We start from the raw sequence: 54,984 nt of genomic DNA on the forward strand, positions 1-54,984 counted from the left end.
GCATGATGCGCAGGGGGCGGGCTTTTGGCCCCGGCGGGGGGATCCTCATCCCCGGTACATTCGCCTGTGCCGTGCTCCTGGTGATCCCGGGAGGCCTGACGCTGGCAACCCTGGGTCGGGGCGGCGTTGTCGCAGCAGTGGCTGTCGTGCTGGTGCTCGTGGGGGGCGGCCTTGACGATGCCCTTGATGGGGGCGGCATGGGAATGGCCGCAGCAGGATTTGCTCATGATGAGTCCCTCTTGAGTGGATCCCGCCCCTGCGGGATCCCCGATGTGCGGGCCCAGTGTAAACCTTGGTCTTTAGTCCAAGGTCAAGCCCGGTTTGTGGTCTTTGTCCGGGTGACTGATCCCAAGTCCCGTGGCTGGAAAGCGTGGGGGACGGGAGCAGGGCGCAAATCCCTCTTGTTAGCGGGTGTTTGTCCCCGCCCGGCAGGCCTATACTGTGGACCCTGGATCCCACATCAATCATCAAGGACCTAACATGAGCAATACCGTCACCCTGCAAGGCAACCCTGTCTCCGTTTCCGGTCACTTCCCCGTCGCCGGCGAGCAGGCCAAGCCCTTCTCCCTGGTTGCCAAGGATCTGTCCGATGTGACCCTGGCGAACTTCGCCGGTCAGCGCAAGATCCTGAACATCTTCCCGAGCGTCGACACCCCGACCTGCGCCACCTCGGTGCGCAAGTTCAACGAGCAGGCCAGCGCCCTGAACAACGCCGTGGTGCTGTGCATCTCCGCCGACCTGCCGTTCGCCCAGGCCCGTTTCTGCGGCGCCGAGGGGCTGGACAAGGTGGTGAACCTCTCCACCCTGCGCGGCGTCTCCTTCCTGCAGGACTATGGCGTGGCCTTCTCCTCCGGTCCGCTGGTGGGTCTGGCTGCCCGTGCCATCGTCGTGCTGGACGAGCACGACAAGGTGCTGCACAGCGAGCTGGTGGCCGAAGTCGCCGACGAGCCGAACTACGCCGCCGCCCTGGCTGCCCTGTAATTCGCGCCCTCTCCTGATTGCCTGACGGCCTGCCCCGTGCACACGGGGCAGGCCGTTTTCATTGCATATCCCGATCCTTTTACTTATGGGACGGCTCTGGCTAGACTTCGCCCCCACATCCTCGTTCAGCCTCTATCTGCGTAGCCCCATGACCTTTGACGAACTCTCCCTCGCTCCCCCCCTGCTGGCCGCCCTGCCCGCGACCCTGCACACGCCCACCCCCGTCCAGCGCCTGGCCATACCGGCGGCGCTGGCCGGCCGGGATCTGCTGGCCCTGGCCCGCACCGGCAGCGGCAAGACCCTGGCATTCGGCCTGCCGCTGCTGCAGCGGCTGGACGCGGCCTCCGATCGGGTGCAGGGACTGGTGCTGGTGCCGACCCGCGAGCTGGCCAGCCAGGTGAGCGCCGCCCTGCAAGGGGTGGCCGAAGGATTGGGGCTGCGGGTCCTGACCCTGTGCGGTGGCGTGGCGCAGGAGCTGCAACAGGCCGAGCTGGCCCTGGGGCCGCAACTGCTGGTGGCGACGCCGGGGCGGCTGCGGGACTTGCTGGCCCAGCAGGTGCTGGGGCTGGGCGCGCTGCGCTGCCTGGTGCTGGACGAGGCGGACCGCCTGCTGGAGATGGGCTTCTGGCCCGACATCCAGTGGCTGATAAAGGCGATGCCCGCCGAGCGTCAGACCCTGCTGTTCTCGGCCACCCTGCCCGCCGAGCTGGAGAGCTTGGCCACCGGCCTGTTGCGGGATCCGGCGCGTATCGAGGCCGAGCCCCTCCACAGCCTGGTGAGCGAGATCGAGGAGCGGCTCTATCTGGTCAACAGGAGCAGCAAGGTGCCGGCGCTGATCGCCCTGCTCAAGGCGCACGACTGGCCCCAGGTGCTGGTCTTCATCAGCGCCAGGGACGACGCGGACGGAGTGGCGAAGAAGCTCGCCAGGGCGGGCATTGCGGTGGCGGCCCTGCACGGGGACAAGGAGCAGGCGGTGCGGGAGCAGGCGCTGGCCGACTTCAGGACGGGCAGGGTGCGGGTGCTTGTGGCCACGGATCTGATGGCGCGGGGCATTCACGTGGAGGCGCTGCCCCTGGTGATCAACCTGGATCTGCCTGCCCATGCCCCCGTGTATGTGCACCGCATCGGCCGTACCGCCCGGGCCGGGCGCAGCGGGCTCGCCATCTCCCTCACCTGCCACGGCGACGGCGGGGCGCTCGAGGCGATACGGGCCCTGACCGGGCGGGCCCTGCCGCTGGCGGCGCTCGACGGCTTCCCGGTGACCGATCAGCCGGCGAGCGGGGAGGGCAAGCGGGCCCCCAGGGACAAGCAGGCCAACCGGCGCACCCAGGGCAAGCGCAGCATCAGGCAGTTCAAGGGCAAGGCCTAGGCGCGACGCTGCCCGGTTGGGCAGTATCAAAGGAGGCCTGTTTCGGTATGCTCCATGGACTGGACCATGGAGGATAGCGGATGACGACCCTGGTAATGGGGCCCCTGCTGGGGCTCGAATCTGAGACACAATACAGCATCTGTTTCCTGGCGGTGGCGGGCTTCAAGGGGGCCAGCGTCAGGATCAATGGCAGGCTGCTGACCGCCAGCAAGCAGGCGGATACCACCAGAGGGGCGTTCTGGCGCGCCGTCTGGTCGGCGACCCCGGAGGCCCGGGCCAGCACGGTCGATTACGAGATCCTGCTGGACGGTGTGGCCGCCCGGGATCTGGCCGGGATCAGCCAGTGGCAGTTTCATCTGCCGGGGCGGGAGGAGCGGGTGCGCATCGGGTATGCCTCCTGCAACGGTTTCTCCGACTTCAAGCTGCTCACCTCCACCCCCCAGCCCTATGTGATGTGGGACAAGCTGGCCGCCGAGCACAGGGAGCATCCCTTGTCCCTTCTGCTGATGGGCGGTGATCAGGTCTATGCCGACTCCCTCTGGACCTCGGTACCCAGCCTCAAGGCCTGGAACGAGCTGGATCGGGTGGAGAAGGTCAAACGCAAGGCGACCCGGACCATGGTGGAGCAGCTCGATCGCTTCTATTGCGAACTCTACTGCCGGCAGTGGAGCCGCCCCGAGGTGGCCGCCATGCTGGCCAGGGTGCCGAGCGTCATGATGTGGGACGATCACGACATCTTCGATGGCTGGGGCAGCTATCCCGCCGACTTGCAGGGCTGCGAGGTCTATCAGGCCATCTATGCCGCCGCCGCCAAGTATTTCCGGCTGTTCCAGCTGCGCTCCGCTGCCAATGCCTCCCTGCTGGATCCTGCGAACCTGGCCCATCACTCCTGGCGACTGCGTTTTCGGGACTACCAGATCCTGGCCCTGGACAACAGGGCGACTCGCACCCAGAGCCAGGTGATGAGCCGGGAGCAGTGGGATCAGATCAACGACGCGCTGGCCGATTGCGGCGAGGGGCACCTGCTGGTCATGACCGGGGTGCCCGTGGTCTATCGCGACTTCTCCTTCACCGAGGCGGCGTTCGATGCGACCCCCTGGGAGGAGGAGCTGACCGACGATCTCAAGGATCACTGGCGCGCCAAGTCACACGAGGGGGAGCGGGCCCGCCTCATCATGCGGCTGCTGGACAACGCCAAGAGCCGGCGCCAGCGGGATCCTGGTTGCAAGACCCTGATCCTCTCCGGCGACGTGCACGTGGGCTGCCTCGGGGTGATCCAGGACAAGCGGGAGGGGGTGATGAATGTGCACCAACTGGTCTCCTCCGGCATAGTGCATCCCTGCCCCACCCAGTTCCAATGGACGGGGATCCTCGCCATGACCAACGACGATCCCGAATACCTCGACGAGAGCCGGCTGATCCGCGCCGAGCTGATCAAGCCGTTCGGCGCCCCCGTCTATCTGCGCACCCGCAACTTCGCCACCCTGCAGATGGGCAGCGACAGCAAGCTGTGGGCCAACTGGCACTGCGAGAACGGGCTGGCGGCCAGCTATCCGCTGGCCTGATGACCCGGCAAACATCAAGGGCCCTGACGGGCCCTTTCTCTTGTGGCGATCAGACTCCCCAGGCCGTCGCCGGTTCAGGGCCGGCCCTGCTCCTGTGCGAAGAAGTCGCGCCTAAACTGCCCGAGCACCACCTCCCTGTGCTGTTGCCAGCTGGCCTCGTCCATGTTGCCCCGGCTGGCCGCCAGTTGCTGCTCCAGCTCGGTCAGCTGCTGCTGATAGTGGCTGCGCTGCGCCAGCTGCTGTTGCCGGCTGGCGGCAAACTGCACGGTCGCCTCGGCCTGCCCGGCCGGCAGGAAGTGGCGGGCCAGGGTCGCCAGCTCCTCGTCCCCCCACAACTGGCGCGCCTGCTGCAAGCGGGCATCCGGGTTGAACAGATCCGCCGCCAGATCCGGATGATCCGCCGCCCACTCATCCTGCAGCCGGCTGAGGGCCGTCAGCCGCTCGGTCAGGGTTAGCTGCTCGCTCTCCTGCGCCAGCTGCTCGAGTGCCAGGGCGTAGCGCCCCTGCAGTCGAAACAGGCTCTCCCCCTCGCTCAGCCATTGGGCCTCTATCGCCTCCAGATTGGCGAGCCGCTCGGCCAGCGGCTGCTCGCTGTCGCTGACCTCGCTGGCGAGCTGCCGATTCATCTCGTCCGGCAGATCGCGCCAGCTGGCAGGGGCCTGTGCTGGGCCGGCTGGCACGGAGGTAGCGACAATCGGGCCGGTGACGGGGGCCAGTGGCGGCTGTGTCTGCGGTGACTCGGCGGCTGGCTGAGCGCTCTGGCTGGTGAGCGCCGGCCGCTCGGGCGCCTCCTGCCAGCCGAGGTGGAGCAGCAACACCGCCAGCACCGCCAGGGCCAGGAACCCGTAACGGCGCTTCATCGGCTGATCTCTCCCTTGACCGGGAAGTGATCGGAGAGGTTGCTGGCGGGCCAGAGGCTGCCATCGCTGCTGCGCGGGATCCAGACGCTGTTGAGGTTGTGGCTGACGGCCCCGTACTCCCGGCTCACCATCAGATAGTCCAGATACTCGACGTTGGCACCGCCGGAGAGCGGACCGCCGGCGTAGGGGTTGATCCTGGGATCGAAGGTGGCCTCGGTGTAGCCGCCATAGGCGGGCTCATGGGCGTTGAGGTTGGCCAGCATGCCGGCGTAGTCGTCGGCGAACTTGCGCTTGTTGACGTTGAAGTCGCCACCGTAGATGACGGTGTCGCTGGCCGGGATCTTCAGGCTGGCGGCCAGGGTGCGGATCTGGCCGAACTGGAGCTGGCGCAGCCGGCGCGCCTCGTCGGTATCGAAGCTGGCGGTGTGGGTGGCAAACAGGTGCCAGGCCTTGCCCCCCTTGATCACCTCGGCGTACATCACCCCCTTGTCGGCGAAGCAGTCGGTGCCGGTGCACTGGGGATAGACCAGCTGGGCCTCGCGCACTATGGGGTAGCGGCTGACGATCACCACGCCGCCGTCGTGGATGTTGACCCCGGGCTTGTCGAGCACCTTGGTCTGGTAGGTGTACTCCCTGGCCAGTGCCTGCAGGAAGCCCTCGCGCCGGCCGTCGAACACCTCCTGCAACAGCAGGGCGTCATAGCCCTTGAGATGATCGGGCAGCAGCGCCAGCCGCTCGCCTATGCTGGCGGCGATCACCGGCAGGGCCCAGACGTTGTAGCTGGCGACCTTGAGCTTGTCTTCTGCCGGTTCCGGCTGCTCCCGCTGTTGTGGTGGGGTGAGCATGTAGTGCAGATCGTCGTAACGGCCGGTGAACTTGGCGGCGAAGGCCAGCTCCTGCGGTCCCCGGGTGCGATGCAGGGCGCGATCGTTCTGCCAGCCGGAGCTGGCGGTCGGCGTCTCGCCGCCGTGCTGCAGGGTGCTGTTCCACCAGGTGCCCTCCATCCGCTGGTTGAGGCGATAGGTGTCGCCGCCGGCGGTGGTGACACGGGTTTCGAACAGATAGTGCTTGCCCGCCTGTACTCCCTCGTAGCGATTGAAGCTGAGCACCATGGCGCTTTCCCAGGGGCCCAGCTCCGTCCTGTGCTGAATCCACTGGCTGCCTGCCTGCAGCTGGCCGCTGCCGCTTTGGCTGACCGTCAGTTGCAGGGGGGCCGGGCTGTTGTTGGTGAGGTAGACATCGGTGTCGGCCAGCGCCTGCAGCGGCAGGGCGCCGGCGAGCAGCAGGGCGGCATAGCTCAGAGCGTTGTGCATCATGAAGTCCTTTTGGTCGAGGCACGATGGAAAGTGACTGTTATGGCGGGCGTTGGAGCAATCTCATTTACATTTTTGTTACAAATGTATGAAAGGCCCCATATGGGGAGGAGAAGCGGAGGAGGGGAGCACAACCGGGTAGGGCCGGTGTCTGGCATCAAGGGGTGGTGGCGGAGAAATCGCAGCGCGTCCGGAGACGCGCCTGGCTACACGGAGGGCAATCTCAGTCGTGGAACTGGGTGATCAGGCGGGAGAGGTTTTGCAGCCGCTCCACCAGCAGGGTGATGCCATCCAGCGCCTGTCGGCTGTTGTCCGCAGTGTGGCTCGCCAGCTGATGGATCTGCTGTATCCCCTGATCCAGGGTGCTGGTGACATCCGCCTGCTGGCTGACCGCCTGGGCTATCTCGTCGCTGGTGTGGGTCACCCGAGTCAGCATCTGGTTGATCTGGTCGAGCACCTCGGCGGTGGCCCCCATGTGCTGCTGGCAGCGTTCCGAGGTCTGCGCCCCCTGGGCCATGCCATCTGACAACTGCCGGGTGCTCTGCTGCAACGCCCCTATCATCTCGCTGATCTCGCCGGTGGAGCTGCGGGTCTTCTGGGCCAGGGCCCGGATCTCGTCGGCCACCACCGCAAAGCCGCGCCCCTGCTCGCCGGCCCGGGCCGCCTCGATGGCCGCATTGAGGGAGAGCAGATTGGTCTGATCCGCGATCTGCCCGATGACCTCCAGGATGCCGCTGATCTTCTGGCTGTCCTGGTTCAGGCGGGCCAGCACCGCCTGACTGGCATCCAGCTCCTGATGCAGCTGGTTCACCGAGGCGCGAGTGGTCGCGAGCGCCTGCCGGCCGCTTTCAGACACCTGCTGCACCTCGCTCACCAGGGCGTTGGCCTGGTGGGCGTTGTCGGCCACGTCGCGAATGGAGTGGCTCATCTCGGTGATGGCCGCCGCCAGCTGCTCGCTCTGGGCCCGCTGCTGTTGCAGGTGGGTGTCTATGGTCTGGATATGGCCCCTGTCATCCTCCGCCGCCTGCAGGATCTGCTGGTTGGTGTCGGCGCTGCGCCCCACCACGGCCCTGAGCTCGGCCTTCTTCATGCGCAGCAGCAGCTCGAGGGCCCCCAGACCGTCCTGCCGCCGGGCGTAGAGAACCTGGCACAGGGGCGTGCCCAGCTCCTCGCCGGCCATGGCCAGCAGCCGGGCCAGCCGCCGCTGCTGGTGGCAACCATGTCCCATCTGGGCCAGCAGGCAGAGCAGGGTGATGGCGCCCCATCCGGCCTGGCCCGTCACCAGGGCGGCCCCCATGCCCGCCAGGGCCAGCCCGCACAGCAGCAGGGTGAGCTGTCCCGGCTCCAGGGTGAGGCGGCTGAGCCAGGGCAGCGCCCTGCCGGCGCGGATCCGGGCATAGAGCTGCTCCGCCCAGGCGATGTCGTGATCCTGCGGACGGGTGCGGACCGACTGGTATTCGATGATCTGCCGCCGTTCGTTGAGGATGGGGGTGACATAGGCATTGACCCAGTAGAACTGGCCGCTCTTGGTGCGGTTCTTCACCAGTCCCATCCAGCTCTTGCCCTGCTGCAGCCGGCGCCACATGTCGGCGAAGGCGGCCTTGGGCATGTCGGGGTGGCGCACCAGGTTGTGGGGCACCCCCTCCATCTCGGCGGCGCTGTAGCCGGCCACGTCGCAGAAATGCTGGTTGGCGTAGGTGATGTGACTGCTGGGATCCGTGGTCGAAATCAGCGAGATGTAATCGGGGAAACGGATCTCCCCCTCTTGTGGGTTTGTGGTCATGTGCGCATCCTGAATGAGCCAAGTAACTGATAAATTTGTTTTTATTTTTTGTGACTGTTACGGCGTCATTGTAGATGCGGGGTGTGACACCACCTTGGCTTGGGTCAACAAATCCACGGGATGAAGACTGAAAAAAGTCGTAGACGGCGGGCCTGCGCGGCGGGATCAGCTTCGGGGGGTGAAGTCGTGGATCTCCCCCGTTCTCGGCTTGAAGCGGGGATCCCGGCCCGAATCCCCGTCGACCCAGGCCATGGCCTGGCAGAAACTCTCCTGTTTGGCGAAGGCCTCGCGAGCCCGATCGATGGCTCGCTCGGCGTTGCGCCGCTCCATCTTGCTGGCCTTGCGATCGCTGAACTGCTTCTGCTGGTCCAGCATCCATTCGAGGAAGGCCTGGCGGCACTCGGTTTCACTGGCGGCCTGGGCGGGGAGGGCGATCAACAGGGCAATCAGGGGCAGACAACGCATAGGGCGATCGAATCAACGGGCTGATGGACGAAGAGAAGCGGCATTCTATGCCGGGAACTTGAACGGGAACAGTGCCAGGAGGGGGCCAGACAGGCTGGCCCCTCGATTGCTCAGTGCTTGACGAGGTAGAGCTGGCGGCTGTAGGCCACGTCTTCCGGGTTGTTGATGGGATAGCCCTTGAGCCAGGGCTTGATGAGCCGGGCATTGGTGTACTGGTAGATGGGGGCGATGGGGGCCTCCTCCTGCAGTATGGCTTCGGCCTCGTCGAACAGGCGGCCGCGCTCGGCGGGATCCTGGCTGGCGGCCGCCCTGGTCAGCAGGGTGTCGTAATGGGGGTTCGCGAAACGGGCCATATTGCCGCTGTGGCCGGATCCCCAGAGGCCGAGGAAGGCGGACGGGTCGTTGTAATCGGCCACCCAGGAGGAGCGGATCACCTCGAACTGGCCGCTCTGGCGGCTGTCGAGGTAGCTCTTCCACTCCTGGTTGGTGAGCTCGACCCTGGCCCCCAGCTTCTGCTTCCACAGGTTGGCGATGGCCAGCGCCATCTTCTTGTGGATCTCCGCCGTGTTGTACAGCAGGGTCAGCTGGAGGGGCTTGTCCGGGCCGTAACCGGCCTCCTTGAGCAGCGCCCTGGCCTGCTCGTCGAGCGCCTGCTGGCTGCGGGTGGAGATCAGGTTGGGCTTGGGCGCGAAGCCGGCGGTCACGTCCGGGGTGAAGTGGTAGGCGGGCTTCTCACCTGTCCCCAGCACCTTGTCGGCAATCAGGCCCCGATCGATGGTGTAGGAGAGCGCCTTGCGCACCCGCACATCGTCAAGAGGCGGGCGTTGGGTGTTGAAGGCGTAGTAGTAGGTGCCGAGCTGATCCGGGGTATGGACCTCGCCCGGGATCTGCTGCATCAGCTTGTGATACTGCTCCTTGGGGAAGGACTCGGTGATGTGCAGATCCCCGGCCAGGTAGCGGAGGGTGGCCGCGCTCTCCTGGTTGATGGGGACGAAGGTAACCTTGGTCAACACGGTATGGGCGCGATCCCAGTAGTAGGGGTTCGGGGTCAGCTCCAGCTTCTCGTTCACCACCCGGTGACTCAGCACGAAGGCGCCGTTGCCCACCAGCTTGCCGGGCTGGGTCCACTGGCTGCCGTATTGTTCCATGCTGGCCTTGTGCAGCGGCGACAGGCTGGGGTGGGTCAGCAGGCTCAGGAAGTAGGGCACCGGCTGGGAGAGGGTCACCTGCAGGGTATGCTCGTCGAGGGCCTTCACCCCTAGCGCCTCGGGGGCCAGCTTGCCGGCTACGATGTCGTCCACCTTGTCGAAGCGGGCAAGCTGGGCGAACCAGGCGAAGGTGGCGGCTTCTTTCGGATCGACCAGTTTGCGCCAGCCGTAGACGAAGTCGGCGGCGCGCACGGGATCCCCGTTGGACCAGCGGGCATCGGGCCTCAGGTGGAATGTGAACTGCCGGTTGCCCCTGTTCTCCCAGCGGGCGGCCACCCCGGGCAGCACCTTGCCGTCCGGCCCCTGGGTCAGCAACCCCTCGTAGAGATCCCTGAGCACCTGCAGCTCCGGCAGGCCGACCAGCTTGAGGGGGCTCAGGCTGGCCGGCTCATCCTTGAGATGACGCACGACCGCCTGTTCGGCGGCGAGTTCAGTGCCGGGCGGTACATCGGCGGCCTGGACACTGACGCAACCCAGCAGGGCCAGCAGGGGGCTCCATCCTTTCATGGCGAATCCTTCAAATTGTGTGAAGCGGGGAGAAAAGTCGGCGAGAATGCATCGCCGGCAGACGGGAAATCATGATATCCCCTTTGCTGGTCAGACCGCCAGAGTGAGTCCCATGATATCCGGGGCGGCTGTCAACGTGGGCCCGTCTGGAGCGCGAGGAGGAGAGAGTGATGAGAGCATGGATCTTGTTGGCCTGTGTGCTGAGCCAGGGGGCCTGGGCGCTGGCCCCGTGCGAGAAGGAGAGCCCGGTGGGGAGCTGGTGCGAGGTGCGCATCGACCAGCTTCATCCGACCCAGGGCGGGGTGGGCCAGCTCCAGGTGGACGCCACGGCGCAGGAGCTGGCGGACAAGAGCGAGAAGCAGCTCGACAAGTTGATGAAAAAGAAAGAGATCCCCATAGTGATTGCCCCCGATGGCGGCTACTGGCTGGTGGACAGGCACCACCTGACCAAGGCGCTGTGGCAACAGGGGGTGAAGCAGGCCAGGGTCAAGGTGATCGCCCGGCTGCAGGACAGGGCCAACTTCTGGAGCCAGATGCAGAACAACCACTGGGCCTGGCTCAAGGATGAACGGGGCCGGCCCCTGACCCCGGAGCAGCTGCCCCGGCACATCGGGGATCTGCCGGACTACCCCTACCGCACCCTGGCGGGGCTGCTGCAGGATGCGGGCTACTTCAGCAAGGGGGAGCAGGTCTATTTCGTCGAGTTCGCCTGGGCCAGCTGGCTCGGCCAGCAGATGGGCTGGCAGCCGGTCAACGAGGCCAACCTCGCGGAGCGCCTCGCCGAGGCCAAGCGCCTGGCCTGCGGCGCCAAGGCCGGCACCCTGCCCGGTTATCCCGGCAAACAGTGTCGCGTCAACCAGCCAAGAGCGGCGGGCTGAGGGATCCTGCACAAAGGCTCGGGTTGATATTTATTCTCGATTGGCCATGATACAGGTTCCACTCGTGTCGGCAGAGGAGAGGAAGATGGCGAATCAACACTGGCAACGTTACATGCTGGAGGCGGAAAACGCCCTGGACATGGGGGCACTTGGCACGGCCATCTGCCTCTATCAGCAGGCCCTGGGCGAGGTGTATGAACTGACGTCCGGGGATCTGGACGAGCTGGCCAGCATGCGGGTCGCCACCTGTCACCGCATGGCCGACTTCTGGCGCGCCATGGACGAACCCGCCTATGAGCTGCGCTACCTCAAGCTCGCCTCCGAACTGGTCACCGCCCTGGTGCCCCAGTGCCCCAACCGGGCGTGCGAATCCCTCATCAGCGAGCTGGGCTGCTGCCGCGCGGCCCTGCTCGCCTTCCTGAAGCGCCACCCCAACCCCGAGATCGCCCGACTGATCCAGGTGCAGGACAAGGTGCAGGGCTGCGAGCTGATCGGGCGTTTTCGCCTGAACTAGCGATTGGCCTCAGCGCCTGAGCCGGTGGGCGATGCGGCGCTGGGCCTCCTCCCCCTGCAGGGCCTGGGAGAAGGCGCGCGCCTCCAGATCGATGACGAAGTGCACCGCCTGCTTGAGCTCCTGCCTGAGCAGCGCCTTGCTCTTTTGCAGCGCCTTCGGCGGCTTGGCCGCCAGCCTCACCCCCTGCTCCCGGGCGAAGGGGAGCAGTTCGGACGCTGGCAGCACCCGGTTGGCGAGTCCCAGGCGCAGCGCCTCGGAGGCATCCATGGGGTCGGCCAGCAACAGCAGCTCCGCCGCCTTCAGATGGCCCACGGCGCGGGGCAGCAGCAGGCTGGAGGCAAACTCCGGCACCAGCCCCAGCTCCACGAAGGGCAGTTGCAGGCGGGCGTTGTCCGCCAGATAGACCAGATCGCAATGCAGCAGCAGGGTGGTGCCTATCCCCACCGCCGGGCCCGCGACGGCGGCGATCACCGGCTTGGGAAAATCGGCCAGGGTGTGGAGGAACTGCAGTATGGGGTCGTCGGCCTCCAGGGTCTCCTTCCCCACGAAGTCCGCGAGATCGTTGCCGGCGGTGAAGCAGTCGGGCTGTCCCTGCAGCAGCAGGGCATGCACGTGCTCGTCCCGGGTCGCCTGGCGCAGCGCGTCGGCAAGGGCCTGATACATCCCGGTGTTGAGGGCATTGCGCTTGTCCGGCCGGTTGAGGGTCAGGATGAGCAGGCCATCCTGCTGTTCGGTCAGAATTGTGAGGGGCATGTCTGAATCCTTGTTGTCGGGGCTGCCAAAAGCTTGCCATAGGGGGTAAGCTTCGCTTCGTTTAACAACATCATAAAAGGATTTCAACCATGTTCAAACGTGCGTTTTACTCCAGCCTGGCCCTGCTCCTGGCCGCACCGGCCCTGGCCAAGGTCGAGGCCGTCGACGGCTATGTGCGCCTGCTGCCCCCGGGCTCGCCGAACACGGCGGCCTTCATGGTGCTCAAGAACGATGGGGACAAGCCGGTGGCGCTGGTGGCGGCGGCTTCCCCGGAGGCGGGTCGTGCCGAGCTGCACACCCACCTGCACGAGAACGGGGTGATGAAGATGCGCCAGGTGGAGCGCATCGAGATCCCCGCCAGGGGGGAGGCCGTCCTCAAGCCCGGCAGCCTGCACATCATGCTGTTCGAGGTGCGCGAGCTCTCCCAGGGGACCCCCTTCCCGCTGACCCTGACCCTGGACGATGGCCAGAGCCTGGGCCTGAGCCTGCCGGTGAAGCCCGTCGAGCCGATGAAAGGCATGCAGCACTGACATTTCTGGACGCTTGTTCAGCTTTTTACTCTAGGTATTCCGTGCACTCCGGGTAAAATGATGGCCTTTCCCGTCCATGATGGAGCCTTATGATGAAGAAGACCTTGATTGCCGGTTGTGTACTGGCCCTGTTCAGCCACGCTGCCACCGCCGCCGATGACTGGCGGTTTGCCGCGGGTGCCGATCTGTGGAATGCCCAGGGCAGCGGCCAGGTCAGCGGTGTGAGTGCTGGCAGCTATGACGAGAACTACAACTGGAGCGGCTACCTGCAACTGGAGCACGGCATTCTGCTGCTGCCCAACGCCAAGTTCGAGATGTCCGACTTCAGCAGCAGCGGCGGCGCCTTCAACAACGATCTGCTGGCCTATGATCTGAGCCTCTACTATCGCCTGTTCAACAACGACCTGTTCCAGATCGATCTGGGTCTGACCGGTCGTCGTTACGACGGCGATTTCAACACCCAGCACTACTCCTATGACAAGGACGTGCTGATGGCCTACACCGGCGGTGAAGTGCGCATCCCGGGGACGGGCTTTGCGGCCTTCGGCGACATGCGCGTGCAGGATGCCGACAACTACGACTACCGTCTGGGCGGTTCCTACAAGTTCTCCACCGTGCCGCTCAAGATCCGTGCCGGCTGGCGTGAGGCCGAGATGGACTTCGACCGTGTCGACCAGACCATCGACGGCTGGTTCATCGGTGGCGAGTTCACCTTCTGATCTGACGCCCCGGGCGGCGCATCACGGCTAAGTGATGGCTGGCTCTGATGAGGAGAGAAGATGGGCCATATCATAGTGACTGGCGCGGGCTCCGGGCTCGGGCGTGCACTGACCATAGGGCTGGTTGAGCGCGGCCATCGCGTCTCCATGATGGGTCGCCGCTACCAGAAACTGCAGGAGCAGGAGCTGCGCCTCGGCAGCGCCGTGGTCGGCATCGCCGCCGATCTCGCGCACCACGAAGAGGTGGACGTCGCCTTTGCCGCCGCGGTGGAGTGGGGCGGCCTGCCCGATCTGGTGCTGCACTGCGCCGGTGTCGGCGAGTTCGGCCCGGTGGGCGTCTATACCGCCGAGCAGATCCGCCGGGTGGTGGAGAGCAACCTCGTCTCCACCATACTGGTGGCCCAGCAGACCGTGCGTCTCATCGGCGAAAAGGGCGGCGTGCTGGCCAATGTGCTCTCCTCGGCGGCCCAGGCCGGCAAGGCCAACGAGAGCCTCTACTGCGCCTCCAAGTGGGGGATGCGGGGCTTTCTGGAGTCCCTGCGGGCCGAGCTCAAGGGCTCGCCCCTGCGGCTGGTGAACCTCTATCCGAGCGGGATCCGCAGCGAATTCTGGGAGAACTCGGATCACGTGGACCCGAGCGGCTTCATGACTCCGGAAGACGCGGCGGCCTACATGCTGGACGCCCTGGAGGCGCGCAGCAGCTGCCATGTGACCGATCTCTTTATCGGTCGCAATGGCTGAGGCGCCGTGAGCCGGCCCTGTCGCCAGATGACAAGGAAACAAAAAGCGCGCCATTTGGCGCGCTTTTTTCATTGCTGTGCAGTGCTAAATTATCTTCTTGCCTGCCTGTCTTTACGCCGGTCCATCATGGATTTGAAGGCGGGTAAAATTAATGCCGACATGGCATGAATGATTGATGATGCATGTCGGCACATGTTATTTCCGAGCCGCATATTCCCGCAGGAAGGATGGGATCACCGGTTTTGGCTTCTTGCCAAGGGTCAGCAGCAATTCAAAATCCGGGTCGATAATGCCATGTCGACACGCCAGCTCTTCCAACAAGGCAAGCCAGAGGTGGGCCGTCACCTCGGCATCCGCCAGGGCGCGGTGAAACACCCCGTCATTGGGCAGGCACCGGTATTGCACCAGGGTACCCAGCTTGTGATCCGGGGCATCGGGAAACAGGCGCCTCGACAGCAGCAGGGAGCAGGCGAACTGCCCGCGGTATTGCGCCGGCAATCGCTCTAGTTCCGCATCCAGAAAGCGCTTGTCGAAGGAGGCGTTGTGGGCGACCAGATTGTCATCACCGATAAAGTCGACGAAATCCGCCATCACCTCGTTGCAGGGGGGGCCTGTTTCAGCATGGCATTGCTGATCCCGGTATATTGCTCGATGAAGCTGCTCACGTTGAAGCCCGGATTCATCAATGCCGAGAAACGTTCGCTGATATGGCCATCCTTGATTCTGACGGCACCGATCTCGATGGCTCTATCCCCTTGTCCGGGTGAAAGCCCTGTGGTCTCGAAGTCGAGCACGACAACGGTATTGGCTGAGGCGATGGACATGACTTCTCGGGCAAGCTGGGTAAAGAGCGCCAGTCTAGGAAATCAGCCGTGCCGTGTACAGGGCAATACAGTTATCTCAATGGTTCACGCTGGAGGCGCATTTTTGTGCATCATGGCTGAGAGCCATATAAAAAGCCCCGAGTGCCGTGGCACTCGGGGCTTTCCTATGAAAAGCGAAAGGCGGTGTCGGCGTTATCAGCGACCCAGCTTGCCCTTGAGCAGGGCGATGATCTCGCTGATCGCCACTTCCTGCTTCTCGCCGGTGCGGCGGCACTTGTACTCCACCACGCCATTGTCGAGGCCGCGGTCGCCGATGACGATGGCGTGGGGGATCCCCAGCAGCTCCATGTCGGCGAACATCACGCCCGGGCGCTCCTTGCGGTCATCGAACAGCACATCCACACCGGCGGCCTTCAGCTCGGCGTAGAACTGCTGTGCCTGCTCGGCCACGCGCTCGGACTTGTGCATGTTCATGGGGACGATGGCCACTTCGAACGGGGCGATGGCTTCCGGCCAGATGATGCCGTACTGGTCGTTGTTCTGCTCGATGGCGGCGGCCACCAGACGGGAGACCCCGATACCGTAGCAACCCATCTCCATGGTGACGGACTTGCCTGCTTCGTTCAGCACGCTCGCCTTCATGGCTTCGGAGTACTTGGTCCCCAGCTGGAAGATGTGGCCCACTTCGATACCGCGCTTGAGCAGCAGCTTGCCCTGGCCGCAGGGGCTGGGGTCGCCCTCCACCACGTTGCGCAGATCGGCAACCTCGTAAGCGGCGATGTCGCGATCCCAGTTCGCGCCGGTCAGGTGGAAGCCGGTCTCGTTGGCGCCGCAGACGAAGTCCGCCAGGTGGGCGGCGCTGCGATCGACGATGATGCGACCGGCAAAGCCGACCGGGCCGATGGAGCCTGCGTCGCAACCGGCGGCAGCTTTGATCTGCTCGTCGTTGGCGAAGGTCAGCGGGTTGGCAACGCCAGAGAGCTTCTCGGCCTTGATTTCGTTCAGCTCGTGGTCGCCACGCAGTACCAGGGCGATGACCGCCTGCTTGCCGTGCTCATCTTCCTCTGCCAGTACCAGCAGGGTCTTGGCGATGGCGGCCGGAGCCACGGCCAGGAAGGCGGCCACTTCATCGATGGTGTGCACGGCCGGGGTGGCCACCTTGGCCAGGGCCTTGGTCGCGGCAGGACGCTCGCCCGCCGGTGCCAGCGCCTCGGCCATCTCGATGTTGGCGGCGTAGTCGGAGCTGTCGGAGAAGGCGATCAGATCCTCACCGCTCTCGGCCAGCACCTGGAATTCGTGGGAGCCGGTGCCGCCGATGGAGCCGGTATCGGCCTGTACCGGGCGGAAGTTCAGGCCCATGCGGGTGAAGGCGGCGCAGTAGGCGGCGTGCATCTTCTCGTAGGTCTCGACCAGAGAGTCCTTGTCGATGTGGAAGGAGTAGGCGTCCTTCATCAGGAACTCGCGGCCGCGCATCACGCCGAAGCGGGGGCGCACTTCGTCGCGGAACTTGGTCTGGATCTGGTAGAGGTTCAGCGGCAGCTGCTTGTAGCTGTTCACCTCGTAGCGCACCAGGGCGGTGATCACCTCTTCGTGGGTCGGGCCCAGCACGAAGGGACGGTTGTGGCGGTCGGTCAGGCGGCACAGCTCGGGACCGTAGTCATCCCAGCGGCCGGACTCCTGCCACAGCTCGGCGGGCTGTACCACCGGCATGGAGACTTCGATGGCACCAGCATTGTTCATCTCTTCGCGAACAATGTTCTCGATCTTCTTCAGCACCCGCAGGCCGGTCGGCAGCCAGGCGTACATGCCGGAGGCGAGTTTGCGGATCATGCCGGCGCGCAGCATCAGCTGGTGGCTGATGACCTCTGCGTCGGAGGGGGTTTCCTTGAGAGTGGAAAGCAGATATTGGCTGGTACGCATCGCGGTAGACCTTCGCTAGTTCGGGCGGCTTGGCCCTGGAAAATTTCAAGTGCGGAATTTTAACAGGCCGAGCCTCGTGGCCCAAGGGCTAAATTCAGTCTGGTGAGGGCGAGGCCGAGGGCGGCCTATGCTGGATACTTATCCAGTTATTCTTTATGCTAGTGGCCAATTTGGAAAGAGTCTGCGTGGCGAGGAAGAGAACATGATCGGTCGCTTGAGAGGCGTCATCATCGAGAAGCAACCCCCCGAGGTCCTGATCGAAGTGGGGGGTCTGGGGTACGAGGTGCACATGCCCATGAGCTGCTTCTATGATCTGCCGGAACTGGGGAAGGAGGCGGTGATCCACACCCACTTCGTGGTGCGGGAAGATGCCCAGTTGCTGTATGGCTTCAATCACAAGCAGGAGCGGGCGCTGTTTCGCGAGCTGATCAAGACCAACGGGGTCGGCCCCAAGCTGGCGCTGGCGATCCTCTCCGGCATGACGGCCACCCAGTTCGTGATGAGTGTCGAGCGCGAGGAGATAAGCTCTCTGGTCAAGCTGCCCGGGGTGGGCAAGAAGACCGCCGAGCGGCTGGTGGTGGAGATGAAGGACAGGCTCAAGGGCTGGGTCAGCCACGATCTCTTCTCCCCGGCCGAGATCGCCCTGCCTGCCAAGGAGAGCCCGCTGCGCGCCCCCGATGCGAGCGAGGAGGCGGCCAGCGCCCTGGTGGCGCTCGGCTACAAGCCGCAGCAGGCGAGCCAGATCGTCACCAAGGTGGCGGTCGAGGGGATGTCGGTCGAGGCCATCATCCGCGAATCCCTGCGCAGCCTGGTGTGAGTGTGACCATGAACAGAGCGGATCACCCCCTGCCGCGCGCCGGTGCGAGCAGGGATGCAGCGCGTGAGGTAGCCCATGATTGAAGCGGATCGTCTCATCTCGGCGGGGGCTGCCCGCGAGGACGAGATCATCGATCGGGCCATCCGGCCCAGGAAACTGGCCGATTACACCGGGCAGGATCACGTCTGCGACCAGATGGAGATCTTCATCGAGGCGGCCCGCCAGCGTGGGGAAGCCCTCGATCACCTGCTGATCTTCGGTCCGCCCGGCCTCGGCAAGACCACGCTGGCCAACATCGTCGCCAACGAGATGGGGGTCAACATCAAGACCACCTCGGGCCCCGTGCTGGAGAAGGCCGGCGATCTCGCCGCCCTGCTCACCAACCTGGAGCCGAACGATGTGCTCTTCATCGACGAGATCCACCGCCTGAGCCCGGTGGTGGAAGAGGTGCTCTACCCGGCCATGGAGGACTACCAGCTCGACATCATGATAGGGGAGGGGCCCGCCGCCCGCTCCATCAAGCTCGACCTGCCCCCCTTCACCCTGATCGGCGCCACCACCCGGGCCGGTTCCCTGACCAGCCCGCTACGGGATCGCTTCGGCATCGTCCAGCGGCTGGAGTTCTACAACGTCAAGGACCTCACCGACATCGTTTCCCGCAGCGCCCGCTGTCTCGGCCTCGACATGTCGAGCGACGGGGCGCTGGAGGTGGCGCGCCGCTCCCGGGGCACGCCGCGCATTGCTAACCGATTGTTAAGACGGGTGCGGGATTTCGCCCAGGTGAAGTCCGACGGGCGGATTGACGGACCCATTGCGGCCCGCGCCATGGACATGCTGGACGTGGACAACGAGGGTTTCGACTTCATGGATCGCAAGCTATTGTTGGCCGTCATCGACAAGTTTATGGGGGGGCCCGTGGGACTCGACAACCTGGCCGCCGCCATCGGCGAGGAGAAGGACACCATCGAGGATGTGCTGGAACCCTATCTGATCCAGCAAGGCTATCTGCAACGTACACCCAGAGGGCGGATCGCGACCCAGAGAGCCTATGCGCACTTCGGCCTGGAACGGCCGGCAGAGCAGTAAGCGCCGCGATGTGAACGAAAAAACCGCCCTCGAGGCGGTTTTTTGTTGTGCGTGTAAAAAAAAGCCCACGGCGGATGCGGTGGGCAAAGACAATTCAGGATGGATGTTCACAGACTGTGAGGGCGTCTGCAGGCCGGTCGGGAAAAAACAAAGGAGCCGTCGCGAGGCCTCAGAGTCGGTTCATTTGATAGAGTTGAACGAAAGAAAGCTTGTAGTAACGGATGGTCTTGGCAACAAACTTTTTCATCATTAATCCCAACAAACAGGTTCGAAATGTTCATCGAATACGTACCGGGAACCCGGAATGACCGGCCTGTATCCAGAGGTATGCCCTCACTGCGAGGCGCATTGTAGGAGCTCTTGCCGGGAGGAACAAACAAGAAAATCTATGGGCTTTCGATTAGATAAAGTAATGATTTCACTGGGGCGGGATATACGCATAAACATGTGTTTTTACTGGTTTTAAATTGCTTTTATGATGAGCCGCGTCATTTTTTAAATAATGGAATAATGAGCGCGATTTTTATGGCTTTCACTATTTGATTAACAGAATTGAAACTATTTTGTTTCTTTATAAAATTGATTTAAATCAATAATTTATGTTCGTGTGTTTTTTGTGATGCGGTTCGCACAATTAATATGAATTGGCTCGTAAGTTGCCTTGAAAAGGCATGTATTGGCGGTGGTTTTACATTGATTTCAATCAAATAAAGGTGATATAAAACAGCGATCATTATAGGCGGGAATAGAACCATAGTTATTGTTTGAAAGATGTTAAACATTAGCTTTTTTTGTTCTCGTATATTGCCTTGTTGTTAATGTGGTGGCAGTCGAATCCGGTCAGACCGCCGACGGCGTGACCGACCGTTCGGGGACTTCCAATGGAAGCTTTGTCCTTAAAACTCAAAATAGCCGTGCCAATAATCGGTGAGGAAACATCATGATTGCTGAGCATGTGGTAGACCTATCGCGGTTCCAATTTGCCGCGACGGCCCTTTATCACTTCCTGTTTGTACCCCTGACGCTGGGGATGGCCTTCATCCTGGCGATCATGGAGTCCGTCTATGTGATGACCAACAACACTGTCTACCGGGACATGACCAAGTTCTGGGGCAAGTTGTTCGGGATCAACTTTGCCCTGGGGGTCACCACAGGGCTCACCATGGAGTTTCAGTTCGGTACCAACTGGGCCTACTACTCCCACTATGTCGGCGACATCTTCGGGGCCCCGCTGGCCATCGAAGGGCTGATGGCCTTCTTCCTGGAGTCCACCTTCGTCGGCATGTTCTTCTTCGGTTGGGATCGCCTCAGCAAGCGCCAGCACCTGGCCGCCACCTGGCTGATGGCACTCGGGACCAACCTCTCCGCCCTCTGGATCCTGGTCGCCAACGGCTGGATGCAGAACCCGGTGGGTGCCGAGTTCAACTTCGAATCCATGCGCATGGAGATGGTGAGCTTCGCCGACCTGGTGTTCAACCCGGTCGCTCAGGTCAAGTTCGTCCACACGGTCGCGGCAGGCTACACCACGGGCGCCATGTTCGTGCTGGGCATCTCTTCCTACTACCTGCTGAAGCACCGTGACGTGGCCTTTGCCCGTCGCTCCTTCGCCATCGCGGCGGCGTTCGGCATGGCCTCCATCCTCTCCGTGCTGGTGCTGGGCGACGAGTCCGGTTACGAGACCGGCGAGGTGCAGAAGGTGAAACTGGCGGCCATCGAGGCCGAATGGAACACCGAGCCGGCGCCGGCCTCCTTCACCCTGTTCGGTATCCCGAACCAGGAGGAGATGCGCACCGACTACGCCATCAAGATCCCCTATGCCCTTGGCATCATCGCCACCCGTTCCCTGGACGGCCAGGTGACCGGCCTCAAGGATCTGAAGAGCGAGCACGAACTGCGCGTGCGCAACGGCATGACCGCCTACGAGCTGCTGACCAAGCTGCAATCCGGTGACAAGTCCGAGGATACCCGCGCCCGCTTCGACGAAGTGAAGCAGGATCTGGGCTACGGCCTGCTGCTCAAGCGCTACACCCCGAACGTGACCGACGCCACCGACGAGCAGATCAAGGCCGCCGTGGATGATTCCATCCCGCAGGTGCTGCCGCTGTTCTTCGCCTTCCGTATCATGGTCGCCTGCGGCATCCTGATGCTGGTGCTGATCGGTCTGGCCTTCTATGACAGCACCCGCCACAAGATCGGCGAGCGCAAGTGGCTGCTCAAGGCGCTGCTGTGGGGCATCCCGCTGCCCTGGATCGCCATCGAGGCGGGCTGGTTTGTCGCCGAGTATGGTCGTCAACCCTGGACCATCGCCGAGATGCTGCCGACCTACGTCTCCGCATCCAACATTCCTGCGTCCGAGATCTGGTTCTCTCTGATCGGGATCTTCCTGTTCTACACGGTGCTGCTGATCATCGAGATGTACCTGATGTTCAAGTATGCGCGCCTGGGCCCCAGCAGCCTGAAGACGGGCAAGTACCACTTCGAACAGAGCAAGGCATAAGGAGAGTGACCCATGTTTGATTACGAACTGTTGCGTCTGGTCTGGTGGGTGCTGGTCGGCGTGCTGCTGATCGGTTTCGCCATCACCGACGGTTTCGATATGGGGGTGGGCGCCCTGCTCCCCTTCGTCGGCAAGAAGGATGTGGAGCGTCGGGTGATGCTCAACACCATGGGACCGCACTGGGAGGGCAACCAGGTCTGGCTGGTGACCGCTGGTGGCGCCCTGTTCGCCGCCTGGCCCATGGTCTATGCGGCGGCCTTCTCCGGCTTCTACATCGCCATGATCCTGACCCTGATGGCGCTGTTCTTCCGTCCGGTCGGCTTCAAGTACCGCTCCCTGCAGGAAGACGCCAAGTGGCGCTCCAACTGGGACTGGGCCCTGTTCGCCGGTAGTGCCATCCCACCCGTCATCTTCGGGGTGGCGTTCGGCAACCTGCTGCAGGGGGTACCGTTCAGCTTCAACCAGTTCCTGATGATGACCTATCACGGCAACTTCTTCGGCCTGCTCAATCCGTTCGGCCTGCTGGCCGGTCTGGTGAGCCTCTTCATGATCATCACCCAGGGCGCGACCTGGTTGATGATGAAGACCGAAGGTGAAGTGCTGGCGCGTTCCCGCACCGCCGCCATGATCTTCTCCCTGCTGACCCTGGTGCTGTTCGCCCTGGCCGGTGTCTGGGTGAGCGGCATGGATGGCTATGTGATCGTGGGCTCCGTCGCCACCGACGCCGTCACCAACCCGCTTCACAAGGAAGTGGTGGTGCAGGCCGGTGCCTGGATGCAGAACTACGGCCTCTACCCCTGGATGATCGCCGCCCCCGTGCTGGGTCTGGCGATGTGCCTGCTGACCGCAGTGGCGGCCAAGCTGGACAAGGGCTGGGTGGCGTTCCTGTTCTCCTCCCTGGCCATCGCCGGCATCATACTGACGGCGGGCTTCTCCATGTTCCCGTTCGTGATGCCCTCGAGCCTGGAGCCGTCCCAGAGCCTGACCATGTGGGATTCCACCGCCTCCTTCAACACCCTCAAGGTGATGACGGTAGTCGCAGTCGTCTTCGTACCGACCGTGCTGGCTTACACCATCTGGACCTATATCAAGATGTTCGGCCGGGTGAGTAACAAGCACATCGAAGACAACCAACAATCGCTCTACTAAGAAGGTGCCCTGATATGTGGTATTTCACCTGGATCCTGGGGCTGCTGCTGGCCTGTGCGTTTGGCATCATCAATGCGCTCTGGCTGGAGCACACCGAGAACCTGGATCGTCAGATAGATGAAGACAAGTGACAGGCTTGCCCGGCTGGCCGCTCCCCTGGAGCGCCAGCCATGGCAGGGTCTGATGCTGCTGGCGGCGGCCCTGTTGGCCGTCGCCATCCTGCAGGCACCGAACCTGGTCGCGGCGAATACCAGTGACCACGGTCTCTGGCTCGCGCCTTGGCTGATGTGGGCGGTCTGCTGCGGGGTCATGCACGGCCTGGGATTCCATCCTCGCAGCCTGGTCGGCCGCGTGCTGTTCTTTCCCTGGCTCGCCCTGCCAAGCCTGTTGTACGGGCTCTGGCTGACCAGCAGCTATTACCTGTCATGAATGCAGAGGGGGAGGCCGGCGTTTAGCCGTCTCCCCCTGTTTTTCGTCCCCTCGGGGGTGGCGGTGTTATCCCGGCTTCAGCCCGTCTGGTATGTTCGGCGGAGTCTGTCCGGGAACGGGTTATTTCCTGCCATAAAAAACGGGGGGAGATGGGATTTCCCTGTCTCCCCCTGCTTCTTTCCTATTCAGCCCTGCGCTATGATAGCCCCCCATCTGACTGTCGAATGGATCACAGATTTTTATGGGGGAAGTCTCTGAGTTTCCGGTGCGTGTCTACTACGAAGACACGGACGCCGGAGGCATCGTCTACAACGCCAACTATCTCAAGTTTATGGAACGGGCCCGCACCGAATTCCTGCGCGCCGGCGGCATCGAACAGGATGTCCTGCTGCAGGAGGGCATCGCCTTCGTGGTGAGTCGCACCGAGATCGACTTTCGCGCCGCCGCCCGCTTCAACGAACTGCTGACCGTACTGACGCAAGTGACTGAAGTGAAACGTGCCTCCATGCGCTTTTCACAGCAGATACTGGCGGCTGATGGGCGGCTGATCACCCAGGCCATGGTTCAGATTGCCTGTGTCAGCCATCCGCAAATGAAACCTGTCGCAATACCTGAAAAAATCAAGGGAGTGCTGTTAAGTGCACGCTGAAATTTCGTTTATTGGCCTGTTCTGGCAAGCCAGTCTGTTGGTCAAACTGGTCATGATGACCCTGATGGGCATGTCGGTCGTCTCCTGGGCGCTGATCATCCAGCGTTCCAAGGTCATCAAGGCGGCCAATCTCGCCTCCGAGCAGTTTGAAGACAGATTCTGGTCCGGGGTCGATCTCAATCGCCTCTACCAGGAGTCCTCTTCCCGTCGTGACGACATCGAAGGCATGGAAGACATCTTCTACTCCGGCTTCAAGGAGTATGCCCGCCTGCTCAAGGCTGGGGCTCGCGGCCAGGATGCGGTGATGGACGGTACCTATCGCGCCATGCGGGTCTCCCTGTCCCGCGCGGTGGACGATCTCGAGTCCAACCTGCCGGTGCTGGCGACCATCGGCTCCATCAGCCCCTATATCGGTCTGTTCGGTACCGTCTGGGGGATCATGAACGCCTTTATCGCCCTGGGTCAGGTGCAGCAGGCGACCCTGCAGATGGTGGCGCCCGGCATCGCGGAGGCGCTGATCGCCACCGCCATGGGCCTGTTCGCCGCCATCCCGGCCGTTATCTTCTACAACCGCTTCACCAACAAGGTCGAGCGGCTGGAAAACGCCTACGCCAACTTCATGGACGAGTTCACCACCATACTGAACCGCCAAATCGCACAGCAGGGTGAGAAGTAATGCAAACCTATCAGCGGCTCAAACGCAAGAAGGTCGCCGAGATCAACGTGGTGCCCTACATCGACGTCATGCTGGTGCTGCTCATCATCTTCATGGCGGTGACGCCGGTGATCACGCAGGGGGTCAAGGTGGATCTGCCCCAGGCGGAATCCGAGCAGTTGCCGGAAGATTCCAAGCCGCCTTTCATCGTCAGCGTGAACACCGAGAGCGAGTACGTCATCAAGGCCGGCGAAGCCGATGACGAGCCGGTGCCGAGCGGCACGCCAGAGGCGATGCAGCAATACATCACCGAGAAGGCCATGGGCTACCTGGCCATCAACCAGAACGCCCCCGTGGTGGTGGCCGGTGACAAGTCCGTGCGTTACGAAGAGGTGATCCTGCTGATGGTGGCCCTCAAGAAAGCCGGTGTGCCTCAGGTTGGTCTGATGACGGATCCGGTGAACTGACGGAGATGGATGTGAAGCGTGGTATTTCCGGTTATCTCGTCGCGTCGCTGCTGCTGCATCTGATCATCGGCATCATCCTGCTGGTCGGCGTCGACTTCAGCAAACCCAAGCGCCCCGAGTCCAAGGGACAGATCGTCAATGCGGTCATGATGGACAGCGAAATGCTGGAACAGCAGATGCAGCAAATCCAGCAGCAGAAGCAGGCCCAGCCCAAGGCGGTGCAACAGCAGAAGGACAAGGAAGACGCCGAGCGCGTCAAGCGCGAGCTGGCACAGGAGCAGGAGCGCCTGCGCATCGCCGAGACCAAGCGCAAGCAGGCCGAGGAGGCGACCCGCAAGGCCGAGGCCGACAAGCAGAAGAAAGAGGCTGAACAGAAGCAGGCGGAAGAGAAGGCCCAGAAAGCCGAGGAAGCCCGCAAACTCGAGGAGCAGAAGACCAAGAAGGCCGAAGCCGAACGCAAGGCGGCGGAAGAGGCCAAGGCGCTGGCGCTGAAGAAAAAGAAAGAGCTGGAGAAGAAGCAGGCCGAGGAGAAGGCCAAGGCGGAAGAGGCCAAGGCCAAGAAGGCGGAGGCCGAGAAGAAGGCCAAGGCCGAAGCGGAGAAGAAAGCGAAGGCGGAAGCAGAGAAGAAAGCCAAGGCGGAGGCCGAGAAGAAGGCCAAGATCGAGGCTGACAAGAAGGCAAAAGCTGACGCAGAGAAGAAGGCGAAGGCCGAGGCTGAGAAGAAAGCCAAGATAGAGGCGGAGCGCAAACGCAAGGCGGCCGAGGAGGCCAAGCTGCAAAAAGAGATGGAAGCCATGATGGAGCAGCAACTGGCGGCTGAAGCCAATGCGCGCAGTCAGGCTGCGTCTGCTGCCGCCAAGGGCGAGGTCGACAAGTACGCCGCCCTCATCAAGGCCACGGTCGAGCGTTACATGATTTTGGATCCCACCATGCGGGGCAAAACCTGTACTATCGGTGTCAAGTTGGCCAGCAGCGGCTTCGTCATCTCGGTGGACAACGGCCAGGGCGACCCGGCTGTCTGCCGCTCCGGCAAGGCGGCGGTGCTGAAGGCCAATCAGTTGCCGGTGCCGAAGGATCCGGCGGCATTCGAAATGATGAAGGAGTTGAGTCTTCAGTTGGCTCCGCAAATTTAAGTGATTACAAAGAAAGCACTGCTGCTTTGGTTAACAATATTTTGTTGGTCAGAGAGTCGAATCTCAAATTGGAACTGAGAGTTTAAGCCATGATAAGAAAAGTGTTTTTTGCTTTGGTTGGCTGCCTTCTGCTAGGCCAGAGCGCTCAGGCGGCCTTGGACATCGTCATCACCGGCGGTATCGACAGTGCGCGCCCCATCGCCATCGCCCCCTTCAAGTGGGAGGGCAATGGCCAGTTGCCGCAGGACATCGCCGAGGTGGTTTCCAACGACCTGATGCGCAGTGGCAAGTTCAAGCCCCTGTCCCGCAGCCAGATGCCGCAGACCCCGAGCACCAGCGGCGAGATCAACTTCGCGCCCTGGGCTTCCCAGGGGGTGGAGGCCGTGGTGGTCGGCTCCATCGCCGCCGTGGGTGACGGCACCTACAAGATCAACTTCGAGCTGGTCGATGTGCTGAAGGGCCAGCTGGCCAAGGCCCAGGGCGGCGAGGCGAACGGTTACATCCTGGACAGCCGCATGGCGACCATCCCGGGTGCCCAGATGCGCCAGTTCGCCCACCGCATCTCCGACATCGTCTACGAGCGTCTGACCGGTGAGCGTGGCGCCTTCCTGACCCGGTTGGCCTATGTATCGGTCCAGCAGGGCACCCAGTTCCCGTACCAGCTGCGCATCTCCGACTACGACGGCTACAACGAGAAGACCCTGCTGCGCTCCCGCGAGCCGCTGATGTCCCCGGCCTGGTCGCCGGATGGCAGCAAGCTGGCCTACGTGAGCTTCGAGAACCAGAAGTCCGAGATCTACGTGCAGGACATCTACACCCAGCAGCGCAGCATGATCACCAGCTTCCGCGGCATCAACGGTGCCCCTGAGTGGTCGCCGGATGGTCGTCGTTTGGCTATCGTTTTGTCCAAGGACGGGCAGCCGGATCTCTATGTTGTTGATGTTGCTAGCAAGCAACTCACTCGAGTCACAAATAACCGCACCATAGACACCGAACCCTCCTGGATGCCGGACGGTCAAACTTTGCTGTTCACCTCTGAACGTGGTGGCAAACCCCAGATTTATAGCGTAAATTTGGCGACTGGCGTCACTCGCCGGATGACCTGGGAAGGGGATTCCAACCAGGGGGCATCCATCACGCCGGACGGCAAGTCCATGGTGATGGTGACCCGGGTTCAGGGACAATATCGCATCGCTCGCCAGGATATGGAAAACGGAGCCATGCTGGTACTGACTCAGAGTGCTCTGGATGAATCGCCAAGTGTGGCTCCCAATGGCAGCATGATCATTTATGCCACCATCTATCAGGGTCGTAAGAGTCTTGCATTGGTGTCGACCGACGGTCGCTTCAAGGCAGTGCTTCCGACCAGTAGCGGTGAAATTCGTGCACCAGCTTGGTCGCCCTTCTTGAATTGATAAAAAAATCGCTTGTTTTTTGTTTTGTTATAAAGGTTTAAGGAAATAGCATGCAACTCAATAAACTGCTCAAGGGTCTGGCCATCGCACTGCCACTGTTCACCCTGGCCGCCTGTAGCTCCTCTTCCGACTCCGACGCCGCTGGCGCCGAGTCCGGCATGACCGACGGCATGGGCGGTGTACAAACCGGCGGCGCCAACGGCATGTTGTCCCCGGAAGAGCAGATGCGTCAGAAGTTCGAAGCGCTGCAGCGCGACAACGTGATCTACTTCCCGTACGATGGCTACGACATCCAGGGTCAGTACGCCGACCTGCTGGATGCCCACGCCAGCTACCTGCGTGAGCGTCCGAGCGTCAAGGTATTGATCGAAGGCCACGCGGATGAGCGCGGCACTCCGGAATACAACATCGCACTGGGCGAGCGTCGTGCCAAGGCCGTTGCCAAGTATCTGCAAACCCTGGGTGTGCAGGCCGAGCAGCTCTCCATCGTCAGCTATGGCGAAGAGAAGCCGCTGGATCTGTCCCACACCGAGGAAGCCTTTGCCAAGAACCGCCGTGCGGTCCTGGTTTACTAAGGTTTGAATCGAACGAAGTTCGTTTATATGCAAGCGGCCATTTCGATGGCCGTTTTATTTGCACTAAACGCCAAGGTTTGATCCGAATGAAATCTGTATCAGCGAGCGACTATGGCGCTGGCCGTTTTATTTGCACTAAACGCTAAGGTTTGATCCGAATGAAATCTGTGTACAAGCAAGCTGTTGTTGCGCTGGCGGTATTGGTTGCTCTGAATGCGCAAGCGGCGGCACCGGTGAGCGATCTCAGTGGCGACAGCGGCAGTGCCGTGGCCCTCAGTGGCAACAACGGTGCCATAGTGCCGACGGGCAGTCTGGAAGACAGGGTCGCCCTGCTGGAACGCACCCTCAACGCCCGTCTGCGCCTGCAGGCCGAATTGCAGCAGCAGGTCGACTCCCTGCAAGGGGAAGTCTCCGAACTGCGCGGCCAGCTGGAGCAGCAGACCTACCAGATGGAGCAGTCCCAGGAGCGCCAGCGCCAGCTCTACCAGGAGCTCGACAAGGTGGCGAACAGCCAGCCTGCCGCCGCCCCGGCAGAGCCAGCCGCCGCTGCTGCGACCCCTGCTGCGGCAGCCAATTACTCGACCAACCAGGACGAGAATCAGGCCTACGACGCGGCCGTGAACATGGTGCTCAAGGAGAAGAACTACGACAAGGCCATCCCCGCCTTCGAGGGCTTCATCAAGCAATTCCCCAGCTCCAGCTATGTCCCCAATGCCCATTACTGGCTCGGTCAGCTGATGTTCAACAAGGGCGACAGAGCCGGTGCCGCGAGCCAGTTCACCACGGTGGCAAACAAGTACAGCAAGTCGCCCAAGCGGGCCGACGCCCTTCTGAAGCTCGGCATGCTGGCCCAGCTCGATGGCAAGAAGGCGGAAGCCAAGGCCTTCTATGAGCAGGTGATCAAGGGGTACCCCAACACCTCGCCGGCCCAGTTGGCCAAGCAGAGCCTGGGCAAGCTGTAACATTGCTGCATGTCACTGTTTTAGTAACAGTCTTGTAAAGATGCTCTTGCTTTGTATGCGCAGTGAACAAACAGATTTAATTTAAGATTTTTCTATTGCGCCAGGATGATAAATCCGTAATATAGGCCGCCGTCAGAGCCGGTGCAGCAGTGCAGTCGGTCCTGGTCGTGGTGAGGGTCGTTAGCTCAGTCGGTAGAGCAGTTGACTTTTAATCAATTGGTCGCTGGTTCGAATCCAGCACGACCCACCATTTCTTCACAACGGGTGAAGACAGCATTCCCAGGTCGTTTAGCTCAGCTGGGAGAGCACCTCCCTTACAAGGAGGGGGTCACTGGTTCGAGCCCAGTAACGACCACCATGATTTAACACTGTCCGCCACATGCGGTCGGTGACAGGTTCAGGATGTGGGTCGTTAGCTCAGTCGGTAGAGCAGTTGACTCTTAATCAATTGGTCGTAGGTTCGATCCCTACACGACCCACCACTCTTGACCGCACAGATTCCCAGGTCGTTTAGCTCAGCTGGGAGAGCACCTCCCTTACAAGGAGGGGGTCACTGGTTCGAGCCCAGTAACGACCACCACTTTCTTGAAATAGAAAGAAAAAATGATAAAGATGGGTCGTTAGCTCAGTCGGTAGAGCAGTTGACTTTTAATCAATTGGTCGCTGGTTCGAATCCAGCACGACCCACCATCATTTCAAGAATCCCAGGTCGTTTAGCTCAGCTGGGAGAGCACCTCCCTTACAAGGAGGGGGTCACTGGTTCGAGCCCAGTAACGACCACCATGCTTTAAAAAATGATACAGATGGGTCGTTAGCTCAGTCGGTAGAGCAGTTGACTTTTAATCAATTGGTCGCTGGTTCGAATCCAGCACGACCCACCATCATTTCAGAATCCCAGGTCGTTTAGCTCAGCTGGGAGAGCACCTCCCTTACAAGGAGGGGGTCACTGGTTCGAGCCCAGTAACGACCACCATGCTTTAAAAATGATACAGATGGGTCGTTAGCTCAGTCGGTAGAGCAGTTGACTTTTAATCAATTGGTCGCTGGTTCGAATCCAGCACGACCCACCATCATTTCAAGAATCCCAGGTCGTTTAGCTCAGCTGGGAGAGCACCTCCCTTACAAGGAGGGGGTCACTGGTTCGAGCCCAGTAACGACCACCATGCTTTAAAAATGATACAGTTGGGTCGTTAGCTCAGTCGGTAGAGCAGTTGACTTTTAATCAATTGGTCGCTGGTTCGAATCCAGCACGACCCACCATCATTTCAAGAATCCCAGGTCGTTTAGCTCAGCTGGGAGAGCACCTCCCTTACAAGGAGGGGGTCACTGGTTCGAGCCCAGTAACGACCACCATATCGAGAAGCCCGCAGCGATGCGGGCTTTTTCGTTTCTCTCTTTCATCAGGTCCGCAGTCGTTCGAGTTCGCTCGTCAGGGTGGTGGCCGCCAGCTCCAGCGCCTCGCTCAGGCGATGGCTGGCGCTCGCCTCCTGCCCCAGGGTGGTGGCGGTATCCCCGATCCGCATCAGGTTCTGGTTGATGGTGTCGCTGACGGCGCTCTGCTGTTCGGCCGCCGTGGCCACCTGGCTGATGTGGTCGTGGATCTGCTGGATCTGGGCCACCACCTGACCGAGCGCCTCGAAGGCCTGATCTGTCCCCTCGACCGTGCTGACCGAGCGGGTGATGCCCATGCTCATCAGTTGCTGGCTGCTGGTGACCTCGGTCTGCAGACTGCCAATCAGCTGGCCAATCTCGTCGGTGGATGCCCGGGTCTTGTTGGCCAGCGCTCGCACCTCGTCCGCCACCACCGCAAAGCCTCTGCCCATGTCGCCGGCCCTCGCCGCCTCGATGGCCGCATTGAGGGCCAGCAGGTTGGTCTGTTCGGCGATGGCCCGGATCACGTCGAGAATGCGGCTGATGTTGGCGCTGCTCAGCGCCACCTGGGCGACCGCCTTGTCCGCCTGGTGCATGTCCTCGACCAGGGTATGGATCTCGCTGCGGGCCTGGCTCAGGGTCTGCTGGGCCCTGCTGACATGGTGGGTTGCCGCCTCCGACTCCTGCGCCGCCTGCTCGGCGTAGCCCGCCACGCTGACCGCAGTGGTGCTCATCTCGTGCATGGCGCTGACCACGCTCTCCAGCTCCAGGCTCTGCTCGTCCAGGCTGCTGCGCATGGTCTCGGCCGTCTGCTTCATGCCTCTTGCCTGCTGATGTACCTGCTGCCCTACCTGCTTGCTGCCCTGCACCATGGCCCTCAGCTTGCCGAGGAAGGCATTGAGGTGTCTGCCAAGCTCGATGAGCTCCTGGTGGGTGTCGATGCGCATCTGCTGGGTCAGATCGCCCTCATTGCTGGCGAGGTGGGAGACGTGGCGACTGATGAGGGAGAGGGGGGCCGTGATGGTCTGGATGAACCAGATGAGCAGTGCCAGCGCCAGCAGGGTGATGATGACGATGGCGATCAACTGCTGCTGCTGGGTGGCTTGCAGCAGGCTGCCGAGCTGGTTGCTGATGGTGTCGGCCTGGCTGAGGGCCAGTGCCTTGGGCACCTTGATCATCAGCCACCACTGGCTGTCAGCAGCCTCGATCCGGATCGGCTGCTGCAGGATGAAATCGCTGTCTGTCTCCTGAGGCTGTCCGTTCGGGGCAACCAGTCCGGCCTCCGTCAGGGGGCGCCCCAGCTTGCCGGCGTGGCGGTTGCTGCCGACGATGAGCCCTATCTTGCTGACTAGGGTCACCTCGGCCTGGTTGTCATAGAGTTGCTTGCCGAGCTGCTCGGCCAGTTGCTGGAAGATGGGCAGGTTCATGTCGACACCGGCGATCCCGACAAACTTGCCCTCCTTGAGGATGGGCACCGTCAGGCTGGTCATCAGCATCTTCTGGCCCGGGCCTATCTCGTAGAGGTAGGGCTCCATCAGACAGGGTCGCAGGGTGTCGCGGCCACAGAGGTACCACTCGCTGTTGCGGATGCCGAATTCATTGCGTGAGGTGTCGAACTTGGCGTCACTGGTAGCGGCATCTATGGTCTGCTGCGTTATGTTTTCGTTCTGTTCCCGGGTGAAGTAGACCTCCAGGCTGCCCTTGCCGGCAACCGAGTGACTCGCGCCCCCCTGCCAGTCGGCGTCCTGTCCGTCATAACCGTTGGGTTCGAACTGGGCGTAGATGGAGCTGATCCCGTCTGCCTGGCGCAGACGACTGTGCAGCAGGAGCTCTACCTGGGGGCGGCCCAGCATGCGATCAGGCTGGGCCATGCTGCCCTCAAGCTGCGCCGCCATGCCGAGGGGTATCTGGTAGGCCTGCTGCAACTGGTCGGTAATCTGCTGAGCGTAGCGTTCGGCCTGGAATTGCAGGGCGCGTGAGACCTCCTGCTCCAGGGCGCCGCGAGTCTGGGCCACAATCTCGGTGCGCAGGCTGTTCAGGGAGGATGACTGCATCAGCGTCATGGCGACGCCACTGGCGAGAAAGAGTCCAAGGGTGAGCAGCAGCAACTTGGTTTTGAGAGAGCGTTGTTTCATTCGACAACTCCTTTTGGCAAGAATGACAACGATTGATCCGGGCGGGTTCTGACAGTTGTACTGTACTGGATTTGTTGATGGGTTTGTGCGCGGCTTCTGGTTATAATTTTGGCCTTTCCAAGCGTTGATGGAACAGTCGCAATGAGCAATGCACTGAACAATGTCCCGCCGGTAGTCGAGATGGACTACCCCTTCCCGGCCAAGCCGAAGCCCCTGAGCGCCGAGCAGAAGGCGACCCTGATCGCCGAGATCAAGACGCTGCTGCAGGAGCGCCAGGCCGTGCTGGTTGCCCACTATTATACGGATCCCGAGATCCAGGCCCTGGCCGAGGCCACCGGCGGCTTTGTCGGCGACTCTCTCGAGATGGCCCGCTTCGGCCGCGACCACGCCGCCCAGACCCTGATCGTGGCCGGGGTGCGCTTCATGGGGGAGACCTCAAAGATACTGAGCCCCCACAAGCGGGTGCTGATGCCGACCCTGGAGGCGGAGTGCTCCCTCGATCTGGGCTGCCCCATTGACCAGTTCTCCGCCTTCTGCGATGCCCATCCCGACCATATCGTGGTGGTCTACGCCAACACCTCGGCGGCGGTGAAGGCGAGAGCCGACTGGGTGGTCACCTCCAGCATTGCGCTGGAGATCGTCGAGCACCTGGACAGCCAGGGTCACAAGATCATCTGGGGACCGGACAGGCACCTGGGCGCCTATATCGAGAAGAAGACGGGGGCCGAGATGCTGCGTTGGCAGGGCCACTGCATCGTCCACGACGAGTTCAAGGCCAAGGCGCTGCGTGAGCTCAAGGCCCAGAACCCGGATGCCGCCGTGCTGGTGCACCCGGAATCCCCGGCCTCCGTCATCGAACTGGCGGATGCGGTGGGTTCCACCAGCCAGCTCATCAAGGCGGCCAAAGAGCTGCCCCAGCAGAAGCTCATCGTGGCCACCGATCGCGGCATCTTCTACAAGATGCAGCAAGCCTGTCCGGAGAAAGAGATGGTGGAGGCACCGACCGGTGGCGATGGCGCCACCTGCCGCAGCTGCGCCCACTGCCCCTGGATGGCGATGAACGGCCTGGTGGCGATCAAGGAGGCGCTGACCGACGGCGCCGAGCGTCACGAGATCCAGGTGGATGAAGCGCTGCGCCTGAAAGCCCTGATCCCGCTGGATCGCATGCTGAATTTTGCCGCCGAGCTCAGGATCAAGACCCAGGGCAACGCCTGATCGTCTCTGATGACAAGATGCAAAGAGGGCTCCCGCGGGAGCCCTCTTTCTTTATCCGTCAGCCGTATCGTCAGAGGATCACGGTGGAGAAACTGTGTTCCTCGTCGGGTGCTACCGTGACTCCGGCCTCGTCGGTGATGGCGGCCTCGACGCAAAGCATGGTGCGATAACCGTCGTCGCTCATGTCGGCCATGGCGCTGGCGCCTTCCTGCCAGGGGGTCCAGACCACCACGCTGTCGTGGTGGCCGCTGACCACCCGGGTGGTGCGCTCGCCATCCTGCACGCTGACCATGGCGTCGGGCTGGCGATAGATGCGATCCATGGCCGCCGTCACCGTCAGGGGGCCCTGCTGACGTTCGGCCTGGCCGGTCAGCTTGTCCAGGTAAGGCTCGCCCAGGCCGGTCAGGGTCACCGCTTCCGGCGCGCTGATCTGCAGATAGGTGTGCAGGGCGGCATTGTAGGTGAGCGGCGCCTTGCCGGTGTTGCGGGTGGTCAGCACAAGGGAGAGCTCCTTGCCTACCAGCACGTCCAGCTCCAGCTCGAAGGCATGGGGCCAGAGTGTGCGGCTGGCATCGCTGTCGCGCAGGGACAGATGGACGAGCGTGCCATCCCCGTGATCGGAGACGCCGTCCAGAGTCCACAGGCTGGTGCGGGCGAAGCCATGGGCCGGCTTGCCGCTGCCAACGCGGGCGGGGGAGGGGCCGAACCAGGGCCAGCAGAGGGGGATGCCGCCGCGGATGGGCTTGCTGCCATCCAGTACGGCCTTGTCGCTGAGCCAGAGGGAGGCGGGCTCGCCATGGCGCCGATAGCTCAGCACGTGGGCGCCAAACAGGCTGATCTCGGCCCTGGCGTGCTCATTGTCTATGGTCAGCAGGGGCAGGCCGTCCTGGCTAAGGGTGCAGTGGGCAGTCAGCGTGCGTGTCGGTGTCATAAAGGCTCCAGTGCTCGGGGACATTCAGAAAGGGTCCGTGATTCAGAATACAAAAAGGCGGCCATTGGCCGCCTTTTTTCAAGCTACGCGATTGCGCATCCCAAATTACTTGGAGATGTGAGCGATCAGGTCCAGAACCTTGCTGGAGTAGCCCATTTCGTTGTCGTACCAGGAGACGACTTTCACGAAGGTCTTGTTCAGCTGGATACCAGCCTTGGCATCGAACACGGAGGTCTGACGCTCACCCAAGAAGTCGGTGGAAACCACTTCGTCTTCGGTGTAGCCCAGCACGCCCTTCATGGCGCCTTCGGAGGCAGCCTTCATGGCCTGGCAGATTTCAGCGTAGGACGCTTCTTTCTTCAGGTTGACGGTCAGGTCAACAACGGACACGTCCGGAGTCGGAACGCGGAAGGCCATGCCGGTCAGCTTGCCGTTCAGTTCCGGGATGACCACGCCAACGGCCTTGGCAGCACCGGTAGAGGACGGGATGATGTTCTGAGCCGCGCCGCGGCCACCGCGCCAGTCTTTGGCAGACGGGCCATCAACGGTCTTCTGGGTAGCAGTGGTAGCGTGAACTGTGGTCATCAGGCCGGATTCGATACCGAAGGTATCGTTCAGAACCTTGGCGATGGGGGCCAGGCAGTTGGTGGTGCAGGAAGCGTTGGAAACGATGTCCTGGCCAGCGTAGGAATCCTGGTTGACGCCCATGACGAACATCGGGGTGGCGTCCTTGGACGGGCCGGTCAGTACGACTTTCTTGGCGCCGGCAGCGATGTGCTTGCGAGCGGTCTCGTCGGTCAGGAACAGGCCGGTGGCTTCGGCAACAACGTCAACACCGATCTCGCCCCATTTCAGGTTGGCCGGGTCACGCTCAGCGGTAACACGTACGGTTTTGCCGTTGACGATCAGGTTGCCGTCTTTGACTTCAACAGTGCCCTTGAAGCGACCGTGGGTGGAGTCGTACTTCAGCATGTAAGCCATGTAGTCAACGTCGATCAGGTCGTTGATACCAACCACTTCGATGTCGGAACGCTCAGCGGCCAGACGGAATACGAAACGACCGATACGGCCAAAACCGTTAATACCTACTTTGATAGTCATAATTGGTTACCTAACTGTTCAGTAGTCAAAGAAAATTCCGTTTGTAAATTTACTAGAACTCACCTGCGAGTCAACCAACAATCTGCGCGAAATTGCGCTATATCATGAAAAACTGTGAAATTTATTTTCGGTTTATGTAACTGGCTACCAGCTTTTGTTGAATGCATCATCAGCAACGTCGGGTGCAGAGAACAACAATAGTGCCTGCCCGGTCACACATCCAGCCGGGGAGATATGTAAAAATGTGCGCGGTTTAGCATGGCCAAAGAGCCACTGTTCAAGTACCACCATAAAAATTAATCACAAAATAGTGTAGACAGAATCCACAGCGGGAATTCTCAAACTATGACCACCCTGATTGAACAGCTGGCTGCCGCCAAAGGCATCGCCAGTGAGTATGTTGATGCCTGGGGCCAGCCGGCCCTGGTATCCGAAGAGAGCAAGGCCGCCATGCTGGGCGCCATGGGTTACCGCGTCGACGACGAGGCCGCCCTGACCGAGCAGCTGGAGCAGGAGCATCGCCAGCATTGGCTGCGCGCGCTGGATCCCGTGATGGTGGTCCGCAGCGGCGAGCCCATCAGCCTCGAAGTCCGTCTGCCCATCGAATTCGTCAACGACGCCCTCAGCTGGCAGCTCCAGCAGGAGCAGGGTGCCGTGCTGTCCGGTCAATTCACTCCCATCGAGGGTGAGCTGGTCGGGGTGGCCGAGTTCGAGGAGATGGAGTGCCAGGCCTATCGCGTCACCCTGGATGTCCAGCCGGCGCTGGGTTATCACCAGCTCATCCTGCTGGAAGAGGGCAATGACGAGCCGCTGGCCACCATGCGTCTCATCGTCGCCCCCAAGTCCTGCTACAAGCAGGCGCCCATCGCCAACGGTCGCAAGGTGTGGGGCCCGAGCGTGCAGCTCTACTGCCTGCGCAGCCGCCACAACTGGGGCATCGGCGACTTCAGCGATCTCGGTCAGCTGGTGGAGAAAGCAGCCGCCTGGGGCGCCCACTTCGTCGGCCTCAACCCCATTCATGCTCTCTATCCGGCCAACCCGGAGAGCGCCAGCCCCTACAGCCCCTCTTCCCGTCGCTGGCTCAACGTCGCCTATATCGACGTGGAGGCGGTGCCCGAATTCCTGGGCAACGATCGCCTGAAGGCGGAGGTGGCGAGCCCGGCCTTCCAGCAGCACCTCACCTCCCTGCGGGTCAAGGACAACGTGGACTACACCGGCGTCATCCAGACCAAGATCGGCATGCTGCGTCAGGTGTTCGACCATGCCAGCTTCAGCGCCGAGCGCCAGGCGGCGTTCGATGCCTTCGTGGCCGCCGGTGGCGACAGCCTGCAACAGCAGGCGGCGTTCGATGCCCTGCAGGCCCACTTCTATGCCAAGGGCGACAACGCCTGGGGCTGGCCGGTCTGGCCTGAGCAGTTCCGTGACTACCACAACCCGGCCGTTGCCGCCTGGATGGCCGAGCACAACCAGGACGTGGCCTTCTACCTCTACCTGCAGTTCCTGGCCGACGAGCAGCTGGCCCAGGCCGATGCCCGCGCCAAGGCCGCCGGCATGGTGATGGGGATCTACCGGGATCTGGCGGTCGGCGTCTCCGAAGGCTCCACCGAGATCTGGGCGAACCGGGATCTCTACTGCCCGAAAGCCTCGGTCGGTGCGCCGCCCGACATTCTCGGCCCCCTCGGCCAGAACTGGGGCCTGCCCCCCATGAACCCGAACCAGCTGTTCGAGGCGGCCTACCAGCCCATGGTGGATCTGTTCCGCGCCAACATGCGCTCCTGCGGTGCCCTGCGTATCGACCACGTGATGGCCTTGCTGCGCCTGTGGTGGGTGCCGCCCGGAGAGTCCGCCGCCAAGGGTGCCTACATCTATTACCCGGTCAACGATCTGCTGGGGATCCTGGCCCTCGAATCCCACCGCAACCAGTGCCTGCTGATCGGCGAGGATCTCGGCACAGTGCCGGAGGGGATCGACGTGACCCTGAAGGAGAACGGCGTCCACTCCTACAAGGTGTTCTTCTTCGAGCGCTCCAAGGACGATGGCGGCTTCATCTCCCCGGCCCACTACGCCGAGCAGGCGATGTCGGCCCTGACCACTCACGACATGCCGACCCTCAAGGGCTTCTGGCATTGCGACGATCTGGCGTTGGGACGCGAACTGGGCCTGTATCCGGATGAAGAGGTGCTCAAGACCCTGTATGCTGATCGCCACCAGGCCAAGCAGCGGATCCTTGACAGCCTGCATGCCCATGGGGTCATCTCTGGCAATATCAGCCACGACGTGAACTGGGTCGGCATGAACACCGAGCTCAACCACGGTCTGCAACTGCACATGTCCCGCGGCAGCTGTGCCCTGTTCAGCACCCAGCTGGAAGACTGGCTGGAGATGGACAAGCCGGTCAACGTGCCGGGCACCAGTTACGAATACCCCAACTGGCGTCGCAAGCTCTCCCGGGATTTGGAGGATATTTTCGCCGATGAGGCGCTCAAGAATCTGGCGGGCAAGATGAGCCGGGCCCGTGACGAGGCCAGCCGTTGAGCCTTAATCGCCAACATGTGACTCACTTTCATCCGCTTCGGCCCAGGCCGAAGCGGATGTTCAGCCATCAAAGGAAATGTCGATGCCCGTTGAACGTTTGGTTGCCGCCCGCTGTGCCGATCCCTTCTCCCATCTAGGCCTGCTGGCCAATCCGGATGGGCCAGGCCTGAAACTCACCGCCTGGTTGCCCGATGCGCTCGAGGTCCGGGTCAGAGACCTCAAGTCAGGCAAGATAGTTGCCACCCTGACCGCCGCTGACGAAGCGGGCCTCTTTGAAACTGTTTTCACCCGCCGCAAGAATCCCTTTCCCTACCAGCTCATCGCCAGCTACGCCGACGCCAGTGCCGACATCATAGACCCCTACCAGTTCCAGGCCGCCGCCTGGGAAGGGTTGGCGGAGCTGACCTGGCAACCGGAAAACCTCTACCACACCCTAGGTGCACAACTGCGCACAGTGGAGCACCTCGGCCAGCAGGTGGAGGGGGTGCGCTTCGCCGTCTATGCGCCGAGCGCCACCGCGGTGAGCCTCATAGGCGACTTCAACTTCTGGGATGGCCGTCGCCACCCCATGCAGCGCAGCCAGTGCGGTCACTGGGTGCTGTTCGTGCCGGGGCTCAAGGCCGGGGATCGCTACAAGTTCGAGCTCAAAGACCCCATGGGCAACCGGCTGCCCCACAAGAGCGACCCGGTGGGTTTCTACTGCGAGCAGTACCCCTCGTTCGCCTCCGTGGTCTATGACCACGATCAGTACCAGTGGCAGGATGCCGCCTGGCGCGAGAGCCAACGCAACGACAAGCGGGAGCAGCCGCTCTCCATCTACGAGCTGCACGTGGGCTCCTGGAAGCGCCACCCCAACGGCGACAGCCTGAACTGGCGCGAGCTGGCGGTGGAACTGGTGAACTACATCAAGGAGATGGAGTATACCCACATCGAGCTGCTGCCGGTCTCCGAGCACCCGTTCAGCGGCTCCTGGGGTTACCAGCCCGTGGGCATGTTCTCCCCCACCAGCCGCTACGGCAGCACCGACGACTTCAAATACTTCGTGGACCAGTGCCACCAGGCCGGGATCGGCGTCATCCTCGACTGGGTGCCCGCCCACTTCCCGTCCGACGCCCACGGCCTGGCCCGCTTCGACGGCACCCCGCTCTACGAGTACGAGGATCCGCGCCGTGGCTGGCACCCGGACTGGAACTCCTACATCTATGACTTCGGTCGCGATACCGTGCGCCAGTTCCTGGTGGCGAGCGCCCTGTTCTGGCTCGACAAGTTCCACGTCGACGGCCTGCGGGTGGATGCGGTCGCCTCCATGCTCTATCTGGACTACTCCCGCAACGCCGGCGAGTGGGTGCCGAACGTCGATGGCGGCAACCACAACTACGAGGCGATCAGCCTCTTGAAGTGGACCAACGAGGAGGTGTACGGCAAGTACCCCCACGCCATGACCATCGCCGAGGAGTCCACCGCCTTCGCCGGGGTCTCCCGCCCCACCTTCCTCGGCGGCCTGGGTTTTGGCTTCAAGTGGAATATGGGCTGGATGCACGACACCCTCAGCTACATGCAAAAAGAGCCCATCCACCGCCGTTACCACCACAACGAGATGACCTTCTCCATGGTGTACCACTATGACGAGAACTTCATTCTGTCCCTCTCCCACGACGAGGTGGTCCACGGCAAGCACTCCCTGCTCTACAAGATGCCGGGCGACGAGTGGCAGCAGGCCGCGAACCTGCGCGCCTACATGGGCTTCATGTATGCCCACCCGGGCAAGAAGCTGAACTTCATGGGCACCGAGATCGCCCAGAGCAACGAGTGGAACCACGACGCCCAGCTGCCCTGGCACCTGTTGCAGTATCCCAAGCACGGCGGCCAGCAGCGGCTGATCCGGGATCTCAACCACCTCTATCGTCACGAGGCTGCCTTGTATCAGGCCGATTATGAACAGGCCGGTTTCCGCTGGCTGGATCACAACGACGCCGACAACAGCATCTTCGCCTGGCTACGGGCGGACAAGCTGGGGGCGCATCCCCTGATGGTGGCCTGCAACTTCACCCCGGTGCCTCGGGTCGGCTATCGCCTCGGGGTGCCGGCGGCCGGCCACTATCGGGTGGTGCTCAACACCGACAGCGAGCATTACTGGGGCAGCAACTATGATGTGGGTCTGGTCTTCGTCGCCGAGCCGACGCCCTGGCAGGGCATGGCGCACAGCATAGTGCTGGATCTGCCGCCGCTCGCGACCTTGTTCATCAAACAGGAGTCTTGATGTTCGCAATGGAAAACGGGGTGGATCACCCGCTGGGGGCCCGGCTCGACGAGACGGGCTGCCACTTCTGCGTCTGGGCACCGCAATCGGACAAGGTGGAGCTCTGCCTGTTCGACGAACAGGAGCAGGAGCAGGCCCGGCTGGCCCTGCCCGGCCGGCGAGGCCAGTACTGGTTCGGCCATGTGCGCGGCGTCAAGGTCGGTCAGCGCTACGGTTATCGGGTCCATGGCAGCCCCCAGGACGGCCTGCTGTTCGACCCGGACAAGCTGCTGATCGACCCCTATGCCAGGGCACTGAGCCGTCCTACCTACTGGGACGACGCCCTCTATCAGGGGGACAGCGCGGCCATGGTGGCCAAGTCCGTGGTGGTGGACGATGCCTTCGACTGGCAGGGGGTCGGCAAGCCCGGCATCCCGCCCGAGCGGGTCGTGCTCTACGAGACCCACGTCAAGGGTTTCACCCGCCAGCACCCCGGGATCCCCAAGGAGCTGCAGGGCACCTATCTGGGCATCAGCCATCCGCTGATGATCGAGCACCTGCAGTCGCTGGGGGTCACCTCGGTGCAGCTGATGCCGGTGGCAGCCTTCATGTCCGAGCCCAGGCTCGAGCAGCTCGGGCTCACCAACTACTGGGGCTACAACCCCATCGCCTTCTTCGCCCCCGAACCGCGCTACGCGGCGAAGGAGGCGGTAACCGAGTTCAAGACCATGGTGCGGGAGCTGCACCGGGCCGGGATCGAGGTGATCCTGGACGTGGTCTACAACCACACCGCGGAATCCGGCTTCGATGGCCCCATGCTGTCGTTCAAGGGGTTCGACAACGCGGGCTACTACGCCTTCGAGTCGGGGGCCCACGGCCCGGACTACCACCGTCACGCCAACGTCACCGGCTGTGGCAACAGCGTCAATCTGGATCATCCCAACACCCTGCGGCTGGTGCTCGACGCCCTGCGCTACTGGGTCACCGAGATGCAGGTGGACGGTTTCCGCTTCGATCTGGCGGTGACCCTGGCGCGGGAGGCGGGGGAGTTCGAACCCATGAGCGCCTTCTTCAAGGCCATGATGGCGGATCCCGTGCTGGCGCGGGTCAGGCTCATCGCCGAGCCCTGGGACATAGGCCCCTTCGGCTATCGTCTCGGCCAGTTCCCGAGCCAGTGGCTGGAGATCAACGACCGCTATCGCGACACGGTGCGCGCCTTCTGGCGCGGCGACGCGGGCAAGATGGGGGACTTCGCCACCCGGCTGGTGGGCTCGCGGGATCTCTTCCCTAAGAACTGGCGCGCCCCCCACACCAGCGTCAACTACCTCTGCTATCACGACGGCTTCACCCTGGAGGATCTGGTCTCCTACAACCAGCGCCACAACCAGGCCAACGGCGAGGACAACAGAGACGGCCACGGCCATAACCTCTCCCATAACCACGGGGTGGAGGGGCCGACGCTCGACCCCAGGGTGAACAACCTGCGCCAGCAGCAGAAGCGCAACCTGATCGCCACCCTGCTGCTCTCCCAGGGGACGCCGCACTTCCTCGCCGGGGACGAGATGGGCCGCAGCCAGCTTGGCAACAACAACGCCTACTGCCAGGACAACCAGATCAGCTGGGTCAACTGGCAGTTGCGCCCGGAGGACGAGCGGCTGCTCGCCTTCACCCGTCAGATGATGGCGCTGCGGGCGGAATCCGGGGTCTTCTCCAACCTGCAGCTGAGCGACGACAACTGGAATGGCAAGGCGACCAGCTGCCACCAGGTCAACTGGTACCACCCGGACGGCCACCAGCTCACCGATCAGGACTGGCATGCCCCCATGGGCCAGGCGTTCGCCATGGACATCGGCATGATCGGCTGCACTGGCGAGCGCTGGTTCGTGCTGTTCAACGCCAGCGATTACGACATCCAGTTCCGCCTACCACCGCCGGGGGAGGGGATGGAGTGGATCCAGACCATAGACACCGCCACCAACGACGGCCTGCCCTTCCTGCCGGACGACATCAAGCGGCAAGTGGCGGTCGGGCGCGCCCACTCCCTCAAGCTGCTGGAGCGGGTCGCCCTGCCGGCGGTGGTCCTGGCCAGGGAGGGGGTAGTCGCCACGCAGGATGTTGCCGCCGTGTTGCCAACGGGATCACAGTTCCCGCTGGCAGGGTAGAGTGAAACGGCCTGACTCGGTATGCTGGTCACCGCTACCCATGGCAAGGAGTCCATATGAATGGCAATAATCCTGGACGGTGGTGTAGCAATCCCGAGAACCGCGCAGTTTCATATCTGCCCGGTCAGCATGACGAGGAGGCAGTATGAGCGGTAACAATCCCGAGCAGTGGCGCAGCAAGTTGAGCGCCGAGCAGTTTCACGTCTGCTGGGAGAAGGGGACGGAGCGGCCCTACAGCGGCGCCCTGCTGCACAACCGCAAGAGCGGTGACTACCTGTGCGTCTGCTGCAAGAGCGTGCTGTTTCACTCGGATGCCAAATTCGATTCTGGCTGCGGTTGGCCCTCGTTCGATCGGGCCATCGAGGGGACAGTAACCTACACAGAGGACAACAGCCACGGCATGAAACGGGTGGAGATCACCTGTCGCCAGTGCGGCTCCCACCTGGGTCACGTCTTCCCGGACGGGCCGACCGAGACCGGCCAGCGCTACTGCGTCAACAGCCTGAGCCTGGACTTCGATCCCGACGCCTGACGCTGCCCGCCTCGAATGCAAAAAACGGCGCCCCTGCCAGCAGGGGCGCCGTTTTCTTTTGCCGTCTCAGCCTCAGGCCTGCAACAGGGCGGCGCCTACCAGCAGGGAGGCCAGCGCCAGTATGGGCAGCTTCTGCACGCGCAGCAGGTAGAAGCCGACGGCGGCCAGCGCCAGATCGGTCTGGGCCAGCACGGCGCTCTGCCACACCGGCTGATAGAGGGCGGCCAGCAGCAGGCCCACCACGGCGGCGTTGATCCCCGCCACGGCCCCCGCCAGGCGAGGCTGGGCAAGCCAGCGTTGCCAGCAGGGACCCATGGCCCACAGCAGCAGGAAGCCCGGGAGGAAGAGGGTCAGGGTGGCCAGCAGGGCGCCCGCCAGCGGGGTCGCCGGCAGCAGCATGGCTCCGAGGTAGGTGGCCAGGGTGAACATGGGGCCGGGCACCAGCTGGGCCAGGCTGTAGCCGGTCAGGAACTGCTGCTGGCTGAGGCTGTGCCCCACGCTCTCCTGCAACAGGGGCAGCACCACGTGGCCACCGCCAAACACCAGGCTGCCCGCCCGGTAGAAGTCGGCGATCAGCTGGCTGGCGGGGCCGCTGGCCACCAGGGGCAGGCCGACAAACAGCAGGGCGAACAGCAGCAGGGTTGGCCAGTGAGGCTGGCTCGCCAGATCCTTTGATGGGGCCTGCGCCGCCTCGGCCTGCTCACGATAGGCGCAGAGCAGGGCCGCCCCGAGCAGCAGGACGAGCTGGGTCTGCAGGCCGGGCTGCCACCAGAGGGCGGCGGCGGTCACTACCATGACCCCCTGTTGCAGCGTCGTCTTGCAGAACTGGCGGCTCATGGTGAGCACGGCATCGGCCACCACGATGAGCGCCAGCAGCTTGAGACCGTGCAGGGCGGCCTCCAGCCAGAGGTTGTTGCTGAGCAGGCCCACGCCGACGGCGGCAGCCAGCAACAGCAGGAAGGAGGGGAGGGTAAAGCCGATGAAGGCGGCCAGGGCGCCGACGAGCCCGGCCCGGTGGCGGCCGATGGCAAAGCCGAGCTGGCTGGAGGCGGGGCCGGGCAGCAGCTGGCAGAGGGCCAGCAACTGGGCGAATTCGGCCTGGGTCAGCCACCCCAGTCGCTCGACGAAGGTGCGCTGAAAATAGCCGATATGGGCGGCCGGCCCGCCAAAGCTGACACATCCCAGCCACAGAAATTGAATGAATACCTGTCCCACGCCACCACTCCTGTTCCGTCATCAAAGGCAGTGGCGGGATGATATGACAAAGCGATGAAGGTTTTATGACTATTCGGGTGGCCAAGATGGCAGATAGCAGTCCCCGCCAGCCAGCAGGCGATGGCTTATGGGGTGGGCTGGCTCGAGGTCGGCAGGTAGCAACGATTGGCCAGCCAGCAGGCGATGGACTGGCGGCTGGCGTCGAAGTGGGGCTCGGGCAGATTGCGCGGGTCGCACCAGATCCAGCCTTCGCACTTCTCCGGCTCCAGCAGCTGGGGCTCTCCCTCTACCTCGGCCAGCAGGGTGACCGAGACATAGTGCAGGCCGCTCTCACGCCAGGTCTCCAGGTTGTTGGTGACGGCGATGACGCTGGGGTTGCTGATCTGAAAACCCGTCTCCTCGGCCACTTCCCGGATCGCTGCCGATTCGAACGTCTCTCCCAGTTCCAGATGGCCGCCGGCGATGGACCAGTAGGGGGCATGGCTGCCCTTGCGCTTGCCGAGCAGTACCTGGCCCTGGCCATTGGTGAGAATGACGCCGACACCGACGCGGGGATAGGGGGTAGACATAAGAAATGCTCCTTGCACAAACGGCGGATTGCGCCCTGAAAAACGGGCCCACCTTAGGGCGGATGGGCCCGTCATGCAAGCAGTCTGCGGCGTCAGGCGCCAGTTCTGCGGATCAGTCCAGCTTGACCAGCATCTTGCCGGTGTTGCGCCCCTCGAACAGCCCGATAAAGGCCTGCGGCATGCTGGCCAGCCCCGTGCTGACGGTCTCCTCGGCCTGCAGGGCGCCGGCCTCGAAGGCCAGGATGGCCTCGGCCAGGAACTCCCCGTAGTGCTGCCAGTGATCGGAGACCAGCAGCCCCTGGATCAGGATGCGCTTGCGGATCACCTGGGCGAGGTTGCGCGGCCCGCTCCCCTGGCCGTTGTACTGCGCGATGAGACCGCACAGCACGATGCGACCGTGCAGCGCCATGTGATTGAGGGCTGCGTCCAGCATGGCGCCGCCCACGTTCTCGAAGTAGACGTGGATGCCCTCCGGGGCGAGGCGTGCCAGCTCGGCATCGAGATCCGGCGTCTCCCGGTAGTTGATCACCGCATCGGCGCCGAGCGTCTTGAGATAGGCGACCTTGTCGGCGGAGCCGGTAGAGCCGATGACCCTGGCGCCAGCCTGCTTGGCGAGCTGAACCGCCATGGTGCCGACCGCCCCCGACGACGCCGAGACCAGCAGGGTCTCGCCCGCCTGCAGGCGGGCCACCTTGTGCAGCCCGGCCCAGGCGGTCATACCCGGCATGCCGAGGGCGCCGAGAAAGAGTTGGGGCGGCAAGCGGGTGTCGGGCAGTCTGGTCAGCTGAGCGCCGTTGGCGACGAAGCGATCGCGCCAGCCCTGCATGCTGCTCACCCGGTCACCCACCGCAAAGTCCGGGTGACGCGAGGCTTCCACCACGCCGATGGCGCCGCCATCGAGGGGGCCGTTCAGGGGGAAGGGAGGCACATAGCTCTTGGCCTCGCTCATGCGACCGCGCATGTAGGGATCCACCGACAGCCACTGGTTGGTCACCAGCACCTCGCCCTCCTGCAGGGCGGGCAGGGGCACTTCCCTGAGGGCGAAGTCGTCCGGGGTGGGGAGGCCGGTGGGACGGCGCAGCAGTTGGATCTGATGGCTGATGGCATTCATGGGCATTCTCCGGCAGTGGGGCCGCGCGCTGGGATGGCGGCCTGGCAATTTTGTTTGCGTGCAAACTAAAATCAGGTTAATCCCGAACGGCCGGGCTGGCAACTGTTTTGTGTGCAAACTATTCAGCCCTCACTTTTCATGGGGTATACTGCCCCCAGTCGTCAGCGAGGTGCCCCATGAGTGAATTGAAAAAGCAGGTCTGTTTTGCCCTCTACAGCGCCTCCAATGCGGTGATGCGCGCCTATCGGCCGCTTCTGGACAAGCTGGATCTGACCTACACCCAGTACCTGGTGATGCTGTCGCTCTGGGCGCGGGACGAGGTGAGCCTCAAGGAAATCGGCCAGGAGACCGGGCTGGATGCGGGCACCCTGACCCCCATCGTCAAGCGGCTGGAGAGCAAGGGCTGGCTGACGCGCACCGTCTCCCGCGAGGACGAGCGGCAAAAATGCATCAGCCTGACCGAGGCGGGTCGCCAATTGCAGCAGGAGGTCAGGGAGTGCTGCCTGGCGGACAACTTGCGCAATCAGGTGGATCTGGCCGATGCTGAGCTGGCCCAGCTCAAGGTGCTCTGCGATCGCGTGTCGGCACAGCTGGGACGCTGACCCCTTCTTCCCATCCGGAGTGACCCGATGAAAGCTCTCTTCCCCCTGTTTGCGCTCCTGCTTGGCGCCTGCGCCGGCAACACCCAGCCTCCCTCGGAACTGCAGATCGACGATGCCGATGCCTGGCAGGCAGTCTGCAAGGACGGCGTCCGCGTCAGGGCCGTCAGCAACGAGGGGATCTGCGCGGATCATCGCGGTGTGGCCATGTGGATGAATAAACCAAGGGCCGTGCGAATGGCAGAGCAAGCCGCCAAATAGTGTGATCAAGGCGCCATAAAATGACAAAACCGACCCCTTGGTCGGTTTTTTTCGCGATCTTGCCTGCACTTTGGCGCCTTGTTCATGGTGCACTCATTTTTCTGTTCCCATACTGGCCTTCAAGATGCCAGACAAAGAGGAGAGTGAGATGCAGTCATCCATCGTCGGTCTCTCCATTCTGTGGGGGCTGGCCAGTTTTGGCGTTCAGGGGGATTTCATCGAGAGCCGTGATGCCGTTGCGCCGTCCTGGCAAGCCGAGTCCAGAGTGGAGATGGAAGGGTACTTGATTGAGTCATTGGGCGCCGATCGCTGGGTGTTCGACAATGGCAGCGAGAGCCTGGAGGTCGTCCTGCCGGAGGGGCAGTGGGTCTCCACGGGGGAGCGGTTGCGATTGAGCGGTGAGCCCCAGCAGGAGCAGAGCGGCTGGTTGTTGCAGGTGCAGGACGTCAGCCAGGTCGAGGCCTGATCTGCACCCTCGCCAGGCGTGAGCGTGAAGCAGGGGCACGCAGAGACAAGAAGAGGAGGCCCCGGCCTCCTTTCGTTTTTTCCGGCCCTGGCCCTCAGCCCAGGTGATTGAGGGGCAGCGCCGTCTTGTGCTTGATGCGGCGCAGCACGAAGCTGGAGCGCACCCCGGTCACCCCCGGGATGTGGGTCAGCTTGTCCAGCAGGAAGTGCTGGTAGTGTTCCATGTCCCGCACCACTACCTTGAGCTGGTAGTCGGCGTCGTTGCCGGTGATGAGATCGCACTCCAGCACCTCGGGCAGATCCTTGACCGCGTTGTCAAAGTTCTCGAACCGCTCCGGGGTGTGCCTGTCCATGGAGATGTGAATGTAGGCGGTGAGAGTCAGCCCCAGCTGGCGGGCATTGAGCAGGGTCACGTGAGTATCGATGAGACCGGCATCCTCCAGCGCCTTGACCCGGCGCGAGCAGGGGGAGGGAGAGAGCCCGACCAGCTCGGCCAGCTCCAGGTTGCTGATGCGGCCATTCTCCTGCATCAACTCCAGAATATGCCTGTCTATACGATCAAGTTTCAGCATTCTCCGTTCCTCGTTGCAATTACTAATCCACTTTTCCTAGATTAAGGGTGAACTATTGCAAAAACAACTGAAAATACCTGCTACTTCACAAACACTCACCGCACGGCCAGGGGTACTATGGTGTCATCTTCCGGTGGCAAGACAGACGCCCGACCAGGCGCCTGTGGTGAAGGACCTTACCGGGTCAAGATCCCCATCAGCCGTTCAACCCAACCAGGAAGCGACGGGCTGGAACGAGAGCACCCTCTCCCCGAAGGCAACAAAGCAGGCATCCCGGCGCCTGCTTTGTTGTTTCTGACGTTTGCGGATCAGGGCTGCGGCCTGATGCGATAGAGGCAGCGGTGATCCCCCTCCAGCAGATACTGCTCCCGCTCCACCCCGGCCGGCGCCAGCAAGCGGCGAAACATCTCCAGCTCGCTGCGACAAAAACCCCGGCAGGCCCGCGCCGCCGCGCAGATGGGGCAGTGGCTCTCCCACAGCAGCCAGCTGCCATCCTCCTCCTGGCGAAAATCCGCCATATAGCCCTCTCGCGTGCGCTGCGCCGTCAGTGCCGCCAGCCTGTCGGCCAGCGCCGGCTGGGTCAACTCGGCCCGATAGCGGGCCAGTTGTTGCTGCTCCCGCTGGGCGATCAACCGCTCCATGCCCACCTCGCCAAACAGCTGCTGGATGTTGTCGATAAGCTGCAGCGTCAGTTCGCTGTGGCTGTCGGGGAAGCGTTGCCAGGCCTGCTCGGTCAGGTGCCACAACCGTACCGGTCGACCGCGCCCGCGGGCCTCGTCGTTGAAACTCACCCAGCCGTCGGCCTCCAGCGTCATCAGGTGCTGGCGGGCCCCCATGGAGGTCATCTGCAACTGCTCTCCCAGCTCGGCGGCGCTCTGTGGCCCGTGGCGCTTGAGCAGAAACAGTATCTTGTCGGTGCTGGCATTCATGGCAAGGCTCTCATCGTCGGCAGGTGCGGCCGCTTGCGCGGCAGCGGTTCTGGCATGGATAAGAGCATTATGGGGAGGGGTATTTTTTAAATCAACAATTCACTTTACTTAATCTGGTTTGATTGCCAACATAAATAAACCAATGACTTTATTTAATGGGGCAGACATGGAAGGGATCAAGGGGCAGGCCAGCCTGTGGGTATTGGTGATGACGGTGACGCTGGCGGTGGCGGGCTTCAGCCTGCCATCCCCGGTGCTGGCGCCGCTGTTGCTGGATCCGGCCCAGGGCATGCTGACGCTGGAAGCGTCGGACTGGAGCCGCAAGGTGTGGCTGGGGGTCATTATGGGGCTCTATCCGCTGTTTCAACTGGTAGGTGCCCCCTGGCTCGGCAAGCTCTCCGATCGCCATGGCCGCAAGCCGGTGCTGACCCTCTGTCTGGTGGGCGTGCTGGTGGGCTATGCCCTGATGGCGCTGGGGATCGCCTGGCGATCCTTGCCGCTGCTGTTGCTGAGCCGGGTGGTGGAGGGCTTCTTCAACGGTGACATCGCCATCGTGCAGGCCATGGCGGCCGACATGAGTACCGCCAAAACCAAGGCGCGCAGCTTCGCCTGGATCAACATCGGCATGAATCTGGGCTGGGTGGTGGGCCCCATGATCGGCGGCTATGCCGCCGTGGTGTCCGGCGATTACAGCCTGGCGGCCTGGCTGGCGGTGGCCATGACCCTGGTCAACCTGCTGCTGGTGCTCTGGCTGCTGCCCAATCGGCCGGCAGTGGCCCGCAGTGAGCAGCCGGCACCTGCCCTCTCTTCCCGCCAGCTGCTGCTGCAACCGGCGCTGCTGCCCTACTTCGTGCTGACCCTGCTCAGCTACGGCGCGGTGCAGCTCTACTTCACCTACTTCAACGTCTGGCTGGTGGAGCGGCTGGCCTGGGATCCGGTGCAGCTGGCGCAGGCCGCCGTAATGGTGAGCGTGCCCATGATACTGGGATCCTGGCTGGGCTCCCGCCTGGCTCGCCATTGGCGCGGCAGCAGTCTGGGGGTGGTCGGTCATCTGGTGATGGCGGCGGGCATGCTGATGTTCGTACTGCCCGGCCACTGGTGGGGGCTGGCACTCACCTTTATTCCCGCCGGCATCGGCATGAGTCTGGGGGAGCTGGCAACCTCGGTGGCGGTCTCCAACCGCAGCCATGCCGAGCAGCAGGGGCAGGCGATGGGGCTCTATCGCGGGCTGGCGGTGGGCAGCGAGATCCTGGCGGTGGTGGTCGGCAGTCTGGTGCTGCTGGCGGGCACCGAGTGGCCCTTCTATCTGGCGGCGCTGTGCAGCCTGCTCTGTGCTGTCGGCTTTTATGGCCTGCGCCGGGCGGCAGATCGGCGGCAGCGGCTCGACGTCCAGGTGGAAGCCGGCTGACGGGATCACAGAACGACGCGGAGGGGGCAACCGGCACTTGCATCGTGGCGCCGACTCTGGGACGGTATGGCTCTTTGCTTCGCTTGCCCGTTCGCTCGGTGCTCCCCGCTATGCTCAGCCTTTGGCGGTGGCATGAATCGTTATTTGAACGCGGGTTGGTATGGCGCCGTATTCGTTTCGACATGTTGGCGGTGACATGAGTCGTTATCAGGCCATGGCGTTGAAAGCGGGTTGGTATGGCGCCGCATTCGTTTCGACATTCTGGAGGTGATATGAGTCGTTTTCAGGCCATTGCGTTGGATATGGATGGCACCCTGCTGACCCGGGATCACAAGATCTCGTCCGCCACCCGGGCGGTCCTGGCCGAGGCCCGGGCCCAGGGCATCAAGGTGCTGCTGGTGACGGGTCGCCACTTCATGACGGCCCGTCCCTTCCACCACGCACTGGCCCTCGATACCCCCATCATCTGCAGCAACGGCGCCTACCTCTATGATCCGGGGCAGGATCGGATCCTTGCCGGGGATCCCCTGGCGGTAGCGCCGCTCACCGCCCTGCTGGCCGAGGTGCAGGCCCAGCAGATGGGGGCGCTCTTCCATCTGGGGGGCGGCATTGGCTACCTTGGCTGCGAGGAGCACGTGGGCCGGATGCGGCGCTGGTCGGCGAGCCAGCCGGACCACCTCAAGGTCTCCCTGCTGCCGGCCGAGGATCTCGGCGCCTGGCTGCAAGCCCCCATCTGGAAGCTGGAGCTGTTCAACCAGGATCCTGGCCGGTTGCACCGTTTCGTGGGGGAGGTGGTGGAGACGCTGCCCTTCACCCGTGATTGGGCGGCGCCCTATGCGGTGGAGCTGGTGCAGCCCGGTTGCAGCAAGGGCAACCGGCTGGCCCAGTGGGCGGAGAGCGAGGGGATCGCCATGGAGAAGGTGGTGGCGTTTGGCGACAACAACAACGACATCAGCATGTTCGAGCAGGTGGGGCTGGCGGTGGCCATGGGCAACGCGGCGCCCCAGATCCAGGCCCATGCGGACCGGGTCACCGCGGATCACAACGAAGACGGCATCGCCCTGGCGCTGCAGCGCTGGATCCTGACCGCCTGAGCGGCAGCAGAAAGGGGCCAGACCGGCCCCTTTTCTGTCAGCTCCCGAAGGAGAACTGGAGCACCCGGTCCGGGAAGCGGATCCGGTTGTACTCCCGGCGCACCCCCTCGTAGTGGCGGATGGCGCGCTCGCGCTGGGCCCGGTAGTAGTCCCGCTGCTTGCTGTCGTTCTCGCTGCGGATCTGCTGGTCGAGCTGATAGATGTCCCGCTCGGTGCGCTCCAGCTCCTGCTGCAGTTCTCCGAGGCGCTGCTCCAGCAGGTACTCCTGGCGGCCGCGCTCGAACTGGGTGAGGAAGCTGGTGTCGTTGGGGCAGACCCCCAGGTATTCGTGCCCCTCCCGTCCCTTGCTGTAGGCAAGCTCGGGAATGCAGTAGAGTTCCAGCCCCTTGGCGTAGCCCCGCTGCCACTCGTCTTCGTCCACCCTGAGACCGTACTCACCGCAGGTCTGCTTGTAGTCACGGGTGGCGGTCCGGGTCTTGCCCTGCTCCCCGTCCTGATAACCCAGGTTGTACCAGCTCATGGTGCGGCACTCCTCCTCAGACAGGGAACTGCACCCGGCGAGCAGCAAGGGGAGGGTCAACAGCAGGATCTTGGGGAACATGAAGGGGCTCCGACAGGGAAGATGGAGGGGCATTCTAGAAGAGGAGGCCTGCCCTGGACAAGCACCGGGCGAGGTGCCTGCGTCATGATGTTTTTATCAGTATTTTCAAGCCGTTGCAGACGGGCTTCCGGCAGCCTTTTCATGCCGGGGGAGGCAGGGTAAACTGCGCCTACTTTTAACTGGCACGTAACAAAAAAACAATGAAAGTCCTGACCGTCGATTATCGCTCCCCCGATGCGGCCGAGCGCTTCACCGAGTCCCTGCGCACCACCGGCTTCGGGGTGCTGACCCATCACCCCATCCCGAAAGAGCTGGTGCAGTCGATCTATGAGAACTGGTACCGCTTCTTCCTGAGCGAGCAGAAGCACGACTTCCTGTTCAATCGCGAGACCCAGGACGGTTACTTCCCGCCGTCTGTCTCCGAAGTCGCCAAGGGCCATAGCCAGAAGGACATCAAGGAGTACTTCCACATCTACCCCTGGGGCCAGATGCCGGCCGAGCTGAAAGCGCAGGCGATGGAGTACTACCGCCTCGCCAACGATCTCGCCGCCGAGCTGCTGGGCTGGGTGGAGCAATACACCCCGAGCGACATCGCTGCCCGCTACAGCTGCCCGCTCTCCTCCATGATCGAAGAGAGCCAGAAGACCCTGCTGCGGGTGCTGCACTACCCGCCCTTCGACGGCACCGAGGAGCCGGGGGCCATCCGCGCCGCCGCCCACGAAGACATCAACCTGCTGACCATACTGCCCGCCGCCAACGAGCCGGGCCTGCAGGTGAAGGGCTCGGACGGGGAGTGGATGGACGTGCCCTGCGACTTCGGCACCCTGATCATCAACATAGGTGACATGCTGCAGGAGGCCTCCCGCGGCTACTACCCCTCCACCACCCACCGCGTCATCAACCCGACCGGCGGCAGCGCCGCCAAGTCCCGCATCTCCCTGCCGCTCTTCCTGCACCCGCGCCCGGATGTGGTGCTCTCCGAGCGCCACACCGCCCACAGCTATCTGATGGAGCGGCTGCGGGAGCTGGGGGTCATCTAGTCCCGCCAGACCCAGGCAGACAACAAACCGGAGCATACCCGCTCCGGTTTTTCTTTATTAGCACTATTGTGTGGTAATTCGAATATTATTAGCGAATGCTGCCAATAAAGTGGTTTTATGCCGGATATACGACGAGTGATTGCGGAGCCCAAGGGGTAATCTGAGCGCCTTTCGGGCCCCGTGGGCGGGCCCCTCGTTTGGAGTTCCCATGAAGCAGTCCCAATGGTCATCCCGGCTCGGTTACATCCTGGCCGCCGCGGGTTCCGCGGTCGGTCTCGGCGCCATCTGGAAGTTCCCCTATGTGACCGCCGCCAACGGCGGCGGCGCCTTCCTGCTGGTGTTTCTGCTGTTCAGCTTCACCCTGGGGGTGGCGGTGCTGATGGGGGAGACCCTGATCGGCAGCCTGACCCGGCGCGGGGTGGTGGGAGCCTTCGGTGAGTTGATGGGCAGACGCTGGCGCTGGGTCGGCGCCATGGGGCTCTTGTGCAGCCTGCTCATCTACAGCTTCTACAGCGTGGTGGGGGGCTGGACCCTGGGCTACACCGGCATGGCCCTGGCGGGCAGTCTGCAGCACGGCGACGGGGCGGCGCTCACCGCCCGTTTCAACGACTACGTCGGCGATCCGCTCTGGCCGGTGCTGACCCACCTGCTGTTCGCCGGCCTCACCTGGTGGTTCGTGCAAGGAGGCGTGCAGCAGGGGGTGGAGCGCACCCTGCGCTGGATGATGCCGGCACTCTTCATCATGATCCTGCTGCTGGTGGCCTTCGGGCTGACCCTGCCGGGCGCCATGGCCGGGGTGCGCCACTTCCTGATGCCGGACTTCGGCAAGCTCGGCATGTCCGGTGTGCTGGACGCCCTGGGGTTGGCCTTCTTCTCCCTCTCCATTGGCCTGGGCATCCACACCACCTATGGCGCCTACCTGGTCTCCAGCGAGGGGGTGGGCCGCTCCAGCCTCTGGGTGGTGTTGCTGGCAAGCCTCATCGCCGTGCTGGCGGGGCTGATGATCTTCCCCGTGCTGGCGGCGACCGGCATCGATCCCGCCTCCGGCCCGGGTCTCACCTTCATGACCATGCCGGCGGTGTTCCAGCAGCTGCCGTTCGGCCAGGGGCTGGCGGTGGTGTTCTTCGCTCTGCTGGTGGTGGCGGCGCTGTCGTCTTCCATCTCCCTGCTGGAGCATCTGCAATGTTTCCTGTGCGAGAGCCTGGGCTGGTCGCGGCGTGCGGCGTGCAACCTCATCACCGCCCTGGTGATGGCGGGAGGCATCCCGGTCAGCCTGTCGTTCGGCCCCTGGGCGAGCATCACCCTGTTTGGCAAGAACATCTTCGAGCTGCTGGATTTTGTCACCTCCAACCTGATGATGCCCCTGTTCGGTCTGGCCCTCACCCTGCTGCTTGGCTGGCAGCTCGGTCGCCGGGCGCTGCCCGCCGGACTGGCGCCGCACTGGCGCACCCTGCTGATGGGCTGCTGGCGCTGGCTGGCACCCCTGCTCATCGGCGGCATCCTGGTGCGGGGCCTGGTGTAGGCCGGGGCGGGTGGCGGGTCCTCAGGTCCGCCACGGACCATGATGTGGGGTCGGCAGGATTGACTCTGCATCAAAACCTGTAATATCCAACAATTCGAAATATTTATCCGCAGATGCGTGTTTCTGTTTGGTTATATTCTGTTTTGGAGGATATTCATGACTAGTGTCTGTCAACTTCTCTTGCCATGGTTTAGGCTGTGGCCCCTTTTCCCCGTGCAGGCGACGCCGTTTCATGTCACCCCTCATCGCCCTCTTTGGCCGATTTTTCCGCTCGCAAGAGAGGTGACCTTGCACGTGCCGTTTGTCTGACAGTTCATTGCAAAGGTCGCCACCAGGCGGCCTTTTTTATTGCGACGCCGCGCGCGTCCAGCCATGGAGTATCGATCTGATGTTGTCTTGCCCGGAGGTTGTATGAGCCAGGTTCAGTGGTCTTCCCGTCTCGGTCATGTGCTGGCAGCCGCCGGCTCGGCCATCGGCCTTGGTGCCATCTGGAAGTTTCCCTATGTGACCGCCACCAATGGCGGCGGTGCCTTCCTGCTGGTGTTCCTGCTGTTCAGCTTCACCCTGGGGGTGGCGGTGCTGGTGGGAGAGACCCTGCTCGGCAGCCGCAGCC

51 protein-coding genes, 12 tRNA genes and 1 pseudogene (1 of these 64 only partly in view) are annotated in these 54,984 nt (G+C 62.9%); 46 read left to right on the forward strand and 18 right to left on the reverse strand.

Going from position 1 to position 54,984, the window contains the following annotated elements; translation table 11 throughout:
* On the reverse strand, window positions 1-227 hold a 227-nt coding region (locus BN1132_RS00340), incomplete at its 3' end, for a hypothetical protein (protein ID WP_042074073.1).
* Window positions 228-480: 253 nt separating this feature from the next.
* Here BN1132_RS00340 and tpx point away from each other — a divergent pair.
* The 3 genes from tpx to BN1132_RS00355 all read left to right on the forward strand — a co-directional run bounded on the left by tpx (window position 481) and on the right by BN1132_RS00355 (window position 3,915).
* A complete protein-coding gene (gene tpx, locus BN1132_RS00345; RefSeq protein ID WP_042074074.1) occupies window positions 481-981 on the forward strand; it encodes a thiol peroxidase in 501 nt (166 codons plus the stop codon).
* 148 nt (window positions 982-1,129) lie between these two features.
* Window positions 1,130-2,350: a DEAD/DEAH box helicase gene (locus tag BN1132_RS00350; RefSeq protein ID WP_042074171.1), complete on the forward strand. Its 1,221-nt coding sequence runs from the start codon at window positions 1,130-1,132 to the stop codon at window positions 2,348-2,350.
* 80 nt (window positions 2,351-2,430) lie between these two features.
* Window positions 2,431-3,915: an alkaline phosphatase D family protein gene (locus BN1132_RS00355; RefSeq protein ID WP_042074076.1), complete on the forward strand. Its 1,485-nt coding sequence runs from the start codon at window positions 2,431-2,433 to the stop codon at window positions 3,913-3,915.
* A 74-nt stretch (window positions 3,916-3,989) separates the two neighbouring features.
* Here BN1132_RS00355 and BN1132_RS00360 read toward each other — a convergent pair whose 3' ends face one another.
* The 5 genes from BN1132_RS00360 to BN1132_RS00380 form a co-directional block, all read right to left on the reverse strand.
* On the reverse strand, window positions 3,990-4,775 hold the full coding sequence (locus BN1132_RS00360; RefSeq protein WP_042074078.1) for a F0F1 ATP synthase subunit delta: 786 nt from the start codon (window positions 4,773-4,775) through the stop codon (window positions 3,990-3,992).
* The gene (locus tag BN1132_RS00365; protein WP_042074079.1) at window positions 4,772-6,088 is read right to left on the reverse strand and encodes a sphingomyelin phosphodiesterase; all 1,317 of its coding nucleotides are present in this window, start codon (window positions 6,086-6,088) and stop codon (window positions 4,772-4,774) included. Before BN1132_RS00365 ends, BN1132_RS00360 begins: the two co-directional genes overlap by 4 nt.
* Before the next feature lie 223 nt (window positions 6,089-6,311).
* Window positions 6,312-7,871 carry a methyl-accepting chemotaxis protein gene (locus BN1132_RS00370; protein WP_042074081.1) on the reverse strand — a complete coding sequence of 520 codons (1,560 nt, stop codon included), beginning with the start codon at window positions 7,869-7,871 and terminating at the stop codon, window positions 6,312-6,314.
* 165 nt (window positions 7,872-8,036) lie between these two features.
* Complete coding sequence (locus BN1132_RS00375; protein ID WP_042074083.1) at window positions 8,037-8,336, reverse strand: hypothetical protein; 300 nt, start codon at window positions 8,334-8,336, stop codon at window positions 8,037-8,039.
* A 110-nt stretch (window positions 8,337-8,446) separates the two neighbouring features.
* Window positions 8,447-10,051: a peptide ABC transporter substrate-binding protein gene (locus BN1132_RS00380; RefSeq protein WP_042074085.1), complete on the reverse strand. Its 1,605-nt coding sequence runs from the start codon at window positions 10,049-10,051 to the stop codon at window positions 8,447-8,449.
* Between the two features lie 170 nt (window positions 10,052-10,221).
* Here BN1132_RS00380 and BN1132_RS00385 point away from each other — a divergent pair, with 170 nt between their 5' ends.
* Together BN1132_RS00385 and BN1132_RS00390 are read left to right on the forward strand one after the other, a co-directional pair.
* Entirely contained in the window at window positions 10,222-10,929 is a 708-nt protein-coding gene (locus tag BN1132_RS00385) for a ParB-like protein (RefSeq protein ID WP_042074086.1), read from the forward strand.
* Between the two features lie 85 nt (window positions 10,930-11,014).
* A complete protein-coding gene (locus tag BN1132_RS00390) occupies window positions 11,015-11,443 on the forward strand; it encodes a DUF2753 family protein (protein ID WP_042074087.1) in 429 nt (142 codons plus the stop codon).
* A 9-nt stretch (window positions 11,444-11,452) separates the two neighbouring features.
* Here BN1132_RS00390 and BN1132_RS00395 read toward each other — a convergent pair whose 3' ends face one another.
* On the reverse strand, window positions 11,453-12,196 hold the full coding sequence (locus tag BN1132_RS00395; RefSeq protein ID WP_042074088.1) for an enoyl-CoA hydratase-related protein: 744 nt from the start codon (window positions 12,194-12,196) through the stop codon (window positions 11,453-11,455).
* 89 nt (window positions 12,197-12,285) lie between these two features.
* Here BN1132_RS00395 and BN1132_RS00400 point away from each other — a divergent pair, with 89 nt between their 5' ends.
* From BN1132_RS00400 to BN1132_RS00410, 3 genes are all read left to right on the forward strand, one after another.
* A complete protein-coding gene (locus tag BN1132_RS00400) occupies window positions 12,286-12,726 on the forward strand; it encodes a copper chaperone PCu(A)C (RefSeq protein ID WP_042074090.1) in 441 nt (146 codons plus the stop codon).
* 92 nt (window positions 12,727-12,818) lie between these two features.
* Window positions 12,819-13,445 (forward strand): TIGR04219 family outer membrane beta-barrel protein, encoded by a 627-nt coding sequence (locus BN1132_RS00405; protein WP_042074091.1) that lies wholly within the window; start codon window positions 12,819-12,821, stop codon window positions 13,443-13,445.
* A gap of 60 nt (window positions 13,446-13,505) precedes the next feature.
* Entirely contained in the window at window positions 13,506-14,186 is a 681-nt protein-coding gene (locus BN1132_RS00410; protein WP_042074092.1) for an SDR family oxidoreductase, read from the forward strand.
* 195 nt (window positions 14,187-14,381) lie between these two features.
* Here BN1132_RS00410 and BN1132_RS20485 read toward each other — a convergent pair.
* Window positions 14,382-15,010: pseudogene (locus tag BN1132_RS20485) on the reverse strand (3'-5' exonuclease).
* Window positions 15,011-15,205: 195 nt separating this feature from the next.
* Window positions 15,206-16,930: a proline--tRNA ligase gene (locus BN1132_RS00420; protein WP_042074093.1), complete on the reverse strand. Its 1,725-nt coding sequence runs from the start codon at window positions 16,928-16,930 to the stop codon at window positions 15,206-15,208.
* A gap of 202 nt (window positions 16,931-17,132) precedes the next feature.
* On the opposite strand from BN1132_RS00420, the gene ruvA reads away from it, so the two are divergent.
* From ruvA to BN1132_RS00545, 25 genes are all read left to right on the forward strand, one after another.
* Window positions 17,133-17,747 (forward strand): Holliday junction branch migration protein RuvA, encoded by a 615-nt coding sequence (ruvA, locus tag BN1132_RS00425; RefSeq protein WP_042074096.1) that lies wholly within the window; start codon window positions 17,133-17,135, stop codon window positions 17,745-17,747.
* Between the two features lie 75 nt (window positions 17,748-17,822).
* Window positions 17,823-18,833 carry a Holliday junction branch migration DNA helicase RuvB gene (gene ruvB / locus BN1132_RS00430; RefSeq protein WP_042074100.1) on the forward strand — a complete coding sequence of 337 codons (1,011 nt, stop codon included), beginning with the start codon at window positions 17,823-17,825 and terminating at the stop codon, window positions 18,831-18,833.
* 940 nt (window positions 18,834-19,773) lie between these two features.
* On the forward strand, window positions 19,774-21,330 hold the full coding sequence (locus BN1132_RS00435; RefSeq protein ID WP_042074101.1) for a cytochrome ubiquinol oxidase subunit I: 1,557 nt from the start codon (window positions 19,774-19,776) through the stop codon (window positions 21,328-21,330).
* A gap of 12 nt (window positions 21,331-21,342) precedes the next feature.
* Window positions 21,343-22,479 carry a cytochrome d ubiquinol oxidase subunit II gene (gene cydB / locus BN1132_RS00440; protein WP_042074103.1) on the forward strand — a complete coding sequence of 379 codons (1,137 nt, stop codon included), beginning with the start codon at window positions 21,343-21,345 and terminating at the stop codon, window positions 22,477-22,479.
* Window positions 22,480-22,493: 14 nt separating this feature from the next.
* Complete coding sequence (cydX, locus tag BN1132_RS19245; protein WP_005331536.1) at window positions 22,494-22,610, forward strand: cytochrome bd-I oxidase subunit CydX; 117 nt, start codon at window positions 22,494-22,496, stop codon at window positions 22,608-22,610.
* A gap of 52 nt (window positions 22,611-22,662) precedes the next feature.
* Window positions 22,663-22,908 (forward strand): cyd operon YbgE family protein, encoded by a 246-nt coding sequence (locus tag BN1132_RS00450; protein WP_209428935.1) that lies wholly within the window; start codon window positions 22,663-22,665, stop codon window positions 22,906-22,908.
* A gap of 241 nt (window positions 22,909-23,149) precedes the next feature.
* A complete protein-coding gene (ybgC, locus tag BN1132_RS00455) occupies window positions 23,150-23,557 on the forward strand; it encodes a tol-pal system-associated acyl-CoA thioesterase (protein ID WP_042074106.1) in 408 nt (135 codons plus the stop codon).
* Window positions 23,547-24,233, forward strand: coding sequence for a protein TolQ (gene tolQ, locus BN1132_RS00460; RefSeq protein ID WP_042074107.1), 687 nt, complete (start codon window positions 23,547-23,549; stop codon window positions 24,231-24,233). The genes ybgC and tolQ overlap by 11 nt, the downstream gene beginning before the upstream one ends.
* On the forward strand, window positions 24,233-24,679 hold the full coding sequence (gene tolR, locus BN1132_RS00465) for a protein TolR (RefSeq protein WP_042074109.1): 447 nt from the start codon (window positions 24,233-24,235) through the stop codon (window positions 24,677-24,679). The genes tolQ and tolR overlap by 1 nt, the downstream gene beginning before the upstream one ends.
* A gap of 5 nt (window positions 24,680-24,684) precedes the next feature.
* The gene (tolA, locus tag BN1132_RS00470) at window positions 24,685-25,812 is read left to right on the forward strand and encodes a cell envelope integrity protein TolA (protein WP_042074110.1); all 1,128 of its coding nucleotides are present in this window, start codon (window positions 24,685-24,687) and stop codon (window positions 25,810-25,812) included.
* Window positions 25,813-25,901: 89 nt separating this feature from the next.
* A complete protein-coding gene (gene tolB, locus BN1132_RS00475; RefSeq protein ID WP_042074111.1) occupies window positions 25,902-27,227 on the forward strand; it encodes a Tol-Pal system beta propeller repeat protein TolB in 1,326 nt (441 codons plus the stop codon).
* A 50-nt stretch (window positions 27,228-27,277) separates the two neighbouring features.
* Window positions 27,278-27,802, forward strand: coding sequence for a peptidoglycan-associated lipoprotein Pal (gene pal / locus BN1132_RS00480; protein WP_010672877.1), 525 nt, complete (start codon window positions 27,278-27,280; stop codon window positions 27,800-27,802).
* Window positions 27,803-27,960: 158 nt separating this feature from the next.
* Window positions 27,961-28,764, forward strand: coding sequence for a tol-pal system protein YbgF (gene ybgF, locus BN1132_RS00485; RefSeq protein ID WP_042074113.1), 804 nt, complete (start codon window positions 27,961-27,963; stop codon window positions 28,762-28,764).
* A gap of 174 nt (window positions 28,765-28,938) precedes the next feature.
* Window positions 28,939-29,014 (forward strand) — tRNA-Lys (locus BN1132_RS00490).
* A gap of 32 nt (window positions 29,015-29,046) precedes the next feature.
* Window positions 29,047-29,122, forward strand: a tRNA-Val gene (locus BN1132_RS00495).
* A 48-nt stretch (window positions 29,123-29,170) separates the two neighbouring features.
* Window positions 29,171-29,246: transfer RNA gene (locus tag BN1132_RS00500), tRNA-Lys, on the forward strand.
* Between the two features lie 22 nt (window positions 29,247-29,268).
* Window positions 29,269-29,344: transfer RNA gene (locus BN1132_RS00505), tRNA-Val, on the forward strand.
* A 34-nt stretch (window positions 29,345-29,378) separates the two neighbouring features.
* Window positions 29,379-29,454 (forward strand) — tRNA-Lys (locus tag BN1132_RS00510).
* A 17-nt stretch (window positions 29,455-29,471) separates the two neighbouring features.
* A tRNA-Val gene (locus BN1132_RS00515) sits at window positions 29,472-29,547 on the forward strand.
* Window positions 29,548-29,569: 22 nt separating this feature from the next.
* Window positions 29,570-29,645, forward strand: a tRNA-Lys gene (locus BN1132_RS00520).
* Window positions 29,646-29,661: 16 nt separating this feature from the next.
* Window positions 29,662-29,737: transfer RNA gene (locus BN1132_RS00525), tRNA-Val, on the forward strand.
* 21 nt (window positions 29,738-29,758) lie between these two features.
* Window positions 29,759-29,834: transfer RNA gene (locus BN1132_RS00530), tRNA-Lys, on the forward strand.
* Window positions 29,835-29,851: 17 nt separating this feature from the next.
* A tRNA-Val gene (locus BN1132_RS00535) sits at window positions 29,852-29,927 on the forward strand.
* A gap of 21 nt (window positions 29,928-29,948) precedes the next feature.
* A tRNA-Lys gene (locus tag BN1132_RS00540) sits at window positions 29,949-30,024 on the forward strand.
* 17 nt (window positions 30,025-30,041) lie between these two features.
* Window positions 30,042-30,117, forward strand: a tRNA-Val gene (locus BN1132_RS00545).
* A gap of 47 nt (window positions 30,118-30,164) precedes the next feature.
* On the opposite strand, the gene BN1132_RS00550 is transcribed toward BN1132_RS00545, so the two are convergent.
* Entirely contained in the window at window positions 30,165-32,270 is a 2,106-nt protein-coding gene (locus BN1132_RS00550) for a methyl-accepting chemotaxis protein (RefSeq protein ID WP_042074115.1), read from the reverse strand.
* Window positions 32,271-32,411: 141 nt separating this feature from the next.
* Between BN1132_RS00550 and nadA the strand changes: the two genes are divergently transcribed.
* The gene (gene nadA / locus BN1132_RS00555) at window positions 32,412-33,485 is read left to right on the forward strand and encodes a quinolinate synthase NadA (RefSeq protein ID WP_042074116.1); all 1,074 of its coding nucleotides are present in this window, start codon (window positions 32,412-32,414) and stop codon (window positions 33,483-33,485) included.
* Window positions 33,486-33,555: 70 nt separating this feature from the next.
* Here nadA and BN1132_RS00560 read toward each other — a convergent pair whose 3' ends face one another.
* Together BN1132_RS00560 and gap are read right to left on the reverse strand one after the other, a co-directional pair.
* A complete protein-coding gene (locus BN1132_RS00560; protein WP_042074117.1) occupies window positions 33,556-34,416 on the reverse strand; it encodes a D-hexose-6-phosphate mutarotase in 861 nt (286 codons plus the stop codon).
* Window positions 34,417-34,521: 105 nt separating this feature from the next.
* The gene (gap, locus tag BN1132_RS00565; RefSeq protein ID WP_042074119.1) at window positions 34,522-35,517 is read right to left on the reverse strand and encodes a type I glyceraldehyde-3-phosphate dehydrogenase; all 996 of its coding nucleotides are present in this window, start codon (window positions 35,515-35,517) and stop codon (window positions 34,522-34,524) included.
* A 345-nt stretch (window positions 35,518-35,862) separates the two neighbouring features.
* Between gap and malQ the strand changes: the two genes are divergently transcribed.
* The 4 genes from malQ to msrB all read left to right on the forward strand — a co-directional run bounded on the left by malQ (window position 35,863) and on the right by msrB (window position 42,985).
* Window positions 35,863-38,052 (forward strand): 4-alpha-glucanotransferase, encoded by a 2,190-nt coding sequence (malQ, locus tag BN1132_RS00570; protein ID WP_042074120.1) that lies wholly within the window; start codon window positions 35,863-35,865, stop codon window positions 38,050-38,052.
* Between the two features lie 82 nt (window positions 38,053-38,134).
* A complete protein-coding gene (glgB, locus tag BN1132_RS00575) occupies window positions 38,135-40,312 on the forward strand; it encodes a 1,4-alpha-glucan branching protein GlgB (RefSeq protein ID WP_042074122.1) in 2,178 nt (725 codons plus the stop codon).
* Window positions 40,312-42,453, forward strand: coding sequence for a glycogen debranching protein GlgX (gene glgX, locus BN1132_RS00580; protein WP_042074123.1), 2,142 nt, complete (start codon window positions 40,312-40,314; stop codon window positions 42,451-42,453). Before glgB ends, glgX begins: the two co-directional genes overlap by 1 nt.
* A gap of 145 nt (window positions 42,454-42,598) precedes the next feature.
* Window positions 42,599-42,985: a peptide-methionine (R)-S-oxide reductase MsrB gene (gene msrB / locus BN1132_RS00585; protein WP_042074125.1), complete on the forward strand. Its 387-nt coding sequence runs from the start codon at window positions 42,599-42,601 to the stop codon at window positions 42,983-42,985.
* A 72-nt stretch (window positions 42,986-43,057) separates the two neighbouring features.
* On the opposite strand, the gene chrA is transcribed toward msrB, so the two are convergent.
* The 3 genes from chrA to BN1132_RS00600 form a co-directional block, all read right to left on the reverse strand.
* Window positions 43,058-44,200 (reverse strand): chromate efflux transporter, encoded by a 1,143-nt coding sequence (chrA, locus tag BN1132_RS00590; protein ID WP_042074127.1) that lies wholly within the window; start codon window positions 44,198-44,200, stop codon window positions 43,058-43,060.
* Between the two features lie 125 nt (window positions 44,201-44,325).
* Window positions 44,326-44,769 carry a nucleotide triphosphate diphosphatase NUDT15 gene (locus BN1132_RS00595; RefSeq protein WP_042074129.1) on the reverse strand — a complete coding sequence of 148 codons (444 nt, stop codon included), beginning with the start codon at window positions 44,767-44,769 and terminating at the stop codon, window positions 44,326-44,328.
* A gap of 112 nt (window positions 44,770-44,881) precedes the next feature.
* Window positions 44,882-45,880 carry an NADP-dependent oxidoreductase gene (locus tag BN1132_RS00600; protein ID WP_042074131.1) on the reverse strand — a complete coding sequence of 333 codons (999 nt, stop codon included), beginning with the start codon at window positions 45,878-45,880 and terminating at the stop codon, window positions 44,882-44,884.
* Between the two features lie 176 nt (window positions 45,881-46,056).
* Here BN1132_RS00600 and BN1132_RS00605 point away from each other — a divergent pair, with 176 nt between their 5' ends.
* The 3 genes from BN1132_RS00605 to BN1132_RS00615 all read left to right on the forward strand — a co-directional run bounded on the left by BN1132_RS00605 (window position 46,057) and on the right by BN1132_RS00615 (window position 47,206).
* Window positions 46,057-46,482: a MarR family winged helix-turn-helix transcriptional regulator gene (locus BN1132_RS00605; RefSeq protein ID WP_042074132.1), complete on the forward strand. Its 426-nt coding sequence runs from the start codon at window positions 46,057-46,059 to the stop codon at window positions 46,480-46,482.
* 27 nt (window positions 46,483-46,509) lie between these two features.
* Window positions 46,510-46,740 (forward strand): hypothetical protein, encoded by a 231-nt coding sequence (locus tag BN1132_RS00610; RefSeq protein ID WP_042074134.1) that lies wholly within the window; start codon window positions 46,510-46,512, stop codon window positions 46,738-46,740.
* A gap of 148 nt (window positions 46,741-46,888) precedes the next feature.
* A complete protein-coding gene (locus BN1132_RS00615; protein ID WP_042074135.1) occupies window positions 46,889-47,206 on the forward strand; it encodes a single stranded DNA-binding domain-containing protein in 318 nt (105 codons plus the stop codon).
* 94 nt (window positions 47,207-47,300) lie between these two features.
* Here BN1132_RS00615 and BN1132_RS00620 read toward each other — a convergent pair whose 3' ends face one another.
* Window positions 47,301-47,777, reverse strand: a complete 477-nt coding sequence (locus tag BN1132_RS00620; RefSeq protein ID WP_042074137.1) for an Lrp/AsnC family transcriptional regulator — start codon at window positions 47,775-47,777, stop codon at window positions 47,301-47,303.
* 308 nt (window positions 47,778-48,085) lie between these two features.
* Window positions 48,086-48,706 carry a helix-turn-helix transcriptional regulator gene (locus tag BN1132_RS00625; RefSeq protein WP_042074138.1) on the reverse strand — a complete coding sequence of 207 codons (621 nt, stop codon included), beginning with the start codon at window positions 48,704-48,706 and terminating at the stop codon, window positions 48,086-48,088.
* Window positions 48,707-48,872: 166 nt separating this feature from the next.
* On the opposite strand from BN1132_RS00625, the gene BN1132_RS00630 reads away from it, so the two are divergent.
* A complete protein-coding gene (locus BN1132_RS00630; RefSeq protein WP_042074139.1) occupies window positions 48,873-50,114 on the forward strand; it encodes an MFS transporter in 1,242 nt (413 codons plus the stop codon).
* 272 nt (window positions 50,115-50,386) lie between these two features.
* Window positions 50,387-51,208 (forward strand): Cof-type HAD-IIB family hydrolase, encoded by an 822-nt coding sequence (locus BN1132_RS00635; RefSeq protein ID WP_042074140.1) that lies wholly within the window; start codon window positions 50,387-50,389, stop codon window positions 51,206-51,208.
* 37 nt (window positions 51,209-51,245) lie between these two features.
* Here BN1132_RS00635 and BN1132_RS00640 read toward each other — a convergent pair whose 3' ends face one another.
* A complete protein-coding gene (locus tag BN1132_RS00640) occupies window positions 51,246-51,809 on the reverse strand; it encodes a DUF2799 domain-containing protein (RefSeq protein ID WP_042074142.1) in 564 nt (187 codons plus the stop codon).
* 200 nt (window positions 51,810-52,009) lie between these two features.
* Here BN1132_RS00640 and BN1132_RS00645 point away from each other — a divergent pair, with 200 nt between their 5' ends.
* The 3 genes from BN1132_RS00645 to BN1132_RS00655 all read left to right on the forward strand — a co-directional run.
* On the forward strand, window positions 52,010-52,849 hold the full coding sequence (locus BN1132_RS00645) for an isopenicillin N synthase family dioxygenase (protein WP_042074143.1): 840 nt from the start codon (window positions 52,010-52,012) through the stop codon (window positions 52,847-52,849).
* 208 nt (window positions 52,850-53,057) lie between these two features.
* Complete coding sequence (locus BN1132_RS00650) at window positions 53,058-54,371, forward strand: sodium-dependent transporter (protein WP_042074144.1); 1,314 nt, start codon at window positions 53,058-53,060, stop codon at window positions 54,369-54,371.
* A gap of 411 nt (window positions 54,372-54,782) precedes the next feature.
* Window positions 54,783-54,984: the start of a sodium-dependent transporter gene (locus tag BN1132_RS00655; protein ID WP_042074147.1), read on the forward strand. Its footprint extends 1,112 nt past the window's final position; only the first 202 of its 1,314 coding nucleotides appear in the window; its start codon is at window positions 54,783-54,785; its stop codon lies off the right edge, out of view.

Source organism: Aeromonas sanarellii (genome assembly GCF_000820085.1).
Classification (GTDB): domain Bacteria; phylum Pseudomonadota; class Gammaproteobacteria; order Enterobacterales; family Aeromonadaceae; genus Aeromonas; species Aeromonas sanarellii.

Bases quoted from the DNA above. Each gene is read 5' to 3' on its own strand.
- ruvB (WP_042074100.1), top strand. From the start codon at position 17,823: ATGATTGAAGCGGATCGTCTCATCTCGGCGGGGGCTGCCCGCGAGGAC.
- BN1132_RS00390 (WP_042074087.1), top strand. From the start codon at position 11,015: ATGGCGAATCAACACTGGCAACGTTACATGCTGGAGGCGGAAAACGCC.
- glgB (WP_042074122.1), top strand. From the start codon at position 38,135: ATGCCCGTTGAACGTTTGGTTGCCGCCCGCTGTGCCGATCCCTTCTCC.
- tpx (WP_042074074.1), top strand. From the start codon at position 481: ATGAGCAATACCGTCACCCTGCAAGGCAACCCTGTCTCCGTTTCCGGT.
- cydX (WP_005331536.1), top strand. From the start codon at position 22,494: ATGTGGTATTTCACCTGGATCCTGGGGCTGCTGCTGGCCTGTGCGTTT.
- BN1132_RS00385 (WP_042074086.1), top strand. From the start codon at position 10,222: ATGAGAGCATGGATCTTGTTGGCCTGTGTGCTGAGCCAGGGGGCCTGG.
- pal (WP_010672877.1), top strand. From the start codon at position 27,278: ATGCAACTCAATAAACTGCTCAAGGGTCTGGCCATCGCACTGCCACTG.
- BN1132_RS00410 (WP_042074092.1), top strand. From the start codon at position 13,506: ATGGGCCATATCATAGTGACTGGCGCGGGCTCCGGGCTCGGGCGTGCA.
- BN1132_RS00400 (WP_042074090.1), top strand. From the start codon at position 12,286: ATGTTCAAACGTGCGTTTTACTCCAGCCTGGCCCTGCTCCTGGCCGCA.
- BN1132_RS00450 (WP_209428935.1), top strand. From the start codon at position 22,663: ATGCTGCTGGCGGCGGCCCTGTTGGCCGTCGCCATCCTGCAGGCACCG.
- ybgC (WP_042074106.1), top strand. From the start codon at position 23,150: ATGGGGGAAGTCTCTGAGTTTCCGGTGCGTGTCTACTACGAAGACACG.
- glgX (WP_042074123.1), top strand. From the start codon at position 40,312: ATGTTCGCAATGGAAAACGGGGTGGATCACCCGCTGGGGGCCCGGCTC.
- BN1132_RS00600 (WP_042074131.1), bottom strand. From the start codon at position 45,880: ATGAATGCCATCAGCCATCAGATCCAACTGCTGCGCCGTCCCACCGGC.
- BN1132_RS00650 (WP_042074144.1), top strand. From the start codon at position 53,058: ATGAAGCAGTCCCAATGGTCATCCCGGCTCGGTTACATCCTGGCCGCC.
- tolA (WP_042074110.1), top strand. From the start codon at position 24,685: ATGGATGTGAAGCGTGGTATTTCCGGTTATCTCGTCGCGTCGCTGCTG.
- BN1132_RS00435 (WP_042074101.1), top strand. From the start codon at position 19,774: ATGATTGCTGAGCATGTGGTAGACCTATCGCGGTTCCAATTTGCCGCG.
- ybgF (WP_042074113.1), top strand. From the start codon at position 27,961: ATGAAATCTGTGTACAAGCAAGCTGTTGTTGCGCTGGCGGTATTGGTT.
- ruvA (WP_042074096.1), top strand. From the start codon at position 17,133: ATGATCGGTCGCTTGAGAGGCGTCATCATCGAGAAGCAACCCCCCGAG.
- BN1132_RS00360 (WP_042074078.1), bottom strand. From the start codon at position 4,775: ATGAAGCGCCGTTACGGGTTCCTGGCCCTGGCGGTGCTGGCGGTGTTG.
- BN1132_RS00550 (WP_042074115.1), bottom strand. From the start codon at position 32,270: ATGAAACAACGCTCTCTCAAAACCAAGTTGCTGCTGCTCACCCTTGGA.
- tolR (WP_042074109.1), top strand. From the start codon at position 24,233: ATGCAAACCTATCAGCGGCTCAAACGCAAGAAGGTCGCCGAGATCAAC.
- BN1132_RS00560 (WP_042074117.1), bottom strand. From the start codon at position 34,416: ATGACACCGACACGCACGCTGACTGCCCACTGCACCCTTAGCCAGGAC.
- BN1132_RS00350 (WP_042074171.1), top strand. From the start codon at position 1,130: ATGACCTTTGACGAACTCTCCCTCGCTCCCCCCCTGCTGGCCGCCCTG.
- BN1132_RS00630 (WP_042074139.1), top strand. From the start codon at position 48,873: ATGGAAGGGATCAAGGGGCAGGCCAGCCTGTGGGTATTGGTGATGACG.
- gap (WP_042074119.1), bottom strand. From the start codon at position 35,517: ATGACTATCAAAGTAGGTATTAACGGTTTTGGCCGTATCGGTCGTTTC.
- tolB (WP_042074111.1), top strand. From the start codon at position 25,902: ATGATAAGAAAAGTGTTTTTTGCTTTGGTTGGCTGCCTTCTGCTAGGC.
- BN1132_RS00395 (WP_042074088.1), bottom strand. From the start codon at position 12,196: ATGCCCCTCACAATTCTGACCGAACAGCAGGATGGCCTGCTCATCCTG.
- nadA (WP_042074116.1), top strand. From the start codon at position 32,412: ATGAGCAATGCACTGAACAATGTCCCGCCGGTAGTCGAGATGGACTAC.
- BN1132_RS00635 (WP_042074140.1), top strand. From the start codon at position 50,387: ATGAGTCGTTTTCAGGCCATTGCGTTGGATATGGATGGCACCCTGCTG.
- BN1132_RS00420 (WP_042074093.1), bottom strand. From the start codon at position 16,930: ATGCGTACCAGCCAATATCTGCTTTCCACTCTCAAGGAAACCCCCTCC.
- BN1132_RS00615 (WP_042074135.1), top strand. From the start codon at position 46,889: ATGCAGTCATCCATCGTCGGTCTCTCCATTCTGTGGGGGCTGGCCAGT.
- BN1132_RS00370 (WP_042074081.1), bottom strand. From the start codon at position 7,871: ATGACCACAAACCCACAAGAGGGGGAGATCCGTTTCCCCGATTACATC.
- BN1132_RS00605 (WP_042074132.1), top strand. From the start codon at position 46,057: ATGAGTGAATTGAAAAAGCAGGTCTGTTTTGCCCTCTACAGCGCCTCC.
- BN1132_RS00355 (WP_042074076.1), top strand. From the start codon at position 2,431: ATGACGACCCTGGTAATGGGGCCCCTGCTGGGGCTCGAATCTGAGACA.
- BN1132_RS00645 (WP_042074143.1), top strand. From the start codon at position 52,010: ATGAAAGTCCTGACCGTCGATTATCGCTCCCCCGATGCGGCCGAGCGC.
- BN1132_RS00405 (WP_042074091.1), top strand. From the start codon at position 12,819: ATGAAGAAGACCTTGATTGCCGGTTGTGTACTGGCCCTGTTCAGCCAC.
- BN1132_RS00610 (WP_042074134.1), top strand. From the start codon at position 46,510: ATGAAAGCTCTCTTCCCCCTGTTTGCGCTCCTGCTTGGCGCCTGCGCC.
- malQ (WP_042074120.1), top strand. From the start codon at position 35,863: ATGACCACCCTGATTGAACAGCTGGCTGCCGCCAAAGGCATCGCCAGT.
- BN1132_RS00375 (WP_042074083.1), bottom strand. From the start codon at position 8,336: ATGCGTTGTCTGCCCCTGATTGCCCTGTTGATCGCCCTCCCCGCCCAG.
- msrB (WP_042074125.1), top strand. From the start codon at position 42,599: ATGAGCGGTAACAATCCCGAGCAGTGGCGCAGCAAGTTGAGCGCCGAG.
- BN1132_RS00620 (WP_042074137.1), bottom strand. From the start codon at position 47,777: ATGCTGAAACTTGATCGTATAGACAGGCATATTCTGGAGTTGATGCAG.
- cydB (WP_042074103.1), top strand. From the start codon at position 21,343: ATGTTTGATTACGAACTGTTGCGTCTGGTCTGGTGGGTGCTGGTCGGC.
- BN1132_RS00595 (WP_042074129.1), bottom strand. From the start codon at position 44,769: ATGTCTACCCCCTATCCCCGCGTCGGTGTCGGCGTCATTCTCACCAAT.
- BN1132_RS00625 (WP_042074138.1), bottom strand. From the start codon at position 48,706: ATGAATGCCAGCACCGACAAGATACTGTTTCTGCTCAAGCGCCACGGG.
- BN1132_RS00640 (WP_042074142.1), bottom strand. From the start codon at position 51,809: ATGTTCCCCAAGATCCTGCTGTTGACCCTCCCCTTGCTGCTCGCCGGG.
- BN1132_RS00365 (WP_042074079.1), bottom strand. From the start codon at position 6,088: ATGCACAACGCTCTGAGCTATGCCGCCCTGCTGCTCGCCGGCGCCCTG.
- BN1132_RS00380 (WP_042074085.1), bottom strand. From the start codon at position 10,051: ATGAAAGGATGGAGCCCCCTGCTGGCCCTGCTGGGTTGCGTCAGTGTC.